Below are 56129 nucleotides of genomic sequence, written 5' to 3' on the forward strand. Positions count from 1 at the left end.
CTATTCGCCCAAAACGCTGGCTCTTAATACGACCTTCCGAGCACTTTGGAAGGAAGTTGGCGGAACGGACGGGACTCGAACCCGCGACCCCCTGCGTGACAGGCAGGTATTCTAACCAACTGAACTACCGCTCCATTTTACACGGTGCACCACACTTAACATATGGTTTCCGTTTCGCCCCAGCGGGTTACCCCTCAGAACGGAGTGCGAATTTTAATGTCTTTTCCTGTGTTGTCAAACGGTTATGAAAAATATTTTTTCATACACAGAGCATTGACTCACTACCTTTTTTCGGCCTGCATTCGCGGCTTACCGAAAAAGCGCGCACACAATAAACCTTTCATCGGCCATAGCCAAGCAAGAAATTCAACACTCTGCGTATAGCACTCCAAACACGCGGGACAATGTCAGCGTTTTCGTCACAACACCCAGGTAACTGGTATTGTTACGTCATCATCTGAAAAACGATACGGCACCATGACTTCCGAACTAGCTCCTCTACTTGACGCCTTCGTCAACCGATACATTGAAGAAAATCAGGCACAAGCAGGCGAACTACCCTGCCACACCTTTGATCCGGACTGGCCGTCACCCTGCATCATTACTGAGGCCCCACAGCCAGGACAGAGAGCGCACTGGCGCCCTGTACGCCAGCAACCCGCCAGTGACATGTTCGAGCGGTTATCAGAGGCACTGGAAATCACGCTGCACCCGGACATCAAAACCTGGTACACGCGCTACTGGTCGGACCCGATAGCGGCTCGACACCCCGAAGGAGAATTGACACTGCTTTTTTGCTGGAACGAAGAGGACATGGAGCGTCTGCGCGGAAACCTTCTGGGCCACATTATGGCGAAGGACAAGCAGCGCCAGCCCGTCACTCTTTTCTTCGCCTGCACCGACGGCGATGAGTTTATGACATTGGACAACAGCAACGGCAGCCTATGGCTCGAGCGGCCGGGGCGAAAACCGATAAAACAACTGGCTTCGACGCTTTCCGAGTTTCTGCAGCAGCTGACACCGCTTGTCGACGGCGAGCCTTAACGGCTATCGCCGATTGAGCGCGCCAGTAAACGGCTGATCTGGCACAGCGGGCGACCGGACTGCTCGTGCCAGAGATTAAACGCCGCCTGAACTAGCCGAAGATCTTTTTGCGAGCTCGGTTTCTTGTCCACTACACCCTGCGCCTTGAGCGCTGTCACAACATCGTCGGTCAACGCGAAGGTATCCTTGCCAACCATCCGCAGAAAATAGGCACCGGAATTCCCCCCCAGCTGTGCACCCTGCTTTTTCAGCAGCGCCCATAGCGAGACAATGTCGGTAACCGGCCAATTCGCCAGAAAACGGCCAAAACCCTGATGACGCTCCGATAACTCACTCACCATCAAGGCATTGACACGTGTCGCCTTCAGCTTACCCAGATGACGAATCAGCGCTTCGTTTCTCATCATATTTTCGATCTGATCGTCGCTCAGCAACTGAACAGCACGGGGATCAAAGCCGAAAAAAGCCTGCTCAAACGCAGGCCATTTACCGTCGACCAGCGAGTGCTTGAGACCGGCACGAAATATACGCCGCGTCATGTCGGACAGCAGCCGGTCATCGGTGACCGCAGACAGCGCCTCAACACCCAAAGGCTCTGGGCCAAGCATCGCCTCCAGCGACAACTCCGGATGAAGGGCCTGCGCCTGATGACAAAGATCGGTAAAGGATTTCATTACACCTCCGTAGAAAACGCCCGCCAGAACCAAGGTAACTACTCTTGCCCAGGGGCGAAAATACCCGAATGACGACCATCCCAGGCAGACCCGGCTCGATTGTACTGCTATCAGCCTGCGCGTATCATTGTGGCCGTTTCTCAAACCGCTACCCAGGCAGCCACACGCCCCGGCGCAAGACCGCCCGTACGTCACTGCTGGAACTCAGGATCGAAAACACACGATGCCAGCAATCCGCAAATCCAACAAGCTGATCAACGTCTGCTATGACATCCGCGGCCCCGTGTTGCAGGAAGCCAAACGACTGGAAGATGAAGGTCACCGTATCCTCAAGCTCAATATCGGAAACCCCGCACCCTGGGGTTTCCAGGCCCCTGAAGAGATTGTGCAGGATGTAATCTACAACCTGCCCAGCGCACAGGGCTACTGCGACTCCAAAGGCCTCTTCTCCGCCCGTAAAGCGGTAATGCAGGAGTGCCAGCGCAAAGGGATAGCAAACGTCGCAATAGACGATATTTACATCGGCAACGGTGTGTCCGAACTCATCGTCATGGCCATGCAAGGCCTGCTCAACGATAACGATGAAATGCTGATCCCCGCACCAGACTACCCGTTGTGGACCGCCGCCGTCAGCCTCGCCGGTGGCAACGCGGTGCACTACATTTGCGACGAACAGTCGGATTGGTTTCCCGATATCGACGACATCCGCTCCAAAATCACCGAGCGTACCCGCGGCATCGTCGTCATCAACCCTAACAACCCGACCGGCGCCCTCTATCCGCCCGAGTTGCTGGAACAGATCGTTGAGCTGGCCCGTGAACACAAGCTGATCATCTTTGCCGATGAAATCTACGACAAGATTTTGTATGACGGAGCCGAGCACACCTCCCTGGCCTCCCTCGCCGAAGACGTGCTGTGCCTGACTTTCAACGGCCTTTCGAAGACCTATCGCGCTGCAGGATTCCGCTCCGGCTGGGTGATTGTCAGCGGCCCCAAACATCAGGCGCGCGACTACATCGAAGGGCTCGACATGCTGGCCAACATGCGCCTATGCGCTAACGTTCCTGCCCAGCACGCAATCCAGACGGCTCTCGGCGGATACCAAAGCATTAACGAGCTGATCGTGCCCGGCGGGCGACTTCATGATCAGCGCGAGCTGGCCTGGGGAATGCTGAACGACATCCCCGGCGTGTCCTGCGTAAAACCCAAGGGGGCCATGTACCTGTTCCCGAGACTTGACCCTGCACGTTACCCGATCAGAAACGATGAAAAATTCGCCCTCGACCTGCTGATGCAGCAAAAGGTCCTTATTGTTCAGGGCAGCGGTTTCAACCTGCCGGATACACAGCACTTCCGCCTGGTATTCCTGCCCGGCGCTGACCTTCTGACAGAATCGATCGAACGCATAGCCAGCTTCCTGCACGGTTACGAGCAGTAACCCGAACCATTCACATGCTCACTCGACGCGCTAGTGTTTGAGGTGAGCATGTGAAACTTTCGTGTCATCGCCGCGACATATGCTAAAACTCTTTTAGAGGATATCGCATTCGACATGCGGCACTGATGCGAAAGCATTTGCCCACTCGTCATGATGGACGCCGAAACAACGGAATCGCCTGCTTACGGAGCACAACATGTTTCTTAAAATCAAGAAAAACCTCGACATCCATATGGAGCACAATGGGCTGGAGAAACAGCGCCTCGTGCCTGTCACCTCCAATTTTCTGCTCAATATCGATCACATCGCGGAACTCTCCTTCTACACGATCAAGGAGCGCAGAATACGGTACGATCTGGAAGGACATGAATTCGAGTTACCGATCAATACCCGTGTCATCCATATGCAGATGACCTATCTGTATTCCACCCGCAAGGAGATGATTCACGGCAACAAGGGACGCTTGGTGGAGCGACAGTACTATAAGCTCTACTTCTTTCCAGAGAATGTAGAGCCCTACGAAGAGCTTCGTGGATTGATCGAGCAGCAGGTGGGCAATCTGTAAACGGGAAGAGCGCTCAATCCCCTGCGCGCCGGTAGAGGAGCGCCTTCAACCCCTGCTCAGGATTCTGCTCAGGAAAATCATCGGCCAGCGGCAGTCGCTGCTGAAATACGAACGCAGGCGCTTCGCTGGCCATGATCTCTTTGAGAAACGCCTCACTGCATGCCGGATCGTTATGACAGGCCAGGATACGACTGCCCGGCGACGTTAACTCTTCCAACCGGCGTAACACCTTCCGATAGTCACGCTCGGCAACAAAGCTGCCCGGCTGAAAACTTGGCGGGTCAATCACGATAAGGTCATAGGGCCCATGGCGTCGGACACGGCTCCAGGACTTCAACAGATCCAACGCAAGGTAGGTAACGCGATCAGCGGGCTGATCATTCAGCTGGTGGTTGCGCCGCCCGGTCGACAGAGCCCCCGAGCTCATATCGAGATTTACCACCGCACTTGCCCCGCCCGCCACGGCTGCAACCGAAAACGCACAGGTATACGCAAACAGGTTTAGTACCCGAGCCCCCGCTGCATTCTTCCGCACCCATGCCCGCCCGGGGCGCATGTCCAGAAACAAACCGGAGTTCTGGTTCTGCAACGGTCGAACCTGAAATCGCAGCCCCGCTTCATCGACCACCAGCGAATCGGGCACATCACCGGCGACTACCTGAGCCTGAGCTTCACGCCCCCGACCACGTATCTGAACAACGACACCCGTGATTTCCGACTGAGCGATTAAATGCGCTATAAGCGCATCAAGCGGCTCAGGCGCATCAGGCGCATAGACGCGGATAATCGCAACAGGGGGCAGCAGATCAACGACGAGCCAATCAAACCCTTCAAATAACCCGCCACGACCGTGAAACAGGCGACGCACCTGCCCCTTGGCCAGTCGAAGTTGCTCGCTGATGCTCTCGATAACCCGCTGCACTGCGCTTCCCCGCGTAAAAACGCCGAATTATATAGAGCCGTCCTGCCCATTGAAACTTTGTCGCAAAGCCCCAATCAAAGGAGTTGCAACGGCTCCCTGCATCCGAGGGTGCCGTTACCATCTCCTTAACGAACAAGGACATAGAACCGACCATGATGAGAATTGCGCTGTTTCTTGCCACCAACCTGGCCGTCGTGCTGGTTGCCAGCGTGACACTGAAACTACTGGGCGTAGACTCCTATCTCGCACAGAGCGGATTAAACTACGGTTCCTTGCTGGTATTCTGTGCCGTTTTCGGCTTTGCCGGCTCGTTTATCTCGCTATTTCTGTCCAAGACCATGGCCAAGATGGGTACCCGTACCCAGATCATCGAGCAACCCCGTAACGCCGATGAGCGCTGGCTGGTGGACACCGTAGCTGAACTGGCACGCAACGCCGGTATCGGTATGCCGGAAGTTGGCGTTTTCCCGGCCCAGCAGGCCAACGCCTTTGCAACCGGATGGAACAAAAACAACGCTCTGGTCGCCGTTAGCTCCGGGCTTCTACAGCGCTTCCGCCCCGAAGAGGTAAGAGCTGTTCTGGCGCATGAGGTGGGTCACGTCGCCAATGGTGACATGGTCACTTTGACCCTCATCCAGGGCGTGGTGAACACATTCGTGATGTTTTTCGCCCGCATCGCCGGGTACGCCGTCGACTCATTCCTGCGCCGGGGTGAAGACAACAACGGCGGTGTCGGTATCGGGTACTACATCACCACTTTCGTATTCGAAATTATTTTCGGCATTCTGGCATCCACTATCGTGGCGTGGTTCAGCCGTCGACGGGAATACCGAGCGGACGAGGCCGGCGCGGATCTGGCCAGCAAAGGTGCCATGATCGGTGCCCTGCAGCGCCTGAAAGCGGAGTATGGACTCCCGAACGAGCTGCCGGGGCAGCTCAACGCCTTCGGTATAAATGGCCAGCTGAAGCAGGGGCTGATGGAGCTCTTTGCCAGCCATCCGCCCCTGGATGATCGCATCGCCGCGCTCAGTCAGCGCGGCTGAGATAACCTCTCAAACAAAAAGGCCCGGTAAAACCGGGCCTTTTTTTATGGAAAACCACTTAAGTCTTCCTTGCAGTATCCGAGCAGTTTCTAATCCAGCTCCAGACGCATACCCGAGATGATAGGGTCCACCCGAGGCTCAACCTTGCGGTCGCCCGAGCGCCGACCATGGCGGGCGTAAAAGTCCTCGTCCTTCACAGCTTCGGAATGAACCTCTTCAACCTGCTGGATATACCGCTTGGCCAACATCACCAGAGAAGTACCCTTCTGCTCCTCCACATGAACGGGAATGAAGATACGGTCATCATTCATGATGTCCTGCAGACGCTCCCCTTCGGCCAGAAAAACTTTTCCCAGTGAACGTGTTCCGTCATGCATACGGACATACACCTTGATTTGGGATTTCTCTTTTTTCTCGTTGGATATCACAAAACCACCTCCAACCAGCCTGCCTCTACTCCTGCATGGCAGGATATTTAACCCTGTCTTAACCAAGAGACACTTTTGTTAAAAACATAATGATAACAAAGACTAGTCAGAAGTTCAGCGATTACAATATGCGTCGGATCAATTCGTCGCCAAAGCCGCTTTATCCGATACGATAAAGCACCTGATCCCGATAACCTGTATGAACCGCAACCAGGCCGCTCAGGGCCTGATCAACAGCGCTGTCGCCACTGTCGATCAGAAGAGGCCGGCCGGCCAGTAATTTCAGCTTGGTTTTAGTGGCCACCACGTGAAACGCGCTGCGCCCGAGTCGGTTTAATAGCTCGGGCGATAACTGCTGGTTTCCGCGCCCAATCAGGTGGCCCTGCCCGCCTATTGGCGTTATGACTATTCGCGCGGCACAGCCTTGCGTCAGCGTGAGCAAATCCCGAGCCGTGCAGTCAGACGCGATCAACTCGCCATCTTCGATGACGTCGACACCCAACAGCGTATTGGGAATTCCGAGATGATCCATAATCGCCGCGACGGTCGAGCCCGAGCCCATGATGTAGCGCACACCGGACTCCATAGACTCCTCAAAATCAGCCGCGATGTCATCCAGCACCAGCGCCTCGTCTTCACGAGCTCCGTTCTTGACGTGCTGTACATACCTGGGCTCACTCGGGACTAGCAGCTCTCCATAGTAACGCGCTCGAACCTGACCGGCCCGAAACGCCTCCTCATCGATATCGCGCACTTCTCCACTATCAAGCGCAACCAGCTCACCCCGGATCAGCATTGCCGCGATCTCGCCAGCGGCACCCGGCGTAATGGCATACACGCCAGAGTGAATCTTCACGCCTGCTGGAATCCCCAATACCGGGCAGCTCGTACCCAGCGTGGCACAGACATTCCTCGCCGTGCCGTCCCCCCCGGCAAACAGTATGAGGTCGGCGCCCGCCTCTACCATCGCCATGGCAGCCGTTTCGGTGTCACCGGCCGTACTGACTGCACCTTGTTGACGACCGATCACCTCAGGTTCGAACCCTGCTTCACGGGCAACCAGCTCGCCCATATCGCCGCCCCAGGTGATCAGACGAAACGTCAATCCCTTGAGCGCCTCAAGCGCCGTCAACGCACGCAGCTGCGCCCTCGGCTGCGCGCCAAGCTCAAGCGCCCTGGCAACAGTATCGGCGCCATCACTGCCTTTCAGCGCGACACTCCCTCCAAGCCCCGCAAAAGGGTTGATGATCAGCCCAAGGGTAAAACTCAAAGCGCCCCCTCCGTCGGCAGATAGCCGGTTTCGACCAGATACTGCTGATACACAAACCCAGCAAGAATCAAACGCGTATCCTCTTCCAGATCGACAAACTCCACCCCATGACTGATCACACTGAAACTTCCGCCTTCACTTTCGTAGGTGTTGCGGACAATAGCCGGCGCCAGAATCACCTGATCGATGCCGTTGACCGACACCCGAGCGCTGACAAACAGCTTCTGCCCTACCTTGCCCAGTATGCGATTCGCTTCGATACAGGCACCGGAGGTATGAATATCGGTACACCAGGCCTTAACCGGAAATCCGGCCGCTGCCGGATCCATCTCGTCGACGTCAACCGATACCGCGAGGTTCACCGGTACCCGCGTATGATGTCGCACCCGATGTACGTCAACCTGAGAAGGGTAAGCCAGATGCCAATGTGGATAGGGAGTCGTGACGATTTTCAGTAATCGGGTTTCAAATGCGCAGATCCAGTTCCCGGCCATTAACCGGACCGTCAACGGCGCCCCTTCATTAAATGGCAACTGCGTTCCGCTCACACGCGGCGCCGATACCACGACAGAACCACCCTCACGAAGGCCGATCAGCTGGACGGCATACCGTCCTCGGGGGGAGCGCATCTCCAACCGCACTCGCTCACCAATCTGCGGACGCAACTCGGCCAGCGTTTTGGCAACCTGTCCATCCAGCACTGGTTGATATCGGGTCATAAGCGGTGCGTGATCCAGAGAGAAACGTCCAAGCTTAAGCCATTACGACGTTGAAACCGAGCTTGAGCAGCAACTCAGCCTGCTGTTTATTCTCCAGCCCCATGATCTGCAAGCTGGAAAACTCACGACGAACGGGGTAGTGCTTGCGCAGACGGTCAAAGGCGAGCATACGTTCCTCGGGGTCAAGATAGAGGGTTTCACGCAACGCACGATCGTCCCGGTAGGGGTCATACGTCAGCGCAATAGGCTTGAGCGGGTCGACGCTGCCACTGCACCCCAGCATCTCGATCTCAGGCTTGGGCAGTACCGACTCAAGGGTAATCGACACCTCCCGCCCTAACCACTGGCACACCTCACGGTAGAGCATCCAGGCCCCCCGAATCTTGCCATCCAGACTGTAACCGGCGATATGGGGCGTCGCGATAACACACTGCTCGGCAAGCTCAGGCAGAACCAGAGGCTCCTCCTCCCACACATCCAGTACCAAATGCACATCGCTGCGTCGACGCATAAACTGGATCAGCGCCCAGTTATCGATCACCGGCCCCCTGCCGGCATTTAATAGCACGGCACCCGGCTTCAACAACTCAAGATTGCCCTCGTTGAGCAGGTGGCGAGTCGGGTATGGACCGTCGTCGACAAGCGGCGTGTGTAGCGCAACCAGATCGGACCGTGAGAGCAACTCCTCCAGCTCGACAAAACCCTCATGCCCTTCCCGCTCGGCCCTTGGCGGATCGCTGACCAGCACCTCCAAACCAAGCGCGCGCAACCGGCTGACCAACCGCCCGCCCACATTGCCGGCGCCCACCACCCCGACGGTACGCGTGAGCGGATCGACCCCATGCTGGGCACACAGATGCCACAAGGCGCTTAATACGTACTCAACGACGGCATCGGCATTACAGCCCGGCGCACTGCACCAGCGCACGCCTCTTCTGTCGAGCCATTGGGTATCCAGATGATCGGTACCAATCGTGGCAGTACCGACAAACCCAACGCGACTGTCAGACAACAAGGGCTCGTCTACACGCGTAATAGAGCGGACCAGCAGAATATCGCTGTCGGCCACATCCGCAGCACTGAGTTTGCGCCCGGGCAGTCGGCGGATCTCCCCGATATCAGCGAACAGCGCATCCAACGCGGGTATGTTTTCGTCCGCCAGAATCTTCAATCGAGAATTCACGGGGCCTCCGGTTTAAACAGGTGCTTTACAAACAAGCCGCTTTCAGGCTCAATTCCGCGCCATTATAGAGCTCTCGTAATACAGCGGAAACAACCCTTCTTGATCGTTCACTGGCAAAAAGACCGGGATTACCGGATCATCCGGATATATCGCGACCTGGTCGGTGACTGGGTGGTCGAACAGTGCTGGAGGAATAGCACCGGCTGCCAGCAAAGCCACACACTGGTCGACTCGCGACAGGCTGCCCGCGCCCTGATGCTGCAGATCAATCGCGAACAGCGCCGCAAAGGCTTTCGACGTACCGTACCTGGCGAAGAGCAGCTCGACTTCGGTTTCGAGATTTCCTGATCCTGCCTCCCCCGCGCGCAACGACACCCAATGCGTGCGACAATATGTCACTTTCTTCGTTCCAATCTCCAGCCTAGACTGAGACCCTCAATGAACAGCTCGACCGACGCTCATACAGCCCCTTGGATGCGCTTGCTGCTTATCGCTGCATTGATCGCGATACTGATCGCGACAACCCTGTATCTACCAACCTGGATTACGCCAGCGTCACCACAGGGAATAACGCTCACACCGCCGACGTGTGATCTGAATAACGGTCCATGCAGGCTGAAACAGGAGGGCATAGCGCTTGAGTTCGCACTCACGCCAACCCCGATACAGTCGTTGGCAACGCTGAATGCGCAACTCGATATTCAAGGCACCGATATTGAGCGCGCAACGCTATCGCTCGAAGGGCGAGACATGTACATGGGGTTAAACCAAACCGAATTGACAGCCACCGGTAACGGCAACCGCTGGCTGGGGAGCACCGAGCTGGCTGTATGTACAACCGGGCGCATGGTATGGCGCGCTCGCCTGACGCTCGAGTCGAAAGATCGAGTGTACTCAACCTGGTTCGATTTCGAGGCGAAATAAGCATGAGCCAACTGAAGACACTCAAGATACTGCTGATACTGAGCGCCTGCCTGCTGGCGGGGATGGTGGCTGCATTTGCGCTCAAACCCGCCCCCCAGAATATTCAGGCCAGCGGCCAACAACTCGGCGGAGATTTTACGCTTACCTCGGAAGAGGGTCCGGTCTCGCTAAGTGATTACAAGGGCAAAGTCGTTGTGCTCTATATCGGCTACGCATCCTGCCCCGATGTGTGTCCGACCGCGCTTGCCGTGCTGTCACAGGCGTTGAGGAATCTCTCCCCCGAACAGAGCGAACAAGTACAGGGGATATTCATCAGCGTCGATCCGGAACGTGATACGCCAGAGAAACTGGCCCAATATGCCCGTTTCTTCTCCGACCGCATGACCGGTGTCACCGGGAGCCGCGAACAGATTGATGCCGTCGTCCGTCAATACGGTGCTTTCTACCGCATGGTCGACATGAAGGATTCCGCTCTGGGATATGCCGTGGATCACTCATCAAGGCTATACCTCATTGACCGTCACGGAGCACTGGCCGGAACACTTATCCATAATTCGACCCCAACAGAGCTGGGCCAGTGGTTGCAGCGCCTGCTCGAAGACAAGGAGAGCTAACACGATGAAAGCCCTGACAACGCTGGTGCTAGGTGGATTACTGAGTTCGCAGGTATGGGCGGCCGATGTCGAAGTGACCGATCCCTACGCACGGGCGGTACCGCCGGGACAGCCCAATAGCGCGGCATTCATGCAGCTACAAAACCGTGGAGAAGACACCCTTACCCTGATCGGCGCAAGTTCGGACGTGGCAAAGGCTGTAGAACTTCACACCCATACACAGGATCAGGGTGTCATGCGCATGCGCCGTATCGACGCCATAGAGTTGCCGCCTCACCACACAGTGAGCCTGCAGCCCGGCGGACTGCACGTGATGATGATTGGCCTGAATCGCGGCTTGTCTGAAGGGGATGAAATCAGCCTGTCGCTATCCTACTCTGACGGCAGCGAACAGACACTGACAGTACCTGTTCGCGCGGTCATGCCGGCAGGACATGGCGGCAACGGCATGAAGAAGATGGGCCAGCAGTAATCAGCAGAGCTTACAGCCGCGCAAGCGGCTGTCGAAATGCCCGTACACCAGCAGACAAACTTCTTTTTCACTGCCCTGCCCGAGGTAGTCTACGTGGTCCCGATCGCCGTAGCTGGCATTGAACATCCCCTCCTGCGCTGCCACCGGCATCACGCGATAGCTCTTGAGCCCCACCTGATAAACACCGCTGTAATGCGGGTAATGGAGTTCACCGTCTCGCCCAAGCCGCAACCACCCCGGCCCTGCATCGAACTGGCGCAGCGCAGGCACCTTTAACGGATTATCGGTGTGTAGCGAGAGAAAAAAATCGACCTGCCCCGGCGTATCGAAGACACCGAGCACCCAAAGGGAAGGCTCCCCTGTCAGCGAAAGGGCGTAGAGATACCAGTTGCTCTCACCCTCTACCTGGATGCCGAGGCGGTGATACAGAAAATCAACCGATCGGCAGACAGAGTGATCCAACAGAGAGGCCGGCAATACCGGTTCAGAAAAAGTGCCAGCCTCCGTATCAACCGGAAGTGACTGTGCCTGCCAGCGACTCGCCTGAATTCTCAAATCGCGCATAGATCTCTCCAGCCGGCAGATGGCGCTCCAATGCAAAACTGTCGGCGGTCAATAACGGAATGCCGTAGAACGACCGCAAAGCGGACGATAGAGCCTCAACCCGCTCGGGCAACCCTTGCTCAAGCAGTTCAAGCACCCTTGAATGAACATTACGCATGAATTCGCTACTGGCACCTAGACCTGCAGACAGATTGTCCGCGCTGAAGTGAAACCGGTGTCCGGCAGATTCCGACAGAATCCACTCGTACGCCTGTGGCTGCACTTCGACGCGCTCGAACTCCGCCTGCTCTTCGCAACTGCGTCCGTCCGGTTTATACCAGTAACCGAAGTCTACCAGTGTACGCCTTTTTGCACCGGCAACACACCAGTGTGCGATTTCATGCAACGCGCTGGCGAAAAAGCCGTGGGCAAAGATTATGCGATGATGGGGATTGGACTGATCTGCCGGCAAATATATCGGCTCGTCATCTCCAGCGACCAACTCGGTATTGTGAGAATGCAGGAACACGCCGTTGAAGATCGAAATCAAGTCACTGATATCGTGCGAGCGCTTCATTGGTACACCTGCCAACGCCGGTCGTTCAGCCACCAGCTCTCACCACTTTGCCTATCAATGCGCACGGCCACAAAGCCCTTGAGGTCCTGATCGGCCCTCTGAAGCTCGATGGCATAACTCGACACTGGCAGAGAACGCTCCTCCTCCAGCAGAACCCAACTACCCTGATCGGCAAGCCAGGTTTCACCGGTATCGACACGGTAACGGATCAGCACCCAGGCGCCCTTCGCCGTATAAGCACTCGCAACAGCGAAGCTGTCACCACCCTCTGACAACCCGAGCTGATTCACCGTCTGCATCAACTGACCGATGGCCGCATCGATATCGGCGCTTGCTTGGTCACTGACCTCACCTGCGGCATTGCCCTCCACAGCTGCAGAAGACGAGCCCGACGTGCGCTCTGAAAGATGCTGCAGGCGTGCCAGCAATATCTGATTCATCTCAGCCTGTTGCTGACTGGCATTTTTCAGCTGGATCAACTGCTCCTGCATCAGCACTAAACGTCCGCTTAGCTGATCAATCTGGTTCGAAATCTGCGCACCGCTCACCGCGCGCGCCGGCACTTCGGACGGAGCACCACCTGTGCTCTCCCGAGGAGCTGGAGATTCCGGCATCGCTTGCTCGGCATCAGGTTGACCTGTTTGAGGCTGGACATTGGCGGCGTTGCAACCTGCCAACAACAGACCAAGCGCCACACTTGGCAACACGCGGCTGAATAACACGAGGACACTCCTGAAAAATTGCGTCGGCGGATTGTAGCAAACTGAATCGCTGCCGTGACCGGCTCTCAATCAAGATCCGACAGGCTGGTCACCAGCTTGCCTTTGTTCCCGTCAGCAGCCCACCAGTTCAACACCAGCTCATCATCTGCTTTTCCGCCTGTAAAACTGAACCGGAAATAGGGCTCGAACCAGAGCGCCTCGCTAAGCTCCGCCCTCAGTAGACGGGTCTTGCCATGAAGAATCTCAAAGCGCTCAATTACCGGGGTTGAGACCTGATTTAACGTACCGTTATGAATATGCTTGGATAATGATGCAGTGGATCTGAATTCGACGACAGTCCCGGCGGCGCCTCTCCAGGCCCTCAGTTCCATATCATCGAGCCTCGATAGAACGGGAGTCTTTGCCTCGACCACGCTGGCCACGGCGACACTGGCCGCAACGGAAGGCACGGCAGCACTTGCCTGAACCTCAGCAGGTTTACCGTCCTGAGCGGTTGACTCAACCCTGCCTGAGGCCTGCGGTGCAATGACCTTGCCATCCAGGGTGTAACTGCGCCGGGCAGAGAGCACGCGGTCAGCCGTGCGCACGACCACCAATACCCCATTACCGGCAGCACGGAAACGGGTCGAGAGCTCCGGACGTGTACCGGGTTCAAGATAGAAGTTCGCCAGCGATTGCGGCTTCAGCTCATCGCTCAGCAGCCGAATTGACCGCACACCGTCCTGAAAGACACGAATGCCCAATGGAACCGGCGATTCGGGATCAACCAGGACCGGCAGCTGCAACAATATATCAGCCGAGGACTCATACCTCGGCACCCCCATATTTGGCACCTGCAAGTTACCGTCGAGCAATGGAAGGTCGGCCTGGGCAGGCCCAGCAGCACCGAGCAACACGGCCATCAAACCTGTTCTCACCCACTTGCCCATCGATCGACCTCCGTTTCCGTTCAGCCCACGCGCAACTGACGTAATTTGCGATACAAGGTGCGCTCGCTCATACCAAGTTTGGCGGCAAGCTCGCGGTTATCGCCCTTGAACCGTGCCGCCACCTGCCGGAGATATTGTGCCTCGACCTGCTCAAGCGGCAGGACCTCCCGTGGGCGCTCACCACTGACAACCGCTCCTTCCGATACGCTTAACACCTCAGGCGATAACTGATCGATATCGATCACACCGTTATCGGCAAGCAGGATGCCGCGTTCAAGTATATTTCTCAACTCCCTGATATTTCCGGGGAAGTCATATCGCCTCATTGCCTGCAAGGCATCTTTGCTCACCTTGACAGCCGTCCCGCCTGGCAGCCTGCGCAGCAGCACTTCAATCAGCAGTGGCAGATCGTCGATGCGCTCTTTGAGCGTCGGTAAAGGTATGGGAAAAGGCGAAATGCGATAGTACAGGTCTTGCCGGAAACGGCCCTGCTCGACCATCTGTTTGAGGTTTCGATGGGTTGCACACACCAAGCGAACATCTGCATGCTGGGGCTCTAACCCACCCACCGAGCGAAAAACGCCTGTCTCGATCAGGCGCAACAACTTGACCTGCTGCTGCAGCGGAATCTCACCGATCTCATCAAGAAACAGCGTGCCACCTCGTGCCACCTCAACCAGCCCACGCTTGCGGTGAACAGCTCCAGTGAACGCCCCCCGCTCGTGACCGAACAGTTCGCTTTCAAACAGCGCCTCGCTAAGACCTGAACACTCGACAGTCACAAACGGCTTGTGCGCCCGAACACTGCTATCGTGAAGCGCACGTGCAACGAGCTCCTTACCGGTTCCCGACTCGCCCAACAGCAACACGCTGATTTCACTCGGTGCAGCGCGATGCACCAATGAGAGCATCGTATTGAACGCATCGGAACGGCCGACCATACCGCCCTCATCGCCAGCAACCGCCTTAGCCTCGCGCACACAGTGCATGATCTCCAAAAAGCAGACCAGATCCCCCTCGGCGTTGTACACCGGCTGCATGTCCACATCCACATGCTCTTCGCCATTGGGTGTGTTATGCAGATGCAGGAGCCGCTGACGCAGCCCCGTTTCCGTGCAGCGCTTCAGTGGGCAGGACTCCCCCGCCTGATCGCAGGGGACGTTGTAGCCATGGGAGACTTCATAACAACATCGATCGGACACTGGATTGTCGTCAGCGTACGCCTGCCGATAAGCCGAATTCGTCGCCAGAATGCGATAGTCGAGCCCGATCAGGGTTGCCGGTTCCGCGATCGCTTCGAGAATCGCCCCCATCTCAGTGGTGATACATTGCAGCTCGGGTTGCATGCGCCCTCCACAGCACTTGCCTATCTGACATCTGATGCCTGACAAGCAACGCAAACTGTCATAAATGACAGCCATTATCTGCCCACTGTGACATTTTGTCACTGTACCGCCGCTCACCCCGCCTGTATAACGACCTAGCTAAATGCCGTTTCTGCGCAATTTCGGGCAAGTTCACGGACGTAAAATGCAACACTGTTTTCCTGCCCGAGCTGGCACGCTACCTGCTCTGTAAGCTGTTGCCAGGTTCGATAACCACGGCGAATCCATCTTTATCGGGAGAAACTGATGATCTCCGAATCAGTCGTTGATCTTTCGCGGTTGCAGTTTGCCATTACCGCGCTCTACCACTTCCTGTTTGTGCCACTGACGCTCGGTTTGACCTTCATGCTGGCGATCATGGAGTCGGTCTACGTCATGACCGGCAAACAGGTTTACAAAGACATGACCCAATTCTGGGGCAAGCTCTTTGGTATCAACTTTGCCCTAGGCGTAACCACCGGCCTGACAATGGAGTTCGAGTTCGGTACCAACTGGGCCTACTACTCCCATTACGTCGGAGATGTCTTCGGAGCCCCGCTGGCGATTGAGGGTCTGATGGCCTTTTTCCTCGAATCGACATTCGTCGGCCTGTTTTTCTTCGGCTGGGACAAGCTCTCCAAGGTCAAACACCTGATGGTGACCTGGCTGGTAGCGCTGGGCTCCAACCTTTCCGCCATGTGGATTCTGGTCGCTAACGGCTGGATGCAGAACCCCGTGGGCTCTGAGTTCAACTACGAAACCATGCGCATGGAGATGACCAGCTTCGCGGACATCTACTTCAACCCCGTTGCGCAGGTTAAATTCGTGCACACCGTATCAGCCGGCTACTGTACCGCGGCCATGTTCGTGCTGAGTATCAGCGCCTACTACCTGCTCAAGGGTCGTGACCTGCCGTTTGCCCGTCGCTCCTTTGCGATCGCCTCCGCGTTTGGTCTGGCATCGGTATTGTCCGTCATCCTGCTTGGCGATGAATCCGGCTATGAGATCGGCGACGTTCAGAAAACCAAACTCGCCGCCATTGAAGCCGAATGGGAAACCAACGAAGCCCCCGCGCATTTCACCCTGTTCGGATTACCCAACGATGAAACCATGGAAACCGAGCATGCGATTCGCATTCCCTATGTCCTGGGCCTGATCGCAACGCGCTCCATCACCGAAGAGGTGAAGGGGATCAAGGAGCTGATCGCAGAGCACGAAGCACGCATCCGAAACGGTATGCATGCCTATTCGTTGCTGCAACGTCTGCGCAATGGCGAGGAGAGCGAAGCGCTAAGAACCGAATTCGACAGCGTCAAGCAGGACCTCGGCTTTGGGCTGCTGCTCAAGCGCTACACACCCAACGTGGTGGACGCGACCGAAGAGCAGATCCAGGCTGCTGCACGTCACTCGATACCGCCTGTGGCTCCGATGTTCTGGACGTTCAGAATCATGGTCGCCTGCGGGGTCTGGATGCTCGTGATCTTTGCACTGAGCTTCTACTTCACCGCCCGTCGCACCGTCTTCCACAAGCGCTGGCTGCTGCGCCTTGCCCTCATCAGCCTGCCAGTGCCCTGGATCGCCTCCGAGATGGGCTGGTTTGTCGCGGAGTTCGGTCGCCAGCCCTGGGCGATCGGTGAAGTGCTGCCGACCTACATCGCCACCTCGAGCCTCACCGAGGCCGACCTGATCGGCAGCTTGCTGGCATTCGTGGCCTTCTACACCCTGTTGGCGATCATCGAGATGTACCTGATGGTCAAGTTTGCTCGCAAAGGCCCCAGCAGCCTGCATACAGGTCGCTATCACCACGAGCAGTCATCCCATCAGTCCGATGCCGTGAACGCCTGACAGGAGTAAAGAGATGCTATTCGATTACGAAACGCTGAAACTGATCTGGTGGGCTCTGGTCGGCGTCCTGCTGATCGGTTTTGCCATCACTGACGGCTTCGACATGGGCGCCTGCGCCCTTCTGCCATTACTGGGCAAGAACGATATTGAGCGTCGCGTTGTGATCAACACCGTCGGCCCGCACTGGGAAGGCAACCAGGTATGGTTCATCACCGCAGGCGGCGCGATCTTCGCCGCCTGGCCAGCTGTCTATGCCGCTGCTTTCTCGGGTTTCTACTGGGCGATGCTGCTGGTGCTGTTCGCCCTGTTCTTCCGTCCGGTGGGGTTCGACTACCGCTCGAAAATCGCCGACCCTCGCTGGCGTAGCGCCTGGGACTGGGGACTGGTGATTGGCGGTACCGTGCCCGCGCTGGTGTTTGGCGTCGCCTTCGGCAACCTGCTGCTCGGCGTACCCTTCCAGCATGACGAGTTCCTGCGCCCGAGCTACCAGGGCAACCTGTTCGGACTGCTCAACCCGTTTGGTCTGTTAAGCGGCGTTGTCAGCCTTGGCATGCTGTCGATGCACGGTGCAGTATGGGTGCATCTGCGCAGCGAAGGTAAGGTACGTGACAGAGCGCGCCGCTTGACCCAGATCTGCGCACTGATCACGCTTGCCGCCTTCGCACTGGCCGGTATCTGGCTCAGCAACGGCATTGACGGTTATCAGATCCTGTCCGCACCGCCGCATGATGCACTGCCCAACCCGCTGACCAAGGAAGTGATTCGTGCCGAAGGTGCCTGGCTTGCAAACTACGCAACCTACCCGGCCACCCTGCTGGCACCGGTTATCGGTTTCGCCGGCCTTATTACAACCTTCCTGCTCGCCGGTATGCGCTGTCCAGGATGGGCGTTCCTGACCAGCTCTCTGGCCATGGCCGGCATCATTCTGACGGCAGGCTTCTCGCTGTTCCCGTTTGTCATGCCCTCTAGTCTGGAGCCAAACTCCAGCCTGACACTCTGGGATGCATCATCGAGCCACCTGACACTCAATGTAATGACCTATGCCGCCATCATCTTCGTGCCGATTGTGCTGGGCTACACCCTGTGGTGTTACCGTGCACTCTGGGGGCGGACATCGGTGGAGTTTATCCAAAACAACGATCACTCAACTTACTGAGGTGCAACAGATGTGGTATTTCGCATGGATTCTGGGCGTACTGCTGGCCTGCTCCTTCGGCATCATCAATGCCATGTGGCTTGAGATGGAGAATCTGGACGAGGAGCGCTGACACTGCGCCGGGAGAGGGCTCCTCTCCCGGTACTGCGGCTTCCCGATTCAGGACCCGGGCTTGAGTTGTTTGGCGCGATTGGCCAGCCACGAGCGAATAATCGAAGCCCGGGCATTTTGTTTGAGATAGTCGCTAATAAACCTGTCGATCGGCATCGACTCCAGCGCCTCCCTGCTGACCTCCAGCCGCTGCATCAACCATTGGCTCCCCATCACCTCCTCCCTGAGCGAGGTTGCTACACGCTGCTCCCACCCTTTCGGCATATACTGCCGACCGTCCACCGAAAATCTCACCTGGCTTTCGCAATAAAAAGCGGGAATCGCCAACTGCTCGACAAAAGCGGCACACACACGCGTGGCCACATCCACCATGCCCTCGTCGTTGGCACGTTCGGCGTTCAAGCGGATGCTCTGGTTGGTCGCGCCCATATGGACGATGGTATCGGCATGCACGGCCGCTGCAGTGAAGGCGAGGCCCACCAGAACGGTGGACCTGAAGCAAGACAGGAACGAGGCACACATATTCGGCTCCGGCTTGAACGATTCAATACAGACCGATTCCAACGCCCCCGTTATCGAAGAGCGTGATCAGCCGTTAGCAGACAGCGTACGGAATCCGCGATTGAAGTAAAGCAGCGCGTCCTGCACCTCTCTGACCACGATATTGTCGAGCTCGACATAGAGCACCGAGTGGCTACCGACCTCGGCGATATCAACGATACGCCCCTCAAGACTGGCCAGTGACGCTTTGAGCATCGGCTGAGACAGCACCGCGCCCTGCTCCCAGAGATCCAGATCGAACCGCTCGGCCATGGACAGCCCTGTCATGCCGGCGAAGTGGCGCGACACCTCTTCCTGCCCGGCGTTACAGATATTGACGCACAAACGTCCATTGCCCTTGAACACGGTATTGGTATCGCTGTTTCGGTTGATGCAGACCAGCAGCGTTGCCGGCGTATCCGACACCGAACAAACCGCCGTCGCTGTCAGACCACAGGTGCCCTGCTCGCCCTGGGTTGTGACCACATTTACCGCCGCGGCGAGCTGCGCCATCGCGTTACGAAACAGCTGTTGTAACTCGTTCTGCATCTGGAAGATCCTTCTTGGCAGGCTCTACGGCCTGTCCGAAATATGTTGGGTTAAACCTAGAGTGACAGGATGTCGATCCGCTCCATCATCTGAACGTCGCCATTCCCCTTGGGGGTATCCTCTTCGGACTCGGCACGAAAACCGGCCGCCGCATTCGGGTCAACTATGCCGTGCGGGAAACCGAGCTGAAGCCCCTTGAAGTCAAACAGAGCCGTATCGGCCAGGTGAGACGGCACTACGTTGCACAGGGATCGGAACATGGTTTCGATGCGCCCAGGGTGACTTTTGTCCCAACCCTGCAGCATCTCCTTGATCACCTGACGCTGGAGATTTTCCTGCGAACCACAAAGGTTACACGGAATGATCGGGAACCCCTTGAGCTCGGCATACTCGGCGATATCTTTCTCGCGGGCATAGGCAAGCGGGCGGATCACCATGTTCTTGCCATCGTCCGACACCAGCTTAGGCGGCATCGCCTTCAGCTTGCCGCCGTAGAACATGTTGAGGAAAAAGGTTTCGAGAATATCGTCACGGTGGTGACCCAGCGCGATTTTGTTGGCGCCGATCTCATCCGCAAAACCGTAAAGCGTGCCGCGACGCAGACGTGAACAGAGTCCACAGGTCGTCTTACCTTCGGGTACCACCTCTTTGACGATAGAGTAAGTATCACGTTCGACGATATGAAAGGGCACCCCGATCGATGCCAGATACTCCGGCAAAATATGCTCGGGGAAGCCCGGTTGTTTCTGATCGAGGTTGACCGCCACCAGCTCGAAATTCACCGGCGCACTCTTCTGCAGGTTGAGCAGAATATCGAGCATGGCGTAGGAGTCTTTGCCGCCGGAGAGGCAGACCATCACCTTGTCGCCCTCCTCGATCATGTTAAACGCTTCAATCGCCTGCCCAACCTCGCGGCGCAGTCGCTTCTGCAGTTTGTTCTGGCGGGTTTTGCGCTTTTTGTCGATATCGCTCATCGGCGTATCGGCATTTTCGGCATCAAGGAAGCTTTCGGCGGTCATAAACGTGTTCTGGCTTGGATTCAAAGGGGCGGGATTATAGCGCAAAGTCCATACAGATTCAGCGATCCGGCGTGTCTTCTTTAGCCGCGAGCCAGCCGATCTCGATTGCTGTCGCTGCCCCCACCACAGCGTGGTCCAGACTTGGGGGCAACAGCGACCATCCCGGTGTCACCTGTACCCGCCCCCCCATGACTTCAGCCCGTTGCTGAGGAAACAGGGGCGCCTGTACCGGATCGGCAAAACCGTCCGGCCACAGGGGCTTTCCGCTTTGCATATCGTATTTATCGCTGGCACCGAGTGTATGCAGCAGCTCATGCGCCGCCACGAAGTTATTGATCCCCTGACGCTCGCTCCCCGCATAACCGTTGACCAATCCGATCATCCCTTTCTGTAATCCCAGCGAGTGCTGCGAACCGAGCGGATTGTCCGGGTCATAAAAGCTCATGAAGATACGCACATCACTGTCCGAACCGCTCCAGCTATCGTAACGCCACACCCACAGCCGCATCCGCACGGCCCACCATAGCGCTTCAACGATGCTTGGCTGTTGGGGCACGACAGGCGGCAACGCAGTGATCGGCGGTGCCAGCGCCACCTGCACCGGATTAGAGAGCGCCAACTGGTAACGCGCGCCCTCGCGGGCAAAAAAACGCTCGATATCACGAAAGCTCTCGGTCGTAAGGGAGGCAATATAACGGGACGTGGACAGCCGCTGATCTGCATTGATCGGGTAAATGCGTACCTGCACCGGTTCGTGCCAGTCGACACTGCGCGGGCTTGAAAGCAAGACGTAGAGGGCAAGAATTGCCAGCAGCACCAGCAACAGTGCCAGACGCAACCAGCCAAACAGCGTGGATCGGTGCATCCACCCTCCCGTTGTCAGATGTGCAGTAATCCGGCCACGGCCAGATACCTGAGCCCCTTACCCAGCGTAATCAGTATCAGACTGATAACCCAGTTAAACCTGAGCCATCCCGCGACCAGACAAAGCGGATCGCCAATGATCGGCAGCCAAGCAAGTAGAAGCACGGAAGGCCCGAAGCGCTCCAGTCGCTGCTGAGCCTTTAAGTGCTTATCAGAGAGTATGCGAAGTGGGTATCGACGCTGCAACCACAGTCCCATCACAAAGGTCAGCATACTGCCAAGCACATTGCCAAAGGTGGCGACGGTAACCGGTAACAGCCAGTCGCCCCTCTCGGCCAGCATCCACGCCAGCAGAGCTTCGGAGCCGCCGGGCAGCAGGGTCGACGAGATAAACGCGCTTAAAAAAAGCCCCGGAAGCGAGAGATCAGCCCAGACGCTTTCCATCACTCAGCGCCCATCAAACAGCGTCCAGCCCCTGTGCGATACAGCGCAGAACACCGTATTCATATGCGCCAGCCAGTGCCTCGTGCACCACCTTAAGCGATCCACCCTTGTGACGACGGTGTTCGAGGATCGTCTGCTCAATCTGGCGTCGCTCCGCATCCGGCAACTCCACCACCTCGTCCACACTGATAGCACCCTGAGCGATAGCCGCGGCAAGATGGCCGTAGATGACATTGACCGACAATTTCTGCTGACGCGCCACCTGCTCCACGCTCATGCCGCTGCGGTAGAACATCAGTGTCTCCTGGGCCTGTGTATCGGTATCCGGCGCCGGTGCTGCCTGATGCTCTGCAATCAGTTCAAGGAATGGATCGCCATATTGATTCAGTTTTCGCTCGCCAACGCCGTTGAGCCTGCGCAACTGAATCGGTGTCAGCGGCCGGTAGACCACCATCTCCATCAGCGTCGCGTCGTGGAAAATGACATAGGGCGGTACATCCTGCTCATCTGCCAGTTGCTTGCGCAACGCCTTGAGTGCATTCCACAGCGCATGATCCTCGGCATCCAGCTGCTGTTGCGGCCCACGCGAGCGGCCACTGGACACCTTGGACGATGCGGTTTTGGTACGCAGATCACGACGCAGCTCCAGCGACTCTTCGCCACGCAACAGCGCCCGGCACCGCTCCGACAGTTGCAAAGCGCCGTGTCCGGCCTCAACCGTCAGGTAGCCTCTGGCGACCAGTTGCCGAAAGACAGAACGCCACTGATTGCGATCCAGCTCTTTCCCGATACCCCAGGTGGTGAGTTGCTCGTGACCGCGCTGACGGGATTTGTCGGAGCTTTCGCCAAGCAACATATCAATGATGTAGTTGACGCCGTACATCTGGCCGCCACGGTACACCGCCGACAGCGCCTTGCGCGCCGCTTCGGTACCGTCCCAAACGGGCACCGGCTCCAGACAGGTGTCGCAGTTGCCGCAGGGCTTGTGCCCGGGTTCGCCAAAATAGGCCAGTAACGCCTGACGCCGACAGCTGGTGATCTCACACAGGCCGAGCATCGCTTCAAGCTTTTGTCGCTCCACCTGTTTGTGGATCTCGTCGGCCTGAGAACCCTCCAGCATCTGGCGCAGGAAAATCACATCCTGCAGGCCATAGACCATCCAGGCATCGGCCGGTTGGCCGTCCCGACCGGCGCGACCGGTCTCCTGATAGTAGGCCTCTACCGATTTAGGCAGGTCCAGATGCGCGACAAAGCGCACGTTCGGCTTGTCGATACCCATGCCGAAGGCGATGGTGGCCACCATGATGATCGGCTCCTCAGTGAGAAACCGATGTAGATGATGCTGACGCAACTCCGGGGAAAGCCCCGCATGATAAGGCAAGGCGTTGAAGCCACGTTCACTCAGCCAGGCCGCGGTATCTTCCACCCGCTTGCGCGAAAGACAGTACACAATGCCCACATCCTGCGCGTGCTCATCCTTGATGAATCTCAGCAGTTGCTCCCGCGCCCTATCCTTCTGGCCGATCCGGTAACGGATATTAGGGCGGTCGAAGCCCTGTATAAACACCCGCGCATCGGTCAGCTCGAGCCGGTCGATAATCTCCTGACGGGTACGGGCATCGGCGGTGGCGGTCAGCGCGATTCGCGGCACATCCGGGAACAGCCCCCGCAAACGGTTGAGCTGCATATACTCGGGGCGGAAATCGTGCCCCCACTGGGACACACAGTGCGCTTCATCAATGGCGAACAGGGCCAGGTTCGCCCGCTGGAACAGCGCCAGCGAGCGCGGCTGCAGCAGTCTCTCCGGCGCGATATAGATCATATCCAGCTCGCCGTTGACCAGCTTAGCTTCGGTGGCCTGCAACTGTTCCAGCGGTAGTGAGGAGTTCAAACAGCCGGCACGGATACCCAGCTGGGACAGCGCGCTGACCTGATCCTGCATCAGCGCGATCAGCGGTGAAATCACAACGCCCGTGCCCTCTCTCGCCAGCGAGGGCAGCTGGTAACAGAGTGACTTTCCGCCACCGGTGGGCATGATAACCAATGCATCCTGCCCGCTCAGCAGCGTCTCAACAACGGCATCCTGTGGGGGACGAAAACTCTCGAAGCCGAATACTTCGGCCAATATCTGCTGTGCACGCTCAATCATGCCGCGCATTATCCGCGATGCTCCCTGGCAAGTCATCCGCGGATATGCGAATTCGCGGTACACGCCAACGGGTTTAGGGAGTAGAATCAGCGCACATCGAACTGCTGGAAGCCCGCATCATGACCGTTAACACCGCCGCCCTGATTACCGAAGACGAACTGGACATCCTTGAGGAGTTCCTGTTTTCGCCCGCCGTATCGGAAGAAGCACTGGATCTGATCAGTGCCCACGGCCTTCTCTGCGCAGTCAACATCTCGCCGGTAAAAGTACCGGAAGCGGAGTGGCTGGGGCTGGTGTTCGACGGCGAACCCAAGTGGGCGTCCGATGCACAGAAGACCGAGATCGTCGGCCTGCTGCGCAAACTCAACAACACTATCAGCAACGACCTCTACTCCGACCAGGAGATCCTGCTGCCGTGCGAACTGACGCTGGAGCCTGAAGAGGACGAAGAGGTCACCGAGATTACGCTCTGGGCACAGTCGTTCATGGAAGGTGTCTTCATTCGTGAAGATGACTGGTTCGGTCAGGATGAAGAGGAAGTCGCCGGTCTGCTGCTGCCGATCATGGTCGCATCCGACCTGTTCGAAGACAGTGAGATCACTGACATCCGCAAAGACCGTGCTCTGTCAGAAGAGATGTGCGAACAGATTCCCGAAGTGCTGATCGATCTCTACCTGCACTTCCATTCACCGGAAAAGTAAGCCCGGCTTAAGGAGGGCAGGATGAAGAAGATCAAACTCATCTATGGCGACAAACGCGAAGAGATGTGTCTGCTCTCCACCCTGCCCGATATCGGCCATGTTCTGATGATCGATGGCCTCACCTACCACGTGCTCAACATCGCCAAGGCGCTCAACAACACCGACCCCGACGGTCCTGAAGCGATTGTGACCCTCTCAGCCGGCTCGCACGAGCCGCCGGACAACCGCATTCCGGTTATTCAGCCCAAATTCCACCGATAGCGCTTACGCGTCTACCGATCACACATCGGATAGTGAACCGCCAGCCACACTGTGGTCTGATCAGTGGCAGTCCAACTGACTCTGTGACGGGTGTGGGCAGGTATATCCAGCGCATCGCCCGGTGCCAACTCGACCTCACGTCCGTCGTCGAACCCAAGACAGGCGCGCCCCTGCAACAGCATCACCCACTCATGCCGGGGCTGATCATACCAGCCTGATTCGGGAGAACTCTGCCCGTGGGAGACAATACGCTCAATCTCCACATCGCCCTCTCCCGCCAAGCGCTCGAACACCTCGGCCGCACGCGCATCCGGCAAAGCACTGAACAGATTCTGGACCTGCATTAACCGCTACTCCTCATCACTGCCACAGGTCGCCATCAACGGCGTGAAACGGGCAATCCGGTAATTGTTTCTATACTGAGCTCAGAGGATAGCAAGATTGGAGCGATGGATGACCAAAAGACACTGCATACTTGCACTGGATCAGGGCACCACAAGCAGCCGCGCCATCCTGTTCGATGAAGATGCTCGACCGCTGGCTTCGGCCCAACAGGAGTTTCCCCAGCTTTACCCGCATGACGGCTGGGTCGAACATGACCCCGAGGAGATCTGGCACAGCGTGTTGAGTGTCATGCGCAAGATGCTCAGCTGGGCGCAGACACATGAACGAGAGGTTGTCGCGCTTGGCATCACCAACCAGCGCGAAACCACCCTGCTCTGGGACAAAACCACCGGAAAGGCGGTATATAACGCCATCGTCTGGCAGGACAGGCGTACGGCCAAGTTCTGCGCATCTCTCAAGGAACAGGGTCATGAAGAGTCGATACAGTCACGGTCAGGGCTTCTGCTTGACCCCTACTTTTCCGCTTCGAAGCTGAACTGGATACTTGAGCATGTGCCAAACGCACGCCGACGGTCCGAACGCGGAGAGCTCTGCTTCGGCACCGTCGACAGCTTCTTGATCTGGCGTCTGACCGGTGGCCGCCAACACCTGACCGACGCGACCAACGCTTGCCGCACAAGTCTTTACAACATCCACAGCGAGCAGTGGGATCCTGAGCTGTTACGGCTTTTCGACATCCCCACAACGGTACTGCCCGACGTTCAGGGTTGTGCTGCAGAGTTCGGCACCACCGATCCCGACCTGCTCGGCCGCGAGATTCCCATACTCGGCGTAGCAGGCGACCAGCAGGCGGCCAGTATCGGTCAGTGCTGCTTTGACAGGGGTGACATCAAGAGCACCTACGGCACCGGATGCTTTGTGCTGCTCAATACGGGGGATCAGGCCATTCGCTCCCGCGAGCGGCTACTGACGACCATCGCCTACAGACTGGATGGAAAGACCCAGTATGCACTTGAGGGCTCGATCTTTGTCGCAGGCGCGGCGGTGCAGTGGTTGCGCGATGCCCTTGGCATTATCCAAAGCGCAGAGGAGACCGAGTCACTGGCCGCCTCGTTACAGACAAACCTCGGTGTGTATCTTGTCCCGGCTTTTACCGGCCTTGGCGTGCCTTACTGGGCCCCTGATGCACGCGGTGCGCTTGTGGGGCTGACACGCGCGGCGGGCCGTGCCGCTATCGCCCGCGCCGCACTTGAAGCCGTTGCCTATCAAACCCAGGATCTGTTTGCCGCGATGGCCCGAGAGGGGATCACGCCCGCCACCCTGCGCGTCGATGGCGGCATGACGGCCAACAACTGGCTGCTCCAGTTTATCGCCAACATTCTCAACACCGAAGTTCTGCGCCCTCAGATTACCGAGACAACAGCACTGGGCACGGCCTATCTGGCGGGCCGACAGGCCGGCGTGTATGGCAACCAGTCTGAGTTCGCGAACACATGGCGCTGCGATGCGCGCTTCGAACCGGGTATGAGCGCGCTTCTCCGCAACCAGTTAATGGCTGGCTGGCACGATGCGGTCCACCGCGTACTTGCACCCAACCAGACCAAAGGGTGACTCCCGTTGAGTCTGCGCACGCATAACCTGGCCCGGCTGGAGCAAGAAACCTTCGATGTGCTAATTCTCGGCGGCGGCATCAACGGGGCGGTATCCGCTGCCGCATTATCGGCCCGCGGTCTGCGCGTGGCGCTTATCGACCGTTCGGACTTCGCGGCCGAAACCAGCTCCAACAGCTCGAATCTGGCCTGGGGCGGCATTAAATACCTTGAAAGCGGTGAGCTACTGCTGGTCGAGCGGCTCTGCCAGAGCCGCAACCGACTGAAGCGCGCCTACCCCTCCACCGTTCAGGAGATTCGTTTTCTAGCCACGCTGCAGAAGGGGTTTCGCAAACCCGCATGGATGCTCTACGCCGGCACTCTGCTGTACTGGGCACTGGGCCGCTTTCACACCCGTGCACCACGACTGCTCAGCCGTCGTCAGTTGCGACAAAGGGAAGCGGTGATCGACGACACTCGCGCCGTGGGTGGCGTCGAATACTCGGACTGCTATCTGCAGGATAACGACGCCCGCTTTACCTTCAACTTTATCCGCGCGGCCATGGACCATGACTGCGTTGCCGCCACCTATGTCGAGGCACAGCGCTGTGACTGGATCGAGGATCACTGGGCGGTAGAGGCGCAAGACCGCGAAGCAGATGCCCGGCTGCAGATTCGGGCGCGGGTGCTGATCAACGCCTGCGGCCCCTGGGTCGACAGCCTTAACCGCACCGCTGGCATCGACACCCGCCACCACCATCTGTTCTCCAAGGGCGTGCATCTGATTGTCGATCGGATCACCGACGGCAACCGCATTCTGACCTTCTTCGCCAGTGATGGCCGCCTGTTCTTTGTCATCCCCATGGGCACAAAAACCTGCATCGGCACGACCGACACACAGGTCGACCACCCGCATGCCAGAGTCGAGGACACCGACCGGCAGTTCATTCTCGACAATGCCAACGACCTGCTGCAGCTTGAAAAGCCCCTGACCACCGCCGCTATCATCGCCGAGCGCTGCGGCGTTCGCCCTCTGGCCGTGGCCAACGACGATCAACAACGCGCAGATTGGGTACGACTGTCCCGCAAGCACGAGATCGATATCGACATATCCCGTCGCCATCTGAGCATATACGGCGGCAAACTCACCGATTGCCTGAATGTGGGCGATGAGATATGCCGGGCCGTTTCAGATCTTGGCATCCCCCTGCCCCACGCCAGTCGCCGCTGGTATGGCGAGCCCCATATCAGCGTTTACCGGGAGTACCTGCATCAGGCGAGTCTGATGCAACTGGACGGGATGACAGCGGCCAGCTCCAGTGAAAAACTCTCAAGCAGACTCTGGCGTCGCTACGGGGCCAATGCGCTGGAGTTGCTGGATGGGATCAGGTCCAACCCTGACTGGGGTGAGCTGCTGATAGAGAATGCCGAGTATCTGCGCGGCGAGATTGAACTGGCCGCCCGCCGAGAGATGATCACACGACTGGACGACTTCCTGCGCCGGCGCTCGAAGATCGCGCAGGTCGTGCCCAGGGATGAACTGCTGAGATCACCCGGGCTCTACAAGGCGTGTGTCATCCTTTTTGGCGATCAGGCAGAGCAGAAACTCAAGGCCTATGTTGACGCTATGGAGCCACGCTAGAGCGTCACCCGGGCCCGCTGTACCTGAGAGGCCCGCATCAACTGCTCGGCAAACTCCTCAAGCGCTGCCACACCTGTTTCACGCGCGTCCACACACCACTGATGCAGCGCATGAGCCAGACCCTCGCCGGAGCGCTCCGGCAGGCGCCAGATATCACGTAGTCGGTGCTGAAAATCGTACACCACGGCAAGCCGCTCACTGGCCGACAGCGAGCTTTGTACGCGTGCACGCTGTGCAGCCGTGAGGCGATCCTGCTCTCTGAGCAACAGCCAGCGTGCCCGTCTGAACAGCTGTCGCATCGCCGGACCCTGCAAGCGCGCCTCTCGCTTGAGTGTAGGCAAAATCACCTGACGTCCATAGAGCCTCAGCAACTGCAGGCGGTTCATCGCCCCTGAGGCATTCAGCACCGGTTTCTGGATCAGCGATCCCTCGCGCACACGCGCAAGCCCAAGCGTTGAGAGCAGCCGAATATAAAACCAGCCGATATCGAATTCAAAACCGCGACAGGAGAGGCGTGCCGACATCGGTGCAGCATGGTGGTTGTTGTGCAGTTCCTCGCCGCCGATCAAGAGGCCCAGAGGTATCAGGTTGCGCGAAGCATCCTCGGTTTCAAAGTTACGATAGCCAACCCAGTGCCCCAGACCATTGATGACACCGGCCGCCCAAAAGGGAATCCAGATCATCTGCACCGCCCAGATGGTGAGGCCCAGCGCGCCAAACGCGATGAGGTCGATCACCAGCATCAGACTGATGCCCAGGTAGGGGTAGCGGTTATACAGATTGCGCTCAACCCAGTCATCGGGCGTGCCCTTGCCGAAACGCTCCAGCAGTTGCTGATCGCTCAGCGCGTTGCGGTACAGCTCGGCCCCCTGCCAGACCACTCTGGCGATACCCCGCACCTGTGGGCTGTGCGGATCCTCCTTGATATCGCAGAAGGCATGGTGCTTTCGATGAATCGCGACCCACTCTTTGGTGACCATACCGGTGGTAAGCCAGAGCCAGAATCGCATCATATGCGCAGGCAGCGGATGCAGCCTGACAGAACGGTGCGCCTGAGAGCGATGCAGAAAGATCGTGACCGATACGATGGTCAGGTGGGTCAGTGTCAGGGCTACCAGAAGATAGCCCCACCACGGCAGGGAGAAGAGGCCTGTTAGCATGTTCAGCTCCGGTCAGGTGTTGTGGATTAGGCGAACCTCGACTTGCGAACAGGCCGATGGAGATGACGCCACTCTCCTTAGGTTAGTCTGAAGCTGCCTACTTTTCGTTCAATCCGGCCACTTTCAATGTCCGGATATCACCGACCAATATGGTATTTTTTCAACTTGATATACAGCGTGCTCTTGGCAATTCGCAGCTGCTTGGCAACCTGAGTCAGGTTTCCACCCTGCTCACGTATCGCCTGAGAGATCATCTCCCGCTCGGCCCGCTCAAGAGGGCTTATCGCAGGATCATCACCGGCCGGGGCTGGGCAGGCTCCGCGAAAATCGGCGGGCAGGTCAACCGGTGTCAGAGTATCCTCTTCCGAGAGGAAAAACGCCGTGGTGACAACATTGGCCAGTTCGCGAATATTGCCAGGCCAGTCATGCGCTTCAAGCAGGCTTAACAATTCAGCCCCCAGACGTTTGACCGGACGGCCATGCTCCTGAGCTAACTGGTTAAGCATAAAGTCAGCCAGATACCCGATGTCATCCCGACGCTCTCGCAACGGCGGAATGGTTAGCCCCATCGATGACACCCGGTAGTAAAGATCCATGCGGAAGCGCCCTTCGGCGACCTCCTGCGTCATATCGCGATTGGTGGCGGCAACCAGCCGGAAGTTGACCTTGCGCGGTGTGGTTTCCCCAACGCGGCAGATCTCAGACTCCTGTAACACGCGCAGGAACATCGGCTGCAGGTCCAACGGCATTTCGCCAATCTCGTCCAGAAACAGCGTTCCGCCGTTGGCCGCCTCGATCTTACCGACCATGCCCCCACGACGTGCGCCAGTAAAGGCCCCGTCGGTATATCCGAACAGCTCAGCTGCCAATAAGTCGCGGGAGAGTCCTCCGCAGTTGAGTGCAACGAACTTGCCATCACGGGTCGGGCCCGTTTCATGTATCGCGCGAGCAAACAGCTCCTTGCCGACACCGGTTTCACCCTGAAGCAGTATCGGAATCGGTGCCTGCGCCAGTCGGCGGGCTTGCGCAACCGTTGTCTGGATCTGGGGGCTGCAACCGGCAATTCGGTCAAATCCCAAGATTTCTCCGGAGAGCACATCTGCTGTAGACGCCGTCGCTTGCCGCTGCGTAGCGCCCGGCAGCGGGATAACCGCGAGGTAACCAATGGCGTTACCGGCATGCATCACCGGCTCAATCCAGTTCAGATCGAGCTTCTTCATCAGCGGCGTAGCCTCCACCACAGCGGATTCGGAGCCAAGGTGAGACAGCGGGTTATAAAGCGAGAGCTCGGCATTGATTCCGCGAACCGCCAGCACCCGCTCGGCCATGTTGTTGGTGCGCACCAGACGGCCATTGGCATCGAACAGCAGTACGCCATCGGAGGTGTTGCGGGTAAACCGGTCGACGGTCAGACCCAGCAGCAGATCCCGGCGGCGTAGCTGGAACTGCGCGAGCTGGCCTTCTATGCGCCGCGCGCCCGATATAGCCAGCGCCAGACAGTAATCGTGCTGAGTATGCTTGAGACCCGAAATATTCACCGCGCCGCGGATGGCATTGGTAAAGGGATCGCGGATCACCGCGGCGGAACAGGTCCAGCAACTGATATCGTCGCAGAAATGTTCGTAAGCGTGCACCTGAACCGATGCATTGACGCTGAGCGCGGTGCCGATTGCGTTGGTACCGGCGGCCTGCTCTTGCCAGTCGACACCCGGCACAAGGCTATAATCCTGTGCCAGATCCAGCGTAACCGGATCGCCGTCACAACTCAGAATAACGCCGGTGGGCGCGACAAGATGCATGATTGTGCCCGAATCGGCCAGCAGCTGATGCGCCTCACTCATGATGATATCGGACGCGGAGATCAGCTCCTCGTTCTGTAACCTGAGCTGTTCAAGATCGTTGTCGTTGAGACAGTCTCGGTGCTGTATGCGCGGATCCACATCATCCGCCAGGCAACGTTGCCATGAGGATTCGATGACCGAACGCACTGTATTGAGAGGCAGCGGCGCTCCGGACAACATCCGGTCCCGGGCGGCAGCTATGCGCGATGGCTGTTCGACCGCTGTGGACCCTTTTACCAGAAAAAGCTGGGTCATGAGGTAATCACCCCGTCTTATTATTCTGCGAGACCGCCGATCATTCTCTGCCTCTTCGCAGGGGATTACAAGCGATCGGCCATTTGCCCCTGAGACAGACAGCCTGCCTCAGCAAAAGCATTCGAATACCGTCCTGCGACCGTCTGATAATCGAACTCCTCGCACTTACCCGAAACCACACCCGTAATTAGAAACTCACGACATTTCAACGCCTTATAAAAAAATTCAGCCATTGGCACAGCCGTTGCGATAGCAGACACGAGGTCGACACGCCCCGCGTCCGGCCCGGTCGATACCGCACTGGCAGCCGGTGTTGCCATTTCGTGAGGTGATCGACGTATCGGATAACAATAACTAGAGGATACGAACTTGAACCAACTATCCAATCCCGTAGAAGTCATGGGCATCGATGCCGGCGGCACGATGACCGACACCTTCTTTGTCCGGGCAGACGGCGAATTCGTCGTCGGCAAGGCACAGAGTAATATCAACGAATCTCAGGCAGTGCTCGAATCAAGCACCGACGCATTGGCCCACTGGGGCCGCAGCGTCGAGGACGTGTTCCCCGAGATGGTTACCTGTGTGTTCTCCGGCACCGCCATGCTTAACCGTGTGGTCGGTCGCAAGGGGCTGCGTACCGGTTTGATCGTCAGCAAGGGGTTCGAGGATTTCCACCGCATGGGGCGGGCAATCCAGAGTTACCTTGGCTATGCGTTCGAGGATCGCATCCATCTCAACACCCACCGCTACGATCAGCCTCTGGTCGAGATCAAGGACACCCGCGGCGTGACCGAGCGGATCGACTCCCAGGGCAACGTGGTAATTCCGGTGCGTCTGCACGAGGCACGCGAGGCCGCGCGCGAATTGATCGAACAGGGCTGCAAGGCGATCGTGATCAGCCTGCTCAGCTCCTACCTCAACGGCAAGCATGAGCGTGACGTGCGCGATGTATGCCTTGAGGTGGCCCGCGAGAAGGGTGTCGATATCCCGGTGTTCGCATCTGTCGATTACTACCCGGTGCGCAAGGAAAGCCACCGTACCAACACCACCGTGCTTGAAGCCTACGCCGCCGAACCCTCTCGCGCGACACTGGGCACCCTCAGTGACAGCCTCAAGGATTGCGGCGCATCGTTCGATCTGCGCGTGATGGCCAGCCACGGAGGCACCATCAGCTGGAAGGCGAAAGAGCTTGCGCGCTCGCTGGTATCCGGCCCCATCGGCGGCGTTATCGGTGCCAAGTTCCTCGGTGAGCGGCTGGGTTACGAGAACATCGCCTGTTCTGACATCGGCGGCACCAGTTTCGACATGGCGCTGATCACCAAGAACAACTTCGCCATGCATCAGGATGGCGATATGGCCCGACTGGTACTGTCACTGCCGCTGGTTTCAATGGACACCATCGGTGCCGGAGCCGGCAGTTTTGTTCGAATCGATCCCTACACCAACTCAATCAAGCTCGGCCCCGACAGTGCCGGTTACCGCGTTGGCACCTGCTGGCCGGATGGCGGCGTTGACACCGTATCGGTGACCGACTGCCACATCATTCTGGGGTACCTGAACCCGGACAACTTCCTCGGCGGCATCCTCAATCTGGATGTGGAGCGCGCGCGCCAGTCGATCAAAACCCAGATAGCAGACCCCTTGGGCCTCTCGGTTGAAGATGCGGCATCCGGCGTGATCGAACTGCTCGATCTATCCCTGCGCCAGCATCTGCGCGCAATGATCACCGGCAAGGGTTACAGCCCGCGTGACTTCGTCTGCTTTTCCTATGGTGGCGGCGGTCCGGTACACGCCTACGGCTATACCAAAGGTCTCGGCTTCAAGGAGACCATCGTCCCGGCTTGGGCAGCAGGCTTCTCGGCCTTCGGCTGCGCCACCGCCGACTTTGAATACCGTTACGACAAGAGTGTCGATATCGGCATTACCCATGAGTCCGGTGAAGCCGAGGTAGAAGCGGCTGTGGGCACACTTCAGGCGGCCTGGAACGAGCTGCGCGAGAAGGTGCTCGAGGAGTTCCGCATCAATGGTTTCACCGACGACGAGGTCACCCTGACACCGGGATACCGCATGCAGTACCTCGGTCAGCTAAACGATCTGGAGATCGACTCTCCGCTGGCTGCGCTCTCCTCGGCCGACGACTGGAATGAACTGGTGCAAGCGTTCGATGACACCTATGCCCGTGTATATGCCAGCGCCGCACGCTCTCCAGAGCTGGGCTTCGGTATCACCGGCGCGATTCTGCGCGGCTCGGTCGAAACCAAGAAGCCGAACATTCCAGAGGAGCCGGATGCAGGCCCCACCCCGGCCCCCGAAGCGTCTTTGGGCTCGCGCCCCTTCTACTACGAGAAGAAATGGGTCGAGGCCAAGCTCTACAAGATGGAGCTGCTCAAGCCCGGTAACGAGATCAAGGGGCCTGCGGTCATCGAGTCCGACGCCACTACGTTTGTCGTGCCCCCGGGCTTTGAAACCTTCCTCGACGTCAACCGGCTGTTCCACCTGATCGAGCGCTAACGCGCACAGCCGCTTACGTTGACTGCAACGAGTCGACAACAACTATAAGAGACGAAGGCTTAACCATGACAATCATGAAAAATATCACCGACGGCAATGCCGTCGGGAGCCTGCTGAAAAGCGGCCTGTCCCTGAACGATCACCGTAACCTGATCCTTCAACGCACCAAGGAGACCGGCTTCTACGACGGTCGCAAAAACCTCGAGCTGAAGGAGTCTGACCCGATCGCCTACGAGCGTATCTTCTCCAAGCTGCGCGCAGGGCTTGTCAGCTCCCGCGAAGTGGCGAAGAAGATCGCCGCCTCCCCCATCGTGGAGCAGGAGGGCGAGCTCTGCTTTACCCTCTACAACGTGGCCGGAGACTGTATCGCCACCTCCACCGGGATCATCATCCACGTAGGCACCATGGGCGCCGCGATCAAGTACATGATCCAAAATAATTGGGAAGCGAACCCCGGCATCAACCCCGGTGACATGTTCACCAACAACGACTGTCAGATCGGCAACGTGCACCCCTGCGATATTGCCACCATTGTGCCGATCTTCCATGACGACACGCTGGTGGGCTGGGTTGGCGGCGTAACCCACGTAATCGATGTGGGCGCCGTGGGCCCAGGCTCCATGTCCAACGGACAGATTCAGCGCTTTGGTGATGGCGTGCAGATCACCTGCCGCAAAACCGGTGTTAACGACACCCCGTTGCGCGACTGGCTGCACGAGAGCCAGCGTAACGTGCGTACGCCTAAATACTGGATTCTCGATGAGAAAACCCGTATCGCCGGCTGCCACATGATCCGTGATCTGGTGGAAGAGACGATCCGCGAAGAGGGCGTCGAAGCGTATGAGCAGTTCGCCATGGAAGTGGTCGAGGATGGCCGTCGCGGCCTGACCAGCCGCATCAAGTCGATGACCATTCCCGGTACATACAAGACCGTCGCGTTCGTGGACGTACCCTACTCTCACGAGGATGTAGCGGTACCCTCTCCGTTCGCAAAGGTGGACACCATCATGCACGCCCCGTGCGAGATCACGGTGAAGCCCGATGCCACCTGGCGCCTGGACTTCGAAGGTTGCAGCCGCTGGGGTTGGCATACCTACAACGCCAACCCTGTGGCCTTCACCAGTGGTATCTGGGTGATGATGACGCAGACACTGGTGCCCACCGAGCGCATCAACGACGGTGCCCGATACGCCACCGAGTTCCGCCTGCCCAAGGGCACCTGGACCAACCCGGATGACCGCCGCACTGCCCACGCCGATGCCTGGCACTTCCTCGTGTCTTCCTGGAGTTCCCTGTGGCGCGGTATCAGCCGTTCTTACTTTGGCCGCGGCTATCTGGAAGAGGTTAACGCCGGTAACTCCAACCCCTGTAACTGGCTTCAGGGGGGCGGTATCAACCAGGAGGGCGAGATCCACGCCGTCAACAGCTTCGAGACCGCCGCATGCGGTACCGGCGCCTGCGCGGTGAAGGATGGTCTCAACCACGCTGCCGCAATCTGGAACCCTGAAGGCGATATGGGCGATATCGAGATCTGGGAACTGGCCGAGCCGCTGCTCTACATGGGCCGCACCATCAAGACCAACTCCGGCGGTTACGGCAAGTACCGGGGCGGTCTGGGCTTCGAGACCCTGCGTATGGTCTGGGGCTCAGCCGACTGGACCATGTTCTTCATGGGCAACGGTTACATGAACAGCGACTGGGGCCTGATGGGGGGCTACCCCTCCGCCACCGGTTACCGCTTCGAGGCGCATGAAACCGGCTTGCTCGATCGCATCCGCGACGGTATGTCCCTGCCGCAGGGGAAAGACCTGAACCCGGATATGCCGGAGTTTGAGAAACACATCAGCCCCAGTGCCAAGGTGAAACGCGACAAGCAGTGCATCACCACCGAGGCGATCTTCGAAAACGGCGATCTCTACCTCAACTACCTGCGCGGCGGCCCCGGTTTCGGTGATCCGCTGGATCGCGATCCCAAGGCCGTGGAGGAGGATCTCAACCAAAACTTCCTGCTGCCCAGCTATGCCGAGAAGGTATATGGCGTGTCGGCCATGCGCGATGAGGATGGACATTGGGAGGTCGACCTCAAAGAGACCGAAATTCGTCGCAAGGTAATCCGTCAGGCACGCGTTGCCGCCGGTGTGCCGGTACGCGATTGGATGGAGCAGGAGCGCGTGAAGATTCTTGATCACGACGCATCGGTTCAGGTGAAGCAGATGTTCGCATCAAGCTTCGCGCTGTCACCGAAGTTCCTCGCCGAGTTCAAGAGCTTCTGGGATCTGCCGGATCACTGGCAGCTGCTGGAGGAAAGCCTCGGGATCCCGATGTTCGGTGCCAAGCACCACATGGACATCAGCGAGCTGCCGGACGTCCACCCGGTGATCATGACAGAACAGTAAGGATCGGTCGCAATCAGGCACCACGGGGCCGTACAGGCCCCGCTATCCACGAATAATAAGATGAGTGACTAAGATGACTACCTATACCAAGAAACAGGTCACCGACCTGGTTAAAGGCGAGCTGGATTGGGATTCTCTGCACCAGATGCTGTCGATGCCCAAGGACAAAGAGCGTTATGGCCAGTACATGGAGGTGTTGCAGGAGCAGGTATCCTGGGATGACCGCATCCTGCTGCCGCTCGGCCCCCACCTGTTTATCGTCGAGACCGGGGACAATACGCTGGTCACCAAGTGCGGATGCGGCCACAACTTCGGCGATTACCGCCAGAACTGGAAGCTCAATGCACTGGTATATGTCCGCGACAACGAGACCAAGATGAGCGAGGTCTATCCCAAGCTGATGGCACCGCATACCGACTGGCAGGTGTACCGTGAGTACTACTGCCCCACCTGCGGCACCATGCACGATGTGGAAGCGCCAACCCCCTGGTATCCGGTGATCCACGACTTCCAGCCCAACTTGAAGGCGTTTTTCGACTGGCTGGATATGCCAGCTCCAGCTAACGCCTGACGACGTCACCACAACGGATCCCGATGTTCCCCCGGGATCCGTTTTCTCACCGATTCAGCCCGTTAAGGAGCCTTCTATGACCGGTTTCAACACCCATACCCATAGCGAGCCGCACTTCTCGATGCAAAAGATCTACCTCAAAGGTGCCGCATTCGAATCGCCACAGGCCGCCGCCGTATTCAGTCAGGACTGGAAACCGCAGACAACACTAGAGCTGGATGTGCAGCATGAAGCGCTCGAAGGCGGGCGCTATGAGGTGGTACTCACGGTCGGGATTACCGCGCGCAATGCCGATCAACTGGCCTTCACACTGGAGGTTGAGCAGGCCGCACTCTTTCAGATCGCCGGTTTTCCGGACGATCAACTGGAGCAGGCACTGGCAGCCGCCTGCCCAAGCATCATGTTTCCCTACCTGCGAGAAAACGTGGACCACCTGCTGGTCAAGGGCGGCTACCCGGCACTGACGCTGGCACCTGTGAACTTCGACGCGCTCTACCGCGAGCGGAATCAATCAAGTTCGGCTGCCTGAGGTGTGATCAACCGCTTGCGCAATCGCAGGCGGTCACCGAAGACATTGATCATCAGCCCGATCAGAATCAGCACGATGCCGCCAAGCTGAACAAGGCTCAGCGCCTCGCCCAGCACCAGCCAGGCCGTTACCAGCCCCACCACAGGCACCAGCAATGTGAGCGGCGCAACGGTGGATGCCGGATAATGACGCATCAGAAAGGCCCAGCTGCCATAACCGAAAAGCGTCGCGGCCAATGCCAGATACAGCAGCGCACCGATCGACTGCCAGCCGATGTGGGCAAGGCTCGACATCACCAGCTCCGGCCCTTCCAGCCAGAGCGAGAGTGCCAAAAACGGCAGCGGCGGAACCAGAGAGCCCCAGACCACAAGGCTCATCAGATCGACGCCGCCGAGCTGACCGATACGCCTATTCACAATATTGCCAAGGCCCCAACTGGCGGCTGCGGCAATCGTCAGAAAGAACCCCGCCAGCGTCATCGCCTCGGCCGGTGTCGTCGTTGCCAGCAGCGCAAGCCCTGAAGAGGCGACGATCAACGAGATGAACTGCGGCAACCGCCAGCGCTCACCGAGCATCAACAGCGCAAAGATCATTGTGAACAGCATCTGCGATTGCAGCACCAGCGAAGCCAACCCCGCCGGCATGCCCACATACATGCCGCTGAACAGAAACGCGAACTGCCCAAGACTGATCGTCGAACCGTAGGCCAACAGCCACTTCAACGGCAGCTTCGGCGGTTTCACAATCAGCACGGCCGGAAACGCCACCAACGCAAAGCGCAGCGCCCCCAACAGCATTGGCGGCAGCTCATCCAGCCCAAACCGGATTACAACGAAGTTCAGCCCCCAAGCCAGCACAATCAGAAGTGCCAGCCCCCAGTGTTTCACACTCAATGAATCGCTCCTTGAAAAGAGGCTTTTGCCGACAACAGAACTAATCGCGGTGGTGACGGTAGTGGATCAGATTATGAAAAACAGCAGCCGTCTGGCCCAGGTTACGGTAGCCGTGGGGCCGGTCGGCGGCAAAGCGTACCGCATCGCCTTCACGCATCGGATGCCACTGGCCATCAAACAGCAGCTCCATCTCGCCACGTATGACGATCACGGCTTCCGTTACGCCTTCGGCGTGCGGCTCTGACTGGCGCTCATAGCCCGGCAGCAGGGTCAGTTCGAACAACTCATAACCCAGAGCCGGATCATAGGGGAACAGCGACGCCACCAGCATCTGATCTTGTGCAGGCTGGTGGCGCAGCTGATCGGCCTGACGCAGCTCGGTATCCAGTTGCCGGTCAAGCGGATCGGTGAACTCCGACAATGCGACGTTAAAACCGGTGGCGATCTTCCAGAGTGTGGCGATGGTCGGACTCGACTCGCCCCGCTCTATCTGACCGAGCATCGCCTTGCTGACACCGGTCTCCTGTGCGGTACGATCCAGACTCCACCCCATCGCCTGACGTTTGCTTTTCAGCGTCTGTCCGAGCTGTAAGCTGGTGTCCTGCATCGTATCCACACTCACTGCCTGTTTCCTGTTCGGGTTAGAAAAAAGTGGATCGCCGCCCGCGGCGAAGCGCTTCAGTGTACATCACGACGATCCAATAGTTCATCAGGCTGCCGGGCTGTAAACACGCAGACGATTACCGTCCGGGTCGAGCGCGACAAAGGTATAGCCGAACTCCATATCCACCGGCGACTGGGCAAAACCGAGCCCCATCGCCTGCCACTGGCTGTATCGCTCGTCCACGGCAGCACGATCCGCCACCTTGAAGACAAGCTCGCCCCCGCCAGCTGGAGCCATCACCTTTGGCTCGACATCAGCACGCGCCCAGAGTCCAAACATCAAGCCGGAATCCAGCACGTAGGCGGCAAATACCGGTGAGGATTCAACAGGCTGCAGTTCCAGCAGATCCGAGTAAAATCGGGCACTGTTGTCGCTGCTTTCAACGTAAAGAATAACGAAGTTGGGATGGTTCATAGGATGCTCCTGAAAACTGTTTCAACCGGCGAACCGTTCGCCGACAGAGCCATCCTAGCCAGCACCACTGTCAGTTTTTGTCAGCAGCCTGACGCTTTTTCTCCTCCTCTCGCCAGGCCTTTAACAGCACAAAGCGATGGGTCGGGTAACGCTGGGCTTCTACCTGCAGTTGTTGAATACGGTCGGTACGGAAGTTACGGAACGCCTGACGCGTCTCACACCAGGCCAAAAGCAGGCACACCTCATTGAAATAGCCCAGCGCAAAAGGCCAGACCGTACGCTTTGACTCGCGCTCTTCCAGTGAACGGTAATCGATGCTCACCTTAAGCCCGTCACGAATAGCACGGCGCAGAAGCGTCACTTCATCCCCTTTCAACCGGTTATTGCCGCTAGGACCAATCAACAGGGTGTTAGCATCCATCGCTTGTCGGAGATCGGCCGGCAACACGGCGGATATCTTGCTCAGCACGCTATTCGCGCTGTCACTCAACTCCCTGTCTGCCCGCTCAGCTACCCAACGCGAACCAAGCACCAGCGCTTCAAGCTCCTCTTCGCTGAACATCAACGGCGGCAACATGAAGCCCGGCTTCAGCACATACCCCACGCCGGCCTCACCCTGAATATCAGCCCCCTGCTGTTGCAGCGTTGCGATATCCCGATACAACGTACGAAGGCTGATACCCAGTTCCTGCGCAAGACGCTCTCCAGTTACCGGATAGCGGTGACGACGCAGAAGCTGCAGTAACTCTAGAAGTCGTTGCGAACGGGACACATGACACTCCGGTGAAGGCTTAGGGGGGCTATCTAAAGCGGATGTTACCAGACACCCACACAAGGCTAACGATGGCCGTTACATACCCCCGTGGCATAGGGAGTGAGAAACGTCACACATTATGTACTGGAGATCGCTGTGGCCCCACCGACCGTCAGATAGTAGGTGGTGAAGCTGCGGCCCATTAACTGCGTTTTACACACCCTGTTTGCCAACGTGGCTAAGGATTTATAGTCGCGCCTGCTGTCAAGCAGATGAAACAGAACCTCCTTATGCCCCAGCTCCTCGGCCCAGCACATCATAGTTTTAAACACTGCGATACCCGAACCCCAAAACCGATTCGATAGAACAATCGCAATTTCAAAACCGTTATCATCCGGCTGTATACCACACCAACCGGCTAGGTGAGCATCCACATATACCGCCCGAATTCGACAACCGGGCGTATCTCCAACCTCTACCTTACTGCCCATCCAGGCCCGTACGCTCTCTGGAGTAAAGTAATCGTGTTCAATCAGATGAGACCTTAAAGAATCCTCATTAAGAACCTTCAACATCTCATCTGGATCAACAGAGGTGAATTTCGAATACGAAATATTATTCATGAAAATAAATATATTATTAGTGAATATTTCTTAGACCCAGCTAAAAACTAATAATCACGACAGCCATATTTTTACACGTAATCACTTGCCATAAGGTCATTTTTAATGCATAAAACTTAACCCAATTTTCTTGCAATAATAAAAACTTCAATATTTTTCGGCCCGTAATGCCACTGTCTCTCTATGGAAAACCCAGCATTTTTTATTTCAGAAACCAAATCATTTTCACTAAACATGAATACATCTGGCATTAAGCCGAAAGGCTTCAATAAGGGCACCAGCAACTTAATAAATCGAAAATATGAGCGCCCTAAGCAGACCGTACTACTCACGAAAATACCACCTATTTTGAGAACCCTTGCTACTTCGGCGATCAGCTCTTTTCTATTTGGCACAAGATGAATTACATTTAACCCTAATACGGCGTCAAGACTAGAGGAGCTGGCGTTGAACGCCTCCAGAGTACTGCGACTGAATGTAATATTACTTACCCCTGCTGCCTCGGCTTTTGCACGGCCAATTTCGATCATCTTTTCAGATACATCGATCGCGTCTATTTTATGTACGTATGGCGAATGGTGGATTGCTGTAGTGCCAGTCCCACAGCCAAACTCTAACAGGTGCATACCTTGAGTTAAAAACTCTTGAGTTTCAGATAACTTCCTTTGATATCTTGCTTCATCAGGCACTTTCTTTTTGGAGTATTTTTCTGCAGCTCTATCCCAAAATTTATCTGACGTACCCATGTTCCCCTCCAAATCATTATGATTGACTCGCCGCACCCGCAATCTTTATACCTGCATTCTAGTGTACGCCGTACTTCTACGCGTTAGCGCCTAAATGCTTCTCCATCGAAAAATTGACCAAGGTTACACCATTTCTCTGTACTTCATTCTTTCTGACTACAGAAAAACCACGACGCTCAAAGAAAGGCTTCGCTATGAGCGACGCCTCAACATATAGGCGTTTGATTTTCCTTGTACTTGCTTCTTCAAGCAAATACTCATACAGGGTAGACGCTACTCCCATTCGCTGAAAATCAGGATGTGTATACGTGCAATCAATGTGACCGTCCGTATCCAACTCTATAAAGCCCGCCACACGCCCATTGATTATTGCTACGAAAGGTTTCTTTATACTGAGTCTCTCTGACCAAGCTCATAATCAACAGGTTCGGGAGCCCAGGCTTCTTTTTGATCGACTGTATAAATAGATGAGTCAATTTCATGTACGGATTTATAAAACAGATCAGCAATCTCCCTTTCCCGCTCCTCAGAATATCCTTGTATATACATAATATTATTAACTCTGTATTTAGTGCGAAGCTGGGCATTTACCGTCGCGCCTTCTTCTGGTTCTTGTAAGCTGGCATTTCACACCTCGTCTGCATTAGATCGAGGTGTCCACTACAGCGGGAGAACTACATCATTTCAGCTGGAAGGGATTGTTAGGGACTTATGGTTTATACTTTCGATTACTTTCAGATCAATAGCTTTTTTATCTAACAGATCTTCAACCTCCATCCCGGTACCTATAAACGAACCCCCACCTTGTTTTGTAATAATACGAATCCGATTATCACTTTTTATAATAGATGGATTTGAAGAAAAAGCGACTTTCAGAACAGTTTCCGAAGTTGTTATTTTTTCTTTAAGCTTATTCATAAATTCAGGATTGTTTAATATTTCAGCCTCGTTTATTACATAGAAAGCATAAAGTTTCTTAAGCGCCTCAACGTGTTCATTATTAGAGTATGCCGCTAACCCTTCTATATATAGATCATCTCTTTCCCCAGCCACCAAATAAGGTATTGATATAAATGAGAACAGGAATATTATTAATACTTTAGAAAGGTGGCTTTTCAGGCATATCATTTTCATCCCCCTCAATAATTTCCACATAGGATTCAACCGAAGAATCGTTCGTGTAATCTTTAAATTCCAACCCTTTGTACAAAGTAATCGATACTATTATCGCTCCAAACAACGCGAAAAACGTACCTGGTGCAGCCTTTTTTATAACCAATTTATTATCACCAAACTCCCCCTCCACTTCTCCTGCATGCCCCCATATTCCAGCAGAAAAAAGTCGATACCCCATGTAAGCAAAAGCAGCTCCCACTAAAAGAGAAATTATTTTATAGGATGTAAGAGAAATTATTATCTGACTTTTTATATCCATTTTTTCTCCTATACAATAACGTCTGTCTATGGAACCGGAACGAAGCGCCAACGCAGCGGAGGCTCCAGCCGCGATAGCGACGAACATCAGGCCCTTGTTATATTTTCCCACAATATTTTTCATATTGTTTGGATAGCCCCTCGCGCTTTGCGTCAAGTTGCCTCAAGCGCAAATATTCATCTTCATTGCCAGATTGCTTGGCTCTTACTTCTGCCAGAAATGATTTATATGAGACAACTGAATCATAGACAATCATTTTTCCATCCGCTCTATCTATTATTGGACCCATACATTTACAGTACTCCTTTTCAGCCTCTTCCTTTGCTTGTTTTAAACAGTTGATTTTTAGCATTTCTCTCGCTTCATCAACTTTCCCGTTTTTTTCTAGAAAGGAATACATATTTTTATTTTCTTCAACTTGATAGAACTCTTCAATACTCATACTGTAGATCTCTTGTGCTAGCACTGTAGTTGGCATTAATACAAAAAATAATATTATTAGCTTACCTTTCATTAGAATCTCCTAACTCTCTATAAATTGGTCCCACACACAAAAAAGTAGACACTTTGGTTATACGCATTTGCGCTCATACTCCGCTGGACTCACATAGCCCAAAGCCGAGTGCCTACGTATGCGGTTATAAAATACTTCGACGTATTCGAAGATCCTAGACTTCGCTTCTTCAACCGTTCGATATTGTTCAGCATAGATCAGCTCTACCTTTAGTCGGCTGAAAAACGACTCCATGACTGCATTACCCCAACAGTTTCCCTTCCGGCTCATACTCGGTGAACAACCGTGTCGCTCCATCTGTGCCTGATAACGATCCCGAACCCAGATATAGGTGATATCGGTGCTCCACTTCTGATTCGGACCGTCCGCGTTGAAACGACGTTTGAGAAGGTTATCGGCCACACCGGTCATCGCTTCGGTGCGCGGCGTGTACTTGAACGCCTTGCCGTTACGCGCCCGTGTGCCATTGTGTTTCAGGATGTTAGCGACGTAGTTCACCGAACACGGCGTACCCAGAGCATTGAGCTCCCTGGTGATCCTCGGTGCCCCATAGCGGGCCTTGTAGGTGGCGAAGGTATCCATGACCTGCTCTTCCATGATCTGCCGCCTGAGCACCCGTATACTGATGTCACGCCCCAAGCAGCGGTAATATCCTGATGCCGAGACCTTGAGCACCCGGCACATCAGGCGTATCGCATACAGCCCTCGATACTCCTGTATCAGAGCGTACTTTACTCGTGCTGGCTTCGCAAAGAAGGGGCGTCCATCCGCCAGCAGCCTTTTCTAGGAACTCGAGCTCCTCTTTCAGTTCATCGCACTCGCGCTTGGCGGACCTCGTCACTCTCCGACTTGGAATAGTCCACCCCATTCAGGCTGTTGAACTGCTTCTCTGACAATCGATGGAACTACATTTTCCAGTTGTAGATCTTGTTAGGCTATTTGCTTGGCGGTGATGCAGCACTACCCGCTAGAATTCCACCATCAACATTGATCTCAATTCCTGTTATATATTTAGCCTCATCAGATGCAAGGAATAGAGCAGCATATGCAACGTCTATAGGCTCTCCCATAACTCCAAGGGGTATCTCAGAAGATATTACTTTAATTGCATGATCTCTTTGCTCTCCTTCTCCAAGCATCACATTCCATATAGGTGTGTAGATGGCACCCGGGTGAATAGAGTTGCATCTAATGGGATATTTCTTTTCTGCACAGTAAAGTGCAACGGATTTCGTATGATTGCGAACAGCGGCTTTGCTCGAGGCGTATGCGGCAGCAAAAGGAATCCCAATAATGCCTGATCTTGAAGATATGTTTACGATACTTCCGGATAAAGAGTTCTTTATTAGCTGAATACCGTACTTACACCCAAGAGCAACACCATCAAGATTTGTCTCATGGACTTTGTGCCAACTCTCCATATCCAGATTTTCAGGGTCGTGCGGGCCACGGGTTTCAAGAATGCCAGCTATCCCCGCGTTATTCACCAAAATATCCAGACCGCCATATCTCTTTTTAACAAAATCTCTCACTTCAATCCAATCTTCCTCTTTTCTCACATCAAGATGAAAATAACAAGATGGTTCGCCAATTCCAGCAGCTACCTTTTTACCCAGTTCATCATTGATATCAGTGACTACAACATTCGCACCTTCTTCATAAAATAGTTTAGCAATAGCTTCCCCTATTCCTCTTGCAGCTCCGGTTACTAATACAGTTTTATTTTTAAGCCTTAGCATATAACCTCCATGTCATTCAGAAAATTCACAACAGCCTTATTAAAAATTTCTGGCTGATCCATAAGTGGTAGATGTCCCGCTTCTTTGATTTTAAAAAGTGTTGCGTTGGGCATCATAGCGACTGCATTGACGCCGTATTCAACCGGAAATAGTCGATCATTCTCGCCCCAAATGACCAATGTCTTATTTGATATCTTGCGAAGCGCAGCTTCTGGTAAAGGTGAAACAGCCAAACCCCGACCTTGCATAAATGCATTTTTACCACCTTTGCTCTTCAGCACTTCGATGGAGTATAAGCCGTGATTAGGATCACGGTTTTCACGTTTGAACAATAAATAACGAGAAAAAAATCTATTCGCCAAAGCAGATGGGAATATATTTAGCCAAGCCATGCCGATAATGGATAACAAGGGTGACTTTGCACCCATCGCTCCAGAGTCGACTAGGACGAGCTTGTCTACTTTATCTGGATAGTCGAGGGTAAATTGAAGGGCAATTGCTCCGCCTTGAGATAACCCAACAATATGTGCTTTTGAAATTCCCAGCTCCTCTAGAAACTGTTTTAGCCAGGCAACGAAATAAGTTTTGTCATAAGCGGCATCAGGCTTATCAGACTCCCCATAACCGACAATGTCTGGCGCGACAACGTGAAAATGTTTTGACATTGGGCCAATAGATGGATACCAGGTAACTGCACCCGCCCCACCTCCATGTAGAATAACTACAGGATAGCCAGAGCCAGCAGACAAGTAAGCTGTATTAATCGAGTCGACCAACACATTAGCTTGTGTGACAGGAACTTTAGTATTTTCTATTAGCGCTTCTCTATAAGTTTTCATATTCATTTCACTCGAAAGGTTATGAAACGACTTTCAACAATTCAGAAAATGCGCTTAGCTGATTAATCTCAAAGGGTTCAAATAGTGCTACTGAAGCATACGCAAAAGTAACCTGAGCTTCTTCATAAACCTGCTTGCCGGCAGCAGAAAGCGTCACTAGGCTTACTCTGGCGTCGCGTGGATTGTCCTCTTTTGCGACTAGGCCAATTTTTTCCATAGGATTTATAAGACGGGTTACGCCTGACGGACTCAAACCGATCCGCTCAGCAAGGTCGCTACGACGCATTTTCTGCGTTGGAGTATTGTATAACTGGTTTAGAACGAGATATTCAGTTAAGCCAATACCATGTGCAGATAGTGCGCCGCCAATCCGTTTCTGGATTTTGTTGTGAATACTAATGACATTTACCACTACCTCACTTTCTATATATTTTGACATACCTAACTCATTGCGACATGTTTGAGTAAGCAAGCATATAGACGGATTGTTGCGTGGTCAACTATCTCGCAATCATTTGGGAAGTGGTTGGTTGGTCGCCTACGCCGGCCGATGGTGCCGAAACGTAGCGCAGCGCAGTGGAGGTCCCAGCCGCGATAGCGGCAAACATCAGGCCCTTGTTATGCCGTCAATACTTTTTCCATTAAAACTGCATTTTCACCATAACTTGAACATACAGTTGCGCCCGGAATCTCTCTAAAACCAAGAAATGACCAAAAGCTACCTGAGCCCTGGACAGCAACTAGTCTAATTTCCTGAATTCCCGTTTTCAGCGCCACCCCAACTAATTCTTCGAACATAGCACGGCCTATTCCTTGTCCTTTTGATTGAGAATTGACTGCCATGTCATGAAGATATAGATATTCGCTGGCTGTTATATCAGGCAAAGGCTCGAATAATTTCGGCGGCGTCGACCCATTCCATGGATGGGCTAACAAATAGCCAAGGACAGTACCTTGATCCGACAAGGAGACAAAGCAGGTATTGGGCGAGGCTGCCAATTTGCTTTTAAGTACCTCTAGATCTTCAAGGCCAATCTCTTGATACGCTTCGCCTTGTATTTCTAGGATGCCATGCCAATTTTCACCATCGATTTCTTGAATTTTCATATCAATCCATAGAGGCGTAACGGCCAAGTTCAGTGGAGACCGGAACAGAGCCCCAGCCTGCTTAATATAATGAACGTAGCGAATTGGGCAAGAAGGCGCGGAGCGTAGGGCATCCATTGCAACGTCTGGTTATGCGCATAACCTGGATCAAGACAGCAGCGAAGCCAATAAAACCACCTGACAACCAACCCCGGTCAAAAAAGCTAATGTTCTTAATGGAACGGGAAAGCCGAAGATGCTAATCGCATAGTGCCCAACACGCGAAAAAAAATAAATCATGCATGCAATTTCAGTTGCGCGGCTATACGCACCTGCCATATGTACCAGAAGTACCAAAGGTGCAAACAAAACAAGGTTCTCTACAGCATTTGCATGGGCTCTCATCGCTCTCTCTGCCCACTTTGCTTTCGGCGGCGGATCAGGTAACGGAAACCAATGCATTGGAGGAGGACCAAGCTCTTGTATACGATTGCCAATGTATGGAACCCATAAAAACGCTGTCAGTGCGATTGTCCAAGTAAGCCAATAAAGTTCATTGCTCACATTTTATCTCCATGATTTTTAGTGGCTGCCTCGCCTCATGCCGCGTTAAAGGACCTAAAAAGCGGATCTTTTGAGGTCCCGATATGCAAAGCGAACGATATTCAACGTTTTGTTGGTGATCATCACACACCGGCCTCGGCCAACTCCATAATTGGTATATATCCCATACAAGTTTATATCGTACGTATGGAACACCGAGAATGAACACTCGCAGTACAGGTCGTAAATATCTTTTGCCTTTGGACCTAGCCAAAACAAAGATGCTCAGCGCTGTTATCGGAAAACACCAAACTCAGAAAGGGCTGGCCAGAACGCTCGGCGAAACGGCTTTTATCTGTGTCATCGTCATCAGCCCAGGTTTGCAGACCGCAGTTTCTTCAAAAACCCCATACGAACCATCGAGGCCATGTAGCTGTCCGGTTTGCGCGTGACCTGATCTTCGATCAGCCGCGCCATCCCCTCGCCGAACCCATCGCGCGGCTGCTGCTCAAGAATTTCGTGCAGTGTTTTCGGGTCGATGTCATGAACCCACATTCCGATGACATCAGCGCCAGCCCCGTAATGCACAAGTGCGACTTCTGGCTGGCGGTATTCAGCCACGCCAACAGAGTTGTGCAAGGCGACCATTTCGTGGACCAGGTCGGCTCTGTCAGGACTCAGCCCCTCACTCACGCAGACATGATGTGCTGCCTTGGCGCCATCCAGTTCAAACGTGCCGCCGTGATCGTGGGCTGCTGTCAGACCGAGGTCATGCATGATGCAGCCGAGAAACAGAACTTCACGGTCAACCGGCTTGCTGACCTTATGCCCCATAGCAACGGCAAAGGCATGGGTGCGCATGCAATGGCCGAACAGAAAATCCGGGCTGGCTTCTCGCACCAGCGATATGGCTTTTTTGCAGGCTGCGGAATCCGGCACATGGTAATCGGCCGGCGCGACATAGGGCGGTCGACGGCCGGACAATCGGGCCGAGGTCTTCCGGAGGAGCTCCCGTATATCGCCGGCAGCGAACTGCCGAATCAGAAAACACAAGCCCGGATCAGGCTTGGATGTGGTGAGGGCAACTGCAGATGGCTGATTCATCGAGATACTCCGCTTTGTGCATTCCGAACAAGCGTTATACACTGGAACTATATTTATGTACTGATTCGAAGGTTAATTCAAAATCAATTTATATGCAAGATAGTACAAAAAGGGCGCGCGGCCGTCCTCGAGCCTACAACAGGGCTGCTGCACTCAAGGCCATCACCTCATTGTTCTGGCGACACGGCTTCAGTGCGACCTCACTGGATGACATATCCGCCGCCACATCGATGAGTCGCCCGAGCCTCTACCAGGCCTTTGGAAGCAAGGCAGACATGTATCAGCAGGCATTTGCCGGATTCGTTCAGCGTATGGCCACTGCCACCAGTGCGGCACTGGACGTATCGGAATCCCCTGATGTGGCGCTGGTGAACTTTTTTCACGCCATCATGGATATCTACTTTGACGAAGACTCCGCCGTTGGCTGTTTCGTTTTCTGCACCACGGTCGCGGAAACCGGCAACCATCCAGAATTCCAGAATGCGCTACACGCTGTCATCGAGAAATTGGACGCAGCCTTGAGTGAATATTTCCAGAACGCCCAGCATGCCAACCTGATTCGGGCCGAGTCTGACGTCCAGGCCTTGGCAACGTTGACCCAAGGCCTTCTTCAACACATTGCAATACGGGCCAGGGCTGGAGACAGCAAGGAAGAACTGTTGAAGAGAGTGAAGTCAGGATTATCAGCGATTCTTGATCACCATTGCTCAAACAGCTTGGGAAATTGCGAATAAGTATCCCGACCTGAGACAATTGGTGGCCTGATACTCTGCGAGATAGATGATGGGTCACCAGCTCACGTTCGCCGTACGCGAGTTCAACCAGAAGCGTCGGCAAACGCGTAAAGAGGTCTTTCTTGGGCACATGGATCAGGTGATTCCGTGGAAGCAGTTTGAGTCCATCATCACCCTCATTATCCAAAGGCAGGTAATGGTCGCCGACCGTATCCGCTCTCTACGTGAGTTCAGGGACTGGCTCGCAAACTGTTTCAGGAAGTTAATCAGTGGCTGACCGAAGCAGGTGTTTTGTTGAAGGAAGGGACACTGTTCGATGCGACCATCATTGAGGCGGCGACGTCAACGAAGAACAAAGCGGGTCAGCGTGATCCTGAAATGCATCAAAATGAGGGATAACTTCACACTGAAATTCCCCCGGTACCACTACAGTCAGTGAACCGGTCAAGGTTTGGGTACTTAATCGCAGGTTACGTAGGAGAAAAGGGGTATCCGCGCAACAGACTCGCTGCAGGCCATGTGCTTAATCAACTGCGCGCAAGAGTGACAATCCGCGCTCAGAAATGCCGCGCTTGGTGGCGGTACGTTTGAAGTATCCATCTATCAGTCCCTTTGGATCTCTCGGGTAAGCCCGTGCATCGACTGCCTGTATGATTCTCAGGTCAGTTTGCGACCTTTTGCCCCCCCTGCGACAACCATCCTCGATCAAGAAATCTTATTTGTACGCTATAACGCACAGGCGTATGCTGTTGCGCATTGTGCGCTATAACGTCCAGAGGGATGCAAGATGAGAGGCTTGTTCAACCTGTCGCATATATCGGCGGGTTTTGTTGCGGTGCTGGTGGGGTACACCAGTTCGGCGGTGATTATCTTTCAGGCGGCAGCAAGTGCCGGTGCAGGTGCGGCTGAGATCAGTTCCTGGCTCTGGGCGCTGGGTGTGGGCATGGCGATCACCAGTATCGGGCTCTCGTTGCGTTACAAAACCCCTGTACTCACGGCGTGGTCGACGCCGGGGGCTGCGCTGCTGATCACGGGCCTTTCGGGGCTGTCGATCAACGAGGCGGTGGGCATTTTTCTGTTCAGCTCGGCGCTGATCACGATCTGCGGCCTTACAGGCTGGTTCGAGCGGTTGATGCAGCATATCCCTGCCCCACTGGCCGCCGCCATGTTGGGGGGCGTTCTGCTTCAGTTTGGGATACAGCTGTTCGGCGCTTTACAGCATCAGTTGCTACTGGTCGGTTTAATGCTGGCCAGTTTCCTGATCGTGCGTCAGTTTTTGCCACGCTATACGATTCCGCTAACGCTGTTGATCGGGCTTGTGATTGCCGCGCTGACGGGCATGCTGAAGCTGGACAGTCTTGGCTGGCAGCTCGCCTCCCCTATTTTCGTGATGCCCGAGTTTTCCATTACCGCGCTGATCGGTGTGGGTATACCGCTGTTTATCGTTACCATGGCGTCGCAAAACATTCCTGGGCTTGCGGTGCTGCGTGCAAACGGTTACGACACTCCTGCTTCACCGTTGATAACGGGCACAGGGCTTACCGGCCTGTTGCTCGCCCCTTTTGGCGGATTTGCGTTTAACCTTGCTGCGATCACCGCTGCAATCTGCATGGGACGCGAGGCCGACCCGGACCCGTCACGGCGGTATCTGGCAACGGTCTGGGCAGGTGTTTTCTATCTGCTCACGGGGCTGTTCGGCGCGACGGTTGCAGCGTTGTTTGCAGCGTTTCCCAGTGAACTGGTTATGGCCATCGCAGGGCTTGCACTGCTCGGCACCATCGGCAACAGTCTGGGAGCGGCGCTGGCCGAACCTGATAGCCGCGATGCAGCGCTGCTCACCTTTTTGGTTACCGCCTCAGGGCTCACGCTGGCGGGAATCGGCAGTGCATTCTGGGGGCTGGCGATCGGCCTTATCGCCTACCACCTGCCGGCGCTTCTCTCTGGAATAAAAAAAGGCGCCTGCTAACAGGCGCCTTGAGTGTACCGGTGCGTGAAACCGATCAGTTCAGATCAAACCGATCGGCGTTCATCACCTTGTTCCAGGCGGCAACAAAGTCCTGCACGAACTTCTCCTGTGCGTCGTTACCGGCATATACCTCTGCCAAGGCGCGCAGCTGCGAGTTGGAGCCGAACACCAGATCGACCCGGCTTGCAGTCCACTTAAGCTCGCCGCTTGAGCGGTCGCGGCCCTCAAAGGTCTGCGCGGTGTCGTCAGTCGGTTTCCAGACCGTCGCCATATCCAGCACATTGACGAAGAAGTCGTTGCTCAGCGTACCCGGGCGCTGCGTGAGCACACCCAGTTTCGACTGCGCGTAGTTGGCGTCCAGCGCTCGCATGCCACCGACCAGCACGGTCATTTCAGGCGCTGTTAGGGTTAGCAGCTGGGCCCGGTCGATCAGCATCTCCTCAGCCGACACGGCATAGCGCTTCTTCTGATAGTTACGGAAACCATCGGCAAAGGGCTCGAGCACGGCGAAGTTCTCTTCGTCGGTCTGCTCTTGCGTGGCATCGGTGCGCCCCGGTGAGAAAGGCACTTTCACCTCGACACCCGCCGCCTTGGCAGCCTGCTCGATGGCTGCGCAACCGCCCAGCACGATCAGATCGGCCAGCGATACCTTCTTGTTCAACGCCTGCGCATCGTCGAAAGCGTGCTTAATACCTTCAAGGGTCGTCAGCACCTTCGTGAGCTGCGCCGGTTGGTTCACCTCCCAATCCTTCTGCGGCGCCAGTCGGATACGCGCACCGTTGGCACCGCCGCGCTTGTCCGAACCGCGGAAGGTTGAAGCCGACGCCCAGGCAGTATTCACAAGCTCAGATACCGACAGTCCCGAAGCGAGGATCTCGCGCTTGAGAGTCTCCACATCGTCAGGGCTTACCAGTTCGTGCTTCACTGGCGGCACGGGGTCTTGCCAAATCAACTCTTCAGCCGGTACTTCAGGGCCAAGGTAGCGTGAGCGCGGCCCCATGTCGCGGTGGGTCAACTTGAACCAGGCGCGGGCAAACGCATCGGCAAACTCTTCAGGGTTGGCGTGGAAGTGCTGAGATATCTTGCGATACTCGGGATCTTCACGCATGGCCATGTCGGCCGTGGTCATCATGATGCCCACGCGCTTGGATGCATCGTCCACATCCGGTGCATGATCTTTCTCGGCCAGATTCTTCGGCACCCACTGGTGGGCTCCAGCGGGGCTCTTGCTCAGCTCCCACTCATAGCCGAACAGCACATCGAAATAGCCCATGTCCCATTGCGTGGGGTTGGGTGTCCAGGCTCCTTCAAGGCCACTGGTGATGGTGTCACGGCCCTTGCCGCTGCCGTGGCTGCTGATCCAGCCAAGCCCCATGGCATCAAGCTCGGCGGCCTCAGGCTCAGGCCCCACCAGCGCGGCGTCACCTGCGCCGTGGGTTTTACCGAAAGTGTGGCCACCGGCGGTCAGCGCGACGGTCTCGTAGTCGTTCATGGCCATACGGGCGAAGGTTTCACGAATATCGCGTGCCGATGCCAGCGGGTCTGGATTACCATCGGGCCCCTCCGGGTTTACGTAGATCAGGCCCATCTGCACCGCTGCCAGCGGGTTGTCGAGATCACGATCACCGGAGTAGCGGCTGTTGGCCTTATCGCTGGTGGCCAGCCACTCGGTTTCGCTGCCCCAGTAGACATCCTCTTCAGGCTCCCATATATCCTCACGGCCACCGCCGAAGCCAAAGGTTTTAAGGCCCATGGATTCAATCGCACAGTTACCGGCGAGGATCATAAGATCGGCCCAGGAGAGCTTGTTGCCGTATTTCTGTTTGATCGGCCAGAGCAGTCGGCGTGCCTTGTCGAGGTTGGCGTTGTCGGGCCAGCTGTTAAGCGGTGCGAAACGCTGGGAACCTGAGCCTGCACCGCCACGACCATCACCGATACGGTAGGTGCCGGCGCTGTGCCAGGCCATGCGGATGAACAGCGGGCCGTAATGGCCGTAGTCAGCCGGCCACCACGCTTGAGAGTCGTTCATCAATGCGTAGAGATCCTGCTTGACCGCTGCAAGATCCAGCGACTTGAACGCCTCGGCATAGTTGAAGTCTTTGTCCATCGGATCGGACAGGGACGAGTTCTGATGCAGAATCTTCAGGTTGAGCTGATTCGGCCACCAATCCTGGTTAGATGTTGCGCTGCCGCCCATCGTGGTGCGCGCGCCATGCATGAAGGGGCACTTTCCCGCCGCACCTGAACCGTTTTTGTCTGCGCTCATCTTTTACCTCCTGTAGCTGGACGGCCTACTGGCAAGTCGTGAAATCTCAGAAGCCGCCCCCGTTTATTGTGTATACAGGTATAGAAGCTGATAGCTTCAAGGACCAATTGATCCTTTAATTGGCATTGATAGCGTTGGTCTATATCGATCAGACTCCTCTTTCTGGCATGACGGATGTGAGCGTTTATAGTAATGAGTGGCTTTGACCTGAGTAATTTGAGTCGGGATATCGATCCGCAGGAGGAGAAGACCCCCCCGCTGGAAAAATGGAACCCCGAATTTTGTGGCGATATCGATATGCGTATCGCCCGGGACGGCACCTGGTTCCACGAAGGTACGCCGATCGGTCGCAAGCCAATGGTGAAGATGTTTTCACGGGTGCTCTGGCAGGAGGATGGCCGCTATTTTCTGAAGACGCCGGTAGAGAAAGTGGGTATTCAGGTGGACGACCTGCCCTTCCTGTTCGTTGATCTGGAGGTGGTCGAGGGCGACAAGGGTCAGGAGCTGCACTTTCGCAGCAGCACCGACGATCACGTCGTCGCAGGCCCCGAACACCCGCTGGTGGTTACCCAAAACAGCGACACCGACCAGCCGGAACCGGCGCTACTGGTGCGCTTTGGCATGTACGGGCGCATCAACCGCAATGTGTTCTACCGTCTGGTCGAGATGGCAACGCCCGAGCCCTGCACCGAAGGTGGTGAAGAGCTCGTGCTGTACAGCAGCGGCGAGCGCTTCTCGCTCGGGCGCTACTGACACCCGGTTCAGCTTGAGCGCAGGCGCTCGGTATCGTGGATAAGCGGATACTCTTCGTCGGAGCCGATCACGTTTTCATGCTCGGCAAACAGCGGTTTAGAGCGCATGTAGCCAACCAGCAGATCCGCTACGGAAACCAGCGAGCGTATGTGACTGCGTTCCCAACCGTGTGACGCATCGAGCGCGAAGCAGATCAGTGCAGTGCGAATGTCGTTACCCGCCTCCAGTGCCGAGGCGGCATCGCTGCGGTAGAACTTGAACACATCGCGGCTAAACTCGATCTCGTCGCGCTTGCATACGCCGATCAGGTGCTGAGTCAGATGTCGGTCAAAGGGGCCGCTGGAGTCCTGCATGGCGATGGTAACGCCATACTCGCAGGTGTTCTGCTCCGGCGCGATGGTGCCGTTATCGATCGACACCATCTCGGCAACATCACCGTGCAGAATGTGCGACGCCCCCACACCCACCTCTTCCGAGATAGTAAACAGCAGGTGACAGTCGAGTTCAGGCTCCTCACCGGCATCGCGTAGCGCCTTGGCCGCGGCCAGCATGCTGGCCACACCGGCCTTATCATCGAGATGGCGACCATTGATGAACCCTTTCTCGGTAAACTCGGGGTTAGAGTCCACCGACACGAAGTCTCCGACCCGAACCCCCATCGACCAGAGCTGTTCGATCTGATTGGCCGGCTCGTCGATGCGGATCTCCAGGTTATCCCACGAGGAGGGCTGAGCATCCACTTCGGTGTTGTAGGTGTGTCCCGATGCCTTCAGCGGCAGAATGGTGCCCTGATAGATCTGACCGTTGTCACAGTGAATTTTGACCCTGGCGCCCTCTGCAAAGCGGGCATTCCAGTGACCGATCGGCACAACGCGCAGCCGGCCATCACGCTTGATCCCCTTCACCATCGCACCCAACGTATCCAGATGCGCAGCAATGGCACGGCGGGGGCTTTCATGGCGCCCGGGTATGATGGCACGTATCGCACCTCGCCGGGTCAGCTCATAGCGGATATCCATCTTGTCCAGCTCGCCACACACATAACGGACGACATCGTCCGTCATGCCCGAAGGGCTGGGTATCAACAGTAAAGCGCGGAGCTGCTCGCGCAAGTAATCGGTATCGATTGGCAATTGAGTCACGTCTC

At 55.9% G+C, this 56129-nt stretch carries 61 protein-coding genes, 1 tRNA gene and 1 pseudogene; 23 read left to right on the forward strand and 40 right to left on the reverse strand.

Translation table 11 applies throughout. From position 1 onward, the window contains the following. Window positions 1–57 precede the first annotated feature (57 nt). A tRNA-Asp gene (locus ADIMK_RS14770) sits at window positions 58–134 on the reverse strand. Window positions 135–477: 343 nt separating this feature from the next. On the opposite strand from ADIMK_RS14770, the gene syd reads away from it, so the two are divergent. Beyond that, the gene (gene syd, locus ADIMK_RS14775) at window positions 478–1044 is read left to right on the forward strand and encodes a SecY-interacting protein (RefSeq protein ID WP_036189849.1); all 567 of its coding nucleotides are present in this window, start codon (window positions 478–480) and stop codon (window positions 1042–1044) included. On the opposite strand, the gene ADIMK_RS14780 is transcribed toward syd, so the two are convergent. Next, the gene (locus ADIMK_RS14780; RefSeq protein WP_036189851.1) at window positions 1041–1718 is read right to left on the reverse strand and encodes a DNA-3-methyladenine glycosylase I; all 678 of its coding nucleotides are present in this window, start codon (window positions 1716–1718) and stop codon (window positions 1041–1043) included. The two genes, syd and ADIMK_RS14780, sit on opposite strands and share 4 nt — an antisense overlap. A gap of 223 nt (window positions 1719–1941) precedes the next feature. Here ADIMK_RS14780 and ADIMK_RS14785 point away from each other — a divergent pair, with 223 nt between their 5' ends. Together ADIMK_RS14785 and ADIMK_RS14790 are read left to right on the forward strand one after the other, a co-directional pair. Beyond that, window positions 1942–3156 carry a pyridoxal phosphate-dependent aminotransferase gene (locus ADIMK_RS14785; protein ID WP_036189854.1) on the forward strand — a complete coding sequence of 405 codons (1215 nt, stop codon included), beginning with the start codon at window positions 1942–1944 and terminating at the stop codon, window positions 3154–3156. A 196-nt stretch (window positions 3157–3352) separates the two neighbouring features. Further along, window positions 3353–3721 carry a hypothetical protein gene (locus ADIMK_RS14790; RefSeq protein ID WP_036189856.1) on the forward strand — a complete coding sequence of 123 codons (369 nt, stop codon included), beginning with the start codon at window positions 3353–3355 and terminating at the stop codon, window positions 3719–3721. A 13-nt stretch (window positions 3722–3734) separates the two neighbouring features. Here the strand turns inward: ADIMK_RS14790 and ADIMK_RS14795 are convergent, their stop codons facing one another. Then, window positions 3735–4643 carry a class I SAM-dependent methyltransferase gene (locus ADIMK_RS14795; RefSeq protein ID WP_036189858.1) on the reverse strand — a complete coding sequence of 303 codons (909 nt, stop codon included), beginning with the start codon at window positions 4641–4643 and terminating at the stop codon, window positions 3735–3737. A gap of 152 nt (window positions 4644–4795) precedes the next feature. On the opposite strand from ADIMK_RS14795, the gene htpX reads away from it, so the two are divergent. Continuing rightward, window positions 4796–5686, forward strand: a complete 891-nt coding sequence (htpX, locus tag ADIMK_RS14800) for a protease HtpX (RefSeq protein WP_036189860.1) — start codon at window positions 4796–4798, stop codon at window positions 5684–5686. 89 nt (window positions 5687–5775) lie between these two features. Here the strand turns inward: htpX and ADIMK_RS14805 are convergent, their stop codons facing one another. The 4 genes from ADIMK_RS14805 to pdxB form a co-directional block, all read right to left on the reverse strand. Then, entirely contained in the window at window positions 5776–6063 is a 288-nt protein-coding gene (locus ADIMK_RS14805) for a DUF6812 domain-containing protein (protein WP_156042939.1), read from the reverse strand. 211 nt (window positions 6064–6274) lie between these two features. After that, window positions 6275–7384: an ATP-NAD kinase family protein gene (locus tag ADIMK_RS14810; protein ID WP_036189862.1), complete on the reverse strand. Its 1110-nt coding sequence runs from the start codon at window positions 7382–7384 to the stop codon at window positions 6275–6277. Continuing rightward, window positions 7381–8103 (reverse strand): flagellar brake protein, encoded by a 723-nt coding sequence (locus ADIMK_RS14815; RefSeq protein ID WP_051692992.1) that lies wholly within the window; start codon window positions 8101–8103, stop codon window positions 7381–7383. Before ADIMK_RS14815 ends, ADIMK_RS14810 begins: the two co-directional genes overlap by 4 nt. 34 nt (window positions 8104–8137) lie before the next feature. Next, window positions 8138–9286, reverse strand: a complete 1149-nt coding sequence (gene pdxB / locus ADIMK_RS14820; RefSeq protein ID WP_197027543.1) for a 4-phosphoerythronate dehydrogenase PdxB — start codon at window positions 9284–9286, stop codon at window positions 8138–8140. Between the two features lie 99 nt (window positions 9287–9385). On the opposite strand from pdxB, the gene ADIMK_RS14825 reads away from it, so the two are divergent. From ADIMK_RS14825 to ADIMK_RS14840, 4 genes are all read left to right on the forward strand, one after another. After that, window positions 9386–9634, forward strand: a complete 249-nt coding sequence (locus ADIMK_RS14825) for a hypothetical protein (RefSeq protein WP_036189863.1) — start codon at window positions 9386–9388, stop codon at window positions 9632–9634. Window positions 9635–9724: 90 nt separating this feature from the next. Next, window positions 9725–10210, forward strand: a complete 486-nt coding sequence (locus ADIMK_RS14830; protein ID WP_036189865.1) for a hypothetical protein — start codon at window positions 9725–9727, stop codon at window positions 10208–10210. Window positions 10211–10212: 2 nt separating this feature from the next. After that, a complete protein-coding gene (locus ADIMK_RS14835; RefSeq protein WP_036189867.1) occupies window positions 10213–10824 on the forward strand; it encodes an SCO family protein in 612 nt (203 codons plus the stop codon). Between the two features lie 4 nt (window positions 10825–10828). Further along, window positions 10829–11296 (forward strand): copper chaperone PCu(A)C, encoded by a 468-nt coding sequence (locus ADIMK_RS14840; protein WP_036189869.1) that lies wholly within the window; start codon window positions 10829–10831, stop codon window positions 11294–11296. Here the strand turns inward: ADIMK_RS14840 and ADIMK_RS14845 are convergent, their stop codons facing one another. From ADIMK_RS14845 to ADIMK_RS14865, 5 genes are all read right to left on the reverse strand, one after another. Beyond that, window positions 11297–11860 carry a hypothetical protein gene (locus ADIMK_RS14845; protein WP_036189871.1) on the reverse strand — a complete coding sequence of 188 codons (564 nt, stop codon included), beginning with the start codon at window positions 11858–11860 and terminating at the stop codon, window positions 11297–11299. It lies immediately after the preceding gene. Continuing rightward, a complete protein-coding gene (locus ADIMK_RS14850; RefSeq protein WP_081849806.1) occupies window positions 11805–12416 on the reverse strand; it encodes an elongation factor P hydroxylase in 612 nt (203 codons plus the stop codon). Before ADIMK_RS14850 ends, ADIMK_RS14845 begins: the two co-directional genes overlap by 56 nt. Continuing rightward, window positions 12413–13138, reverse strand: coding sequence for a hypothetical protein (locus tag ADIMK_RS14855; RefSeq protein WP_036189873.1), 726 nt, complete (start codon window positions 13136–13138; stop codon window positions 12413–12415). Before ADIMK_RS14855 ends, ADIMK_RS14850 begins: the two co-directional genes overlap by 4 nt. 65 nt (window positions 13139–13203) lie before the next feature. Then, window positions 13204–14067 carry a thiosulfate oxidation carrier complex protein SoxZ gene (locus tag ADIMK_RS14860; RefSeq protein WP_036189875.1) on the reverse strand — a complete coding sequence of 288 codons (864 nt, stop codon included), beginning with the start codon at window positions 14065–14067 and terminating at the stop codon, window positions 13204–13206. 20 nt (window positions 14068–14087) lie between these two features. Further along, window positions 14088–15413, reverse strand: coding sequence for a sigma-54 interaction domain-containing protein (locus ADIMK_RS14865; RefSeq protein WP_036189877.1), 1326 nt, complete (start codon window positions 15411–15413; stop codon window positions 14088–14090). A 285-nt stretch (window positions 15414–15698) separates the two neighbouring features. Between ADIMK_RS14865 and ADIMK_RS14870 the strand changes: the two genes are divergently transcribed. The 3 genes from ADIMK_RS14870 to cydX are packed head-to-tail and all read left to right on the forward strand — an operon-like array spanning window position 15699 to window position 18544. After that, the gene (locus tag ADIMK_RS14870; RefSeq protein WP_036189879.1) at window positions 15699–17276 is read left to right on the forward strand and encodes a cytochrome ubiquinol oxidase subunit I; all 1578 of its coding nucleotides are present in this window, start codon (window positions 15699–15701) and stop codon (window positions 17274–17276) included. 13 nt (window positions 17277–17289) lie between these two features. Then, entirely contained in the window at window positions 17290–18432 is a 1143-nt protein-coding gene (gene cydB / locus ADIMK_RS14875; protein ID WP_036189881.1) for a cytochrome d ubiquinol oxidase subunit II, read from the forward strand. A gap of 10 nt (window positions 18433–18442) precedes the next feature. Continuing rightward, window positions 18443–18544: a cytochrome bd-I oxidase subunit CydX gene (gene cydX, locus ADIMK_RS21760; RefSeq protein ID WP_036189883.1), complete on the forward strand. Its 102-nt coding sequence runs from the start codon at window positions 18443–18445 to the stop codon at window positions 18542–18544. A 47-nt stretch (window positions 18545–18591) separates the two neighbouring features. Here the strand turns inward: cydX and ADIMK_RS14885 are convergent, their stop codons facing one another. The 6 genes from ADIMK_RS14885 to recQ form a co-directional block, all read right to left on the reverse strand. Continuing rightward, a complete protein-coding gene (locus ADIMK_RS14885; protein WP_036189885.1) occupies window positions 18592–19065 on the reverse strand; it encodes a hypothetical protein in 474 nt (157 codons plus the stop codon). A 66-nt stretch (window positions 19066–19131) separates the two neighbouring features. After that, complete coding sequence (hpaC, locus tag ADIMK_RS14890; protein WP_036189887.1) at window positions 19132–19632, reverse strand: 4-hydroxyphenylacetate 3-monooxygenase, reductase component; 501 nt, start codon at window positions 19630–19632, stop codon at window positions 19132–19134. Between the two features lie 56 nt (window positions 19633–19688). Further along, window positions 19689–20606 carry a tRNA 2-thiocytidine(32) synthetase TtcA gene (ttcA, locus tag ADIMK_RS14895; RefSeq protein ID WP_156042941.1) on the reverse strand — a complete coding sequence of 306 codons (918 nt, stop codon included), beginning with the start codon at window positions 20604–20606 and terminating at the stop codon, window positions 19689–19691. A gap of 103 nt (window positions 20607–20709) precedes the next feature. After that, the gene (locus tag ADIMK_RS14900) at window positions 20710–21516 is read right to left on the reverse strand and encodes a hypothetical protein (protein WP_036189891.1); all 807 of its coding nucleotides are present in this window, start codon (window positions 21514–21516) and stop codon (window positions 20710–20712) included. A 14-nt stretch (window positions 21517–21530) separates the two neighbouring features. Continuing rightward, window positions 21531–21959 carry a YqaA family protein gene (locus ADIMK_RS14905; protein ID WP_036189893.1) on the reverse strand — a complete coding sequence of 143 codons (429 nt, stop codon included), beginning with the start codon at window positions 21957–21959 and terminating at the stop codon, window positions 21531–21533. 13 nt (window positions 21960–21972) lie between these two features. After that, a complete protein-coding gene (recQ, locus tag ADIMK_RS14910; protein ID WP_036189959.1) occupies window positions 21973–24108 on the reverse strand; it encodes a DNA helicase RecQ in 2136 nt (711 codons plus the stop codon). Between the two features lie 119 nt (window positions 24109–24227). Between recQ and ADIMK_RS14915 the strand changes: the two genes are divergently transcribed. Beyond that, window positions 24228–24809, forward strand: coding sequence for a YecA/YgfB family protein (locus tag ADIMK_RS14915; RefSeq protein ID WP_036189895.1), 582 nt, complete (start codon window positions 24228–24230; stop codon window positions 24807–24809). Between the two features lie 21 nt (window positions 24810–24830). After that, window positions 24831–25070, forward strand: a complete 240-nt coding sequence (locus ADIMK_RS14920) for a hypothetical protein (protein WP_036189897.1) — start codon at window positions 24831–24833, stop codon at window positions 25068–25070. A gap of 11 nt (window positions 25071–25081) precedes the next feature. Here the strand turns inward: ADIMK_RS14920 and ADIMK_RS14925 are convergent, their stop codons facing one another. After that, a complete protein-coding gene (locus tag ADIMK_RS14925; protein WP_036189905.1) occupies window positions 25082–25414 on the reverse strand; it encodes a cupin domain-containing protein in 333 nt (110 codons plus the stop codon). A 109-nt stretch (window positions 25415–25523) separates the two neighbouring features. Here ADIMK_RS14925 and glpK point away from each other — a divergent pair, with 109 nt between their 5' ends. Together glpK and ADIMK_RS14935 are read left to right on the forward strand one after the other, a co-directional pair. After that, window positions 25524–27026, forward strand: coding sequence for a glycerol kinase GlpK (gene glpK / locus ADIMK_RS14930; RefSeq protein WP_036189906.1), 1503 nt, complete (start codon window positions 25524–25526; stop codon window positions 27024–27026). Between the two features lie 6 nt (window positions 27027–27032). Further along, window positions 27033–28646, forward strand: coding sequence for a glycerol-3-phosphate dehydrogenase/oxidase (locus ADIMK_RS14935; RefSeq protein WP_036189907.1), 1614 nt, complete (start codon window positions 27033–27035; stop codon window positions 28644–28646). Here the strand turns inward: ADIMK_RS14935 and ADIMK_RS14940 are convergent. Both ADIMK_RS14940 and ADIMK_RS14945 read right to left on the reverse strand, forming a co-directional pair. Beyond that, window positions 28643–29806: a DesA family fatty acid desaturase gene (locus ADIMK_RS14940; protein ID WP_036189908.1), complete on the reverse strand. Its 1164-nt coding sequence runs from the start codon at window positions 29804–29806 to the stop codon at window positions 28643–28645. The genes ADIMK_RS14935 and ADIMK_RS14940 overlap by 4 nt on opposite strands. A 137-nt stretch (window positions 29807–29943) precedes the next feature. After that, window positions 29944–31902 (reverse strand): sigma-54-dependent Fis family transcriptional regulator, encoded by a 1959-nt coding sequence (locus ADIMK_RS14945; protein ID WP_036189909.1) that lies wholly within the window; start codon window positions 31900–31902, stop codon window positions 29944–29946. A 369-nt stretch (window positions 31903–32271) separates the two neighbouring features. Here ADIMK_RS14945 and ADIMK_RS14950 point away from each other — a divergent pair, with 369 nt between their 5' ends. From ADIMK_RS14950 to secB, 4 genes are all read left to right on the forward strand, one after another. Next, entirely contained in the window at window positions 32272–34413 is a 2142-nt protein-coding gene (locus ADIMK_RS14950) for a hydantoinase/oxoprolinase family protein (protein WP_036189911.1), read from the forward strand. A gap of 65 nt (window positions 34414–34478) precedes the next feature. Continuing rightward, window positions 34479–36809, forward strand: coding sequence for a hydantoinase B/oxoprolinase family protein (locus tag ADIMK_RS14955; protein WP_081849807.1), 2331 nt, complete (start codon window positions 34479–34481; stop codon window positions 36807–36809). A gap of 73 nt (window positions 36810–36882) precedes the next feature. Continuing rightward, window positions 36883–37380: an acetone carboxylase subunit gamma gene (locus tag ADIMK_RS14960; protein WP_036189912.1), complete on the forward strand. Its 498-nt coding sequence runs from the start codon at window positions 36883–36885 to the stop codon at window positions 37378–37380. A gap of 76 nt (window positions 37381–37456) precedes the next feature. Next, window positions 37457–37909, forward strand: a complete 453-nt coding sequence (gene secB, locus ADIMK_RS14965) for a protein-export chaperone SecB (RefSeq protein WP_036189913.1) — start codon at window positions 37457–37459, stop codon at window positions 37907–37909. Here the strand turns inward: secB and ADIMK_RS14970 are convergent. From ADIMK_RS14970 to ADIMK_RS15045, 17 genes are all read right to left on the reverse strand, one after another. Then, entirely contained in the window at window positions 37888–38796 is a 909-nt protein-coding gene (locus ADIMK_RS14970; protein WP_231517061.1) for an EamA family transporter, read from the reverse strand. The two genes, secB and ADIMK_RS14970, sit on opposite strands and share 22 nt — an antisense overlap. 46 nt (window positions 38797–38842) lie before the next feature. Further along, window positions 38843–39424, reverse strand: a complete 582-nt coding sequence (locus ADIMK_RS14975) for a helix-turn-helix domain-containing protein (protein WP_368085839.1) — start codon at window positions 39422–39424, stop codon at window positions 38843–38845. An 87-nt stretch (window positions 39425–39511) separates the two neighbouring features. Further along, the gene (locus ADIMK_RS14980) at window positions 39512–39880 is read right to left on the reverse strand and encodes a VOC family protein (RefSeq protein ID WP_036189915.1); all 369 of its coding nucleotides are present in this window, start codon (window positions 39878–39880) and stop codon (window positions 39512–39514) included. A gap of 70 nt (window positions 39881–39950) precedes the next feature. After that, window positions 39951–40652 carry a helix-turn-helix transcriptional regulator gene (locus ADIMK_RS14985; protein WP_036189917.1) on the reverse strand — a complete coding sequence of 234 codons (702 nt, stop codon included), beginning with the start codon at window positions 40650–40652 and terminating at the stop codon, window positions 39951–39953. Between the two features lie 119 nt (window positions 40653–40771). After that, on the reverse strand, window positions 40772–41257 hold the full coding sequence (locus ADIMK_RS14990; protein ID WP_036189918.1) for a GNAT family N-acetyltransferase: 486 nt from the start codon (window positions 41255–41257) through the stop codon (window positions 40772–40774). Window positions 41258–41373: 116 nt separating this feature from the next. Then, window positions 41374–42003 (reverse strand): class I SAM-dependent methyltransferase, encoded by a 630-nt coding sequence (locus tag ADIMK_RS14995; protein ID WP_036189919.1) that lies wholly within the window; start codon window positions 42001–42003, stop codon window positions 41374–41376. Between the two features lie 76 nt (window positions 42004–42079). Then, on the reverse strand, window positions 42080–42358 hold the full coding sequence (locus ADIMK_RS22230) for a GNAT family N-acetyltransferase (RefSeq protein ID WP_231517059.1): 279 nt from the start codon (window positions 42356–42358) through the stop codon (window positions 42080–42082). Window positions 42359–42687: 329 nt separating this feature from the next. Beyond that, a complete protein-coding gene (locus ADIMK_RS15005; RefSeq protein WP_036189920.1) occupies window positions 42688–43131 on the reverse strand; it encodes a hypothetical protein in 444 nt (147 codons plus the stop codon). Further along, complete coding sequence (locus tag ADIMK_RS22135) at window positions 43103–43561, reverse strand: hypothetical protein (RefSeq protein ID WP_197027545.1); 459 nt, start codon at window positions 43559–43561, stop codon at window positions 43103–43105. The genes ADIMK_RS15005 and ADIMK_RS22135 overlap by 29 nt, the downstream gene beginning before the upstream one ends. After that, entirely contained in the window at window positions 43536–43952 is a 417-nt protein-coding gene (locus ADIMK_RS15015; protein ID WP_036189921.1) for a hypothetical protein, read from the reverse strand. The genes ADIMK_RS22135 and ADIMK_RS15015 overlap by 26 nt, the downstream gene beginning before the upstream one ends. A 57-nt stretch (window positions 43953–44009) precedes the next feature. After that, window positions 44010–44549, reverse strand: coding sequence for an IS3 family transposase (locus ADIMK_RS15020; protein ID WP_197027546.1), 540 nt, complete (start codon window positions 44547–44549; stop codon window positions 44010–44012). A 338-nt stretch (window positions 44550–44887) separates the two neighbouring features. Beyond that, window positions 44888–45691, reverse strand: coding sequence for a glucose 1-dehydrogenase (locus ADIMK_RS15025; protein WP_036189924.1), 804 nt, complete (start codon window positions 45689–45691; stop codon window positions 44888–44890). Next, window positions 45685–46530, reverse strand: a complete 846-nt coding sequence (locus ADIMK_RS15030; RefSeq protein ID WP_231517060.1) for an alpha/beta fold hydrolase — start codon at window positions 46528–46530, stop codon at window positions 45685–45687. The genes ADIMK_RS15025 and ADIMK_RS15030 overlap by 7 nt, the downstream gene beginning before the upstream one ends. A gap of 19 nt (window positions 46531–46549) precedes the next feature. After that, on the reverse strand, window positions 46550–46969 hold the full coding sequence (locus tag ADIMK_RS15035) for a MarR family winged helix-turn-helix transcriptional regulator (RefSeq protein WP_036189927.1): 420 nt from the start codon (window positions 46967–46969) through the stop codon (window positions 46550–46552). Window positions 46970–47148: 179 nt separating this feature from the next. After that, window positions 47149–47637, reverse strand: coding sequence for a GNAT family N-acetyltransferase (locus tag ADIMK_RS15040; protein WP_036189929.1), 489 nt, complete (start codon window positions 47635–47637; stop codon window positions 47149–47151). A gap of 147 nt (window positions 47638–47784) precedes the next feature. Beyond that, window positions 47785–48180: an MAPEG family protein gene (locus ADIMK_RS21765; RefSeq protein WP_081849810.1), complete on the reverse strand. Its 396-nt coding sequence runs from the start codon at window positions 48178–48180 to the stop codon at window positions 47785–47787. A 348-nt stretch (window positions 48181–48528) separates the two neighbouring features. Beyond that, window positions 48529–49263, reverse strand: a complete 735-nt coding sequence (locus tag ADIMK_RS15045; protein ID WP_197027547.1) for an HD domain-containing protein — start codon at window positions 49261–49263, stop codon at window positions 48529–48531. On the opposite strand from ADIMK_RS15045, the gene ADIMK_RS15050 reads away from it, so the two are divergent. The 3 genes and pseudogenes from ADIMK_RS15050 to ADIMK_RS15060 all read left to right on the forward strand — a co-directional run bounded on the left by ADIMK_RS15050 (window position 49251) and on the right by ADIMK_RS15060 (window position 51963). Beyond that, complete coding sequence (locus ADIMK_RS15050) at window positions 49251–49997, forward strand: TetR/AcrR family transcriptional regulator (protein WP_081849811.1); 747 nt, start codon at window positions 49251–49253, stop codon at window positions 49995–49997. The two genes, ADIMK_RS15045 and ADIMK_RS15050, sit on opposite strands and share 13 nt — an antisense overlap. A 49-nt stretch (window positions 49998–50046) precedes the next feature. Continuing rightward, window positions 50047–50390, forward strand: a pseudogene (locus ADIMK_RS21770) (transposase); the annotation flags it as partial. A 394-nt stretch (window positions 50391–50784) separates the two neighbouring features. Next, window positions 50785–51963 carry a benzoate/H(+) symporter BenE family transporter gene (locus ADIMK_RS15060; RefSeq protein ID WP_036189931.1) on the forward strand — a complete coding sequence of 393 codons (1179 nt, stop codon included), beginning with the start codon at window positions 50785–50787 and terminating at the stop codon, window positions 51961–51963. Window positions 51964–51997: 34 nt separating this feature from the next. Here the strand turns inward: ADIMK_RS15060 and katG are convergent, their stop codons facing one another. Next, window positions 51998–54229 (reverse strand): catalase/peroxidase HPI, encoded by a 2232-nt coding sequence (gene katG / locus ADIMK_RS15065; protein ID WP_036189933.1) that lies wholly within the window; start codon window positions 54227–54229, stop codon window positions 51998–52000. A 192-nt stretch (window positions 54230–54421) separates the two neighbouring features. On the opposite strand from katG, the gene ADIMK_RS15070 reads away from it, so the two are divergent. Continuing rightward, window positions 54422–54982, forward strand: a complete 561-nt coding sequence (locus ADIMK_RS15070; RefSeq protein ID WP_036189935.1) for a DUF1285 domain-containing protein — start codon at window positions 54422–54424, stop codon at window positions 54980–54982. 8 nt (window positions 54983–54990) lie between these two features. On the opposite strand, the gene ADIMK_RS15075 is transcribed toward ADIMK_RS15070, so the two are convergent. Next, window positions 54991–56124: an osmoprotectant NAGGN system M42 family peptidase gene (locus ADIMK_RS15075; RefSeq protein ID WP_051692995.1), complete on the reverse strand. Its 1134-nt coding sequence runs from the start codon at window positions 56122–56124 to the stop codon at window positions 54991–54993. Window positions 56125–56129: the final 5 nt, after the last annotated feature.

Origin of the sequence: Marinobacterium lacunae, from assembly GCF_000705555.1 — a bacterium.
Taxonomy (GTDB): Bacteria; Pseudomonadota; Gammaproteobacteria; order Pseudomonadales; family Balneatricaceae; genus Marinobacterium_D; species Marinobacterium_D lacunae.

What these genes read in the sequence shown, in the direction of transcription:
- ADIMK_RS14815 (WP_051692992.1), bottom strand. Translation starts at nt 8,103, where the DNA reads ATGACCCGATATCAACCAGTGCTGGATGGACAGGTTGCCAAAACGCTG.
- ADIMK_RS14900 (WP_036189891.1), bottom strand. Translation starts at nt 21,516, where the DNA reads ATGCACCGATCCACGCTGTTTGGCTGGTTGCGTCTGGCACTGTTGCTG.
- ADIMK_RS14790 (WP_036189856.1), top strand. Translation starts at nt 3,353, where the DNA reads ATGTTTCTTAAAATCAAGAAAAACCTCGACATCCATATGGAGCACAAT.
- ADIMK_RS14805 (WP_156042939.1), bottom strand. Translation starts at nt 6,063, where the DNA reads ATGCATGACGGAACACGTTCACTGGGAAAAGTTTTTCTGGCCGAAGGG.
- ADIMK_RS14840 (WP_036189869.1), top strand. Translation starts at nt 10,829, where the DNA reads ATGAAAGCCCTGACAACGCTGGTGCTAGGTGGATTACTGAGTTCGCAG.
- cydB (WP_036189881.1), top strand. Translation starts at nt 17,290, where the DNA reads ATGCTATTCGATTACGAAACGCTGAAACTGATCTGGTGGGCTCTGGTC.
- ADIMK_RS14850 (WP_081849806.1), bottom strand. Translation starts at nt 12,416, where the DNA reads ATGAAGCGCTCGCACGATATCAGTGACTTGATTTCGATCTTCAACGGC.
- htpX (WP_036189860.1), top strand. Translation starts at nt 4,796, where the DNA reads ATGATGAGAATTGCGCTGTTTCTTGCCACCAACCTGGCCGTCGTGCTG.
- hpaC (WP_036189887.1), bottom strand. Translation starts at nt 19,632, where the DNA reads ATGCAGAACGAGTTACAACAGCTGTTTCGTAACGCGATGGCGCAGCTC.
- ADIMK_RS15070 (WP_036189935.1), top strand. Translation starts at nt 54,422, where the DNA reads ATGAGTGGCTTTGACCTGAGTAATTTGAGTCGGGATATCGATCCGCAG.
- ADIMK_RS15050 (WP_081849811.1), top strand. Translation starts at nt 49,251, where the DNA reads ATGGCTGATTCATCGAGATACTCCGCTTTGTGCATTCCGAACAAGCGT.
- ADIMK_RS14785 (WP_036189854.1), top strand. Translation starts at nt 1,942, where the DNA reads ATGCCAGCAATCCGCAAATCCAACAAGCTGATCAACGTCTGCTATGAC.
- ADIMK_RS14860 (WP_036189875.1), bottom strand. Translation starts at nt 14,067, where the DNA reads ATGGGCAAGTGGGTGAGAACAGGTTTGATGGCCGTGTTGCTCGGTGCT.
- ADIMK_RS14990 (WP_036189918.1), bottom strand. Translation starts at nt 41,257, where the DNA reads ATGAATAATATTTCGTATTCGAAATTCACCTCTGTTGATCCAGATGAG.
- glpK (WP_036189906.1), top strand. Translation starts at nt 25,524, where the DNA reads ATGACCAAAAGACACTGCATACTTGCACTGGATCAGGGCACCACAAGC.
- ADIMK_RS15020 (WP_197027546.1), bottom strand. Translation starts at nt 44,549, where the DNA reads ATGGAAGAGCAGGTCATGGATACCTTCGCCACCTACAAGGCCCGCTAT.
- ADIMK_RS15045 (WP_197027547.1), bottom strand. Translation starts at nt 49,263, where the DNA reads ATGAATCAGCCATCTGCAGTTGCCCTCACCACATCCAAGCCTGATCCG.
- katG (WP_036189933.1), bottom strand. Translation starts at nt 54,229, where the DNA reads ATGAGCGCAGACAAAAACGGTTCAGGTGCGGCGGGAAAGTGCCCCTTC.
- ADIMK_RS14920 (WP_036189897.1), top strand. Translation starts at nt 24,831, where the DNA reads ATGAAGAAGATCAAACTCATCTATGGCGACAAACGCGAAGAGATGTGT.
- ADIMK_RS14865 (WP_036189877.1), bottom strand. Translation starts at nt 15,413, where the DNA reads ATGCAACCCGAGCTGCAATGTATCACCACTGAGATGGGGGCGATTCTC.
- ADIMK_RS14845 (WP_036189871.1), bottom strand. Translation starts at nt 11,860, where the DNA reads ATGCGCGATTTGAGAATTCAGGCGAGTCGCTGGCAGGCACAGTCACTT.
- ADIMK_RS14780 (WP_036189851.1), bottom strand. Translation starts at nt 1,718, where the DNA reads ATGAAATCCTTTACCGATCTTTGTCATCAGGCGCAGGCCCTTCATCCG.
- ADIMK_RS14830 (WP_036189865.1), top strand. Translation starts at nt 9,725, where the DNA reads ATGAACAGCTCGACCGACGCTCATACAGCCCCTTGGATGCGCTTGCTG.
- ADIMK_RS14925 (WP_036189905.1), bottom strand. Translation starts at nt 25,414, where the DNA reads ATGCAGGTCCAGAATCTGTTCAGTGCTTTGCCGGATGCGCGTGCGGCC.
- recQ (WP_036189959.1), bottom strand. Translation starts at nt 24,108, where the DNA reads ATGATTGAGCGTGCACAGCAGATATTGGCCGAAGTATTCGGCTTCGAG.
- ADIMK_RS14940 (WP_036189908.1), bottom strand. Translation starts at nt 29,806, where the DNA reads ATGCTAACAGGCCTCTTCTCCCTGCCGTGGTGGGGCTATCTTCTGGTA.
- ADIMK_RS15030 (WP_231517060.1), bottom strand. Translation starts at nt 46,530, where the DNA reads ATGAAAACTTATAGAGAAGCGCTAATAGAAAATACTAAAGTTCCTGTC.
- ADIMK_RS15025 (WP_036189924.1), bottom strand. Translation starts at nt 45,691, where the DNA reads ATGCTAAGGCTTAAAAATAAAACTGTATTAGTAACCGGAGCTGCAAGA.
- ADIMK_RS22135 (WP_197027545.1), bottom strand. Translation starts at nt 43,561, where the DNA reads ATGAAAAATATTGTGGGAAAATATAACAAGGGCCTGATGTTCGTCGCT.
- secB (WP_036189913.1), top strand. Translation starts at nt 37,457, where the DNA reads ATGACCGGTTTCAACACCCATACCCATAGCGAGCCGCACTTCTCGATG.
- cydX (WP_036189883.1), top strand. Translation starts at nt 18,443, where the DNA reads ATGTGGTATTTCGCATGGATTCTGGGCGTACTGCTGGCCTGCTCCTTC.
- ADIMK_RS14885 (WP_036189885.1), bottom strand. Translation starts at nt 19,065, where the DNA reads ATGTGTGCCTCGTTCCTGTCTTGCTTCAGGTCCACCGTTCTGGTGGGC.
- ADIMK_RS14870 (WP_036189879.1), top strand. Translation starts at nt 15,699, where the DNA reads ATGATCTCCGAATCAGTCGTTGATCTTTCGCGGTTGCAGTTTGCCATT.
- ADIMK_RS14960 (WP_036189912.1), top strand. Translation starts at nt 36,883, where the DNA reads ATGACTACCTATACCAAGAAACAGGTCACCGACCTGGTTAAAGGCGAG.
- ADIMK_RS15040 (WP_036189929.1), bottom strand. Translation starts at nt 47,637, where the DNA reads ATGAAAATTCAAGAAATCGATGGTGAAAATTGGCATGGCATCCTAGAA.
- ADIMK_RS14995 (WP_036189919.1), bottom strand. Translation starts at nt 42,003, where the DNA reads ATGGGTACGTCAGATAAATTTTGGGATAGAGCTGCAGAAAAATACTCC.
- ADIMK_RS14980 (WP_036189915.1), bottom strand. Translation starts at nt 39,880, where the DNA reads ATGAACCATCCCAACTTCGTTATTCTTTACGTTGAAAGCAGCGACAAC.
- ADIMK_RS14945 (WP_036189909.1), bottom strand. Translation starts at nt 31,902, where the DNA reads ATGACCCAGCTTTTTCTGGTAAAAGGGTCCACAGCGGTCGAACAGCCA.
- syd (WP_036189849.1), top strand. Translation starts at nt 478, where the DNA reads ATGACTTCCGAACTAGCTCCTCTACTTGACGCCTTCGTCAACCGATAC.
- ADIMK_RS15060 (WP_036189931.1), top strand. Translation starts at nt 50,785, where the DNA reads ATGAGAGGCTTGTTCAACCTGTCGCATATATCGGCGGGTTTTGTTGCG.
- ADIMK_RS14835 (WP_036189867.1), top strand. Translation starts at nt 10,213, where the DNA reads ATGAGCCAACTGAAGACACTCAAGATACTGCTGATACTGAGCGCCTGC.
- ADIMK_RS15035 (WP_036189927.1), bottom strand. Translation starts at nt 46,969, where the DNA reads ATGTCAAAATATATAGAAAGTGAGGTAGTGGTAAATGTCATTAGTATT.
- ttcA (WP_156042941.1), bottom strand. Translation starts at nt 20,606, where the DNA reads ATGAGCGATATCGACAAAAAGCGCAAAACCCGCCAGAACAAACTGCAG.
- ADIMK_RS14905 (WP_036189893.1), bottom strand. Translation starts at nt 21,959, where the DNA reads ATGGAAAGCGTCTGGGCTGATCTCTCGCTTCCGGGGCTTTTTTTAAGC.
- ADIMK_RS15015 (WP_036189921.1), bottom strand. Translation starts at nt 43,952, where the DNA reads ATGAAAGGTAAGCTAATAATATTATTTTTTGTATTAATGCCAACTACA.
- ADIMK_RS14915 (WP_036189895.1), top strand. Translation starts at nt 24,228, where the DNA reads ATGACCGTTAACACCGCCGCCCTGATTACCGAAGACGAACTGGACATC.
- ADIMK_RS15005 (WP_036189920.1), bottom strand. Translation starts at nt 43,131, where the DNA reads ATGATATGCCTGAAAAGCCACCTTTCTAAAGTATTAATAATATTCCTG.
- ADIMK_RS14955 (WP_081849807.1), top strand. Translation starts at nt 34,479, where the DNA reads ATGACAATCATGAAAAATATCACCGACGGCAATGCCGTCGGGAGCCTG.